This window comes from Halanaerobium saccharolyticum, assembly GCF_003053565.1.
Lineage (GTDB): Bacteria > Bacillota > Halanaerobiia > Halanaerobiales > Halanaerobiaceae > Halanaerobium > Halanaerobium saccharolyticum_B.
Genome location: NZ_QAXS01000008.1, coordinates 1 through 57,671 on the forward strand (window position 1 = coordinate 1; position 57,671 = coordinate 57,671).

The 57,671-nt window shown below is 36.6% G+C and carries 49 protein-coding genes and 1 pseudogene (1 of these 50 running past the window's edge); 45 read left to right on the forward strand and 5 right to left on the reverse strand.

The features are described 5' to 3' along the window. Nucleotides 1–86 precede the first annotated feature (86 nt). From C8C76_RS04745 to C8C76_RS04820, 17 genes and pseudogenes are all read left to right on the forward strand, one after another. Nucleotides 87–317 (forward strand): uroporphyrinogen-III synthase, encoded by a 231-nt coding sequence (locus C8C76_RS04745; RefSeq protein ID WP_258222421.1) that lies wholly within the window; start codon nucleotides 87–89, stop codon nucleotides 315–317. A gap of 17 nt (nucleotides 318–334) precedes the next feature. Next, entirely contained in the window at nucleotides 335–1,306 is a 972-nt protein-coding gene (gene hemB, locus C8C76_RS04750) for a porphobilinogen synthase (RefSeq protein ID WP_108139135.1), read from the forward strand. Nucleotides 1,307–1,395: 89 nt separating this feature from the next. Then, a complete protein-coding gene (gene hemL / locus C8C76_RS04755; protein WP_108139137.1) occupies nucleotides 1,396–2,697 on the forward strand; it encodes a glutamate-1-semialdehyde 2,1-aminomutase in 1,302 nt (433 codons plus the stop codon). Continuing rightward, a complete protein-coding gene (locus C8C76_RS04760) occupies nucleotides 2,697–3,125 on the forward strand; it encodes a sirohydrochlorin chelatase (protein ID WP_108139139.1) in 429 nt (142 codons plus the stop codon). The genes hemL and C8C76_RS04760 overlap by 1 nt, the downstream gene beginning before the upstream one ends. Before the next feature lie 126 nt (nucleotides 3,126–3,251). Beyond that, nucleotides 3,252–5,600, forward strand: a complete 2,349-nt coding sequence (locus C8C76_RS04765) for a sulfurtransferase TusA family protein (RefSeq protein WP_258222422.1) — start codon at nucleotides 3,252–3,254, stop codon at nucleotides 5,598–5,600. A gap of 20 nt (nucleotides 5,601–5,620) precedes the next feature. After that, nucleotides 5,621–6,859, forward strand: a complete 1,239-nt coding sequence (locus tag C8C76_RS04770) for an O-acetylhomoserine aminocarboxypropyltransferase/cysteine synthase family protein (protein WP_108139141.1) — start codon at nucleotides 5,621–5,623, stop codon at nucleotides 6,857–6,859. Between the two features lie 10 nt (nucleotides 6,860–6,869). Next, a complete protein-coding gene (locus C8C76_RS04775; protein WP_108139143.1) occupies nucleotides 6,870–8,594 on the forward strand; it encodes an adenylyl-sulfate reductase subunit alpha in 1,725 nt (574 codons plus the stop codon). A gap of 83 nt (nucleotides 8,595–8,677) precedes the next feature. Then, entirely contained in the window at nucleotides 8,678–8,983 is a 306-nt protein-coding gene (locus tag C8C76_RS04780; RefSeq protein WP_108139145.1) for a 4Fe-4S dicluster domain-containing protein, read from the forward strand. A 101-nt stretch (nucleotides 8,984–9,084) separates the two neighbouring features. After that, nucleotides 9,085–9,276, forward strand: a pseudogene (thiS, locus tag C8C76_RS15485) (sulfur carrier protein ThiS); the annotation flags it as partial. Continuing rightward, nucleotides 9,277–10,107 (forward strand): HesA/MoeB/ThiF family protein, encoded by an 831-nt coding sequence (locus tag C8C76_RS04785; protein WP_375135260.1) that lies wholly within the window; start codon nucleotides 9,277–9,279, stop codon nucleotides 10,105–10,107. A 21-nt stretch (nucleotides 10,108–10,128) separates the two neighbouring features. Further along, complete coding sequence (locus C8C76_RS04790; protein WP_108139148.1) at nucleotides 10,129–10,551, forward strand: M67 family metallopeptidase; 423 nt, start codon at nucleotides 10,129–10,131, stop codon at nucleotides 10,549–10,551. 178 nt (nucleotides 10,552–10,729) lie between these two features. Next, complete coding sequence (locus C8C76_RS04795; RefSeq protein ID WP_108139315.1) at nucleotides 10,730–11,197, forward strand: hypothetical protein; 468 nt, start codon at nucleotides 10,730–10,732, stop codon at nucleotides 11,195–11,197. A gap of 246 nt (nucleotides 11,198–11,443) precedes the next feature. Further along, on the forward strand, nucleotides 11,444–12,325 hold the full coding sequence (gene cysD, locus C8C76_RS04800; RefSeq protein WP_108139150.1) for a sulfate adenylyltransferase subunit CysD: 882 nt from the start codon (nucleotides 11,444–11,446) through the stop codon (nucleotides 12,323–12,325). A gap of 9 nt (nucleotides 12,326–12,334) precedes the next feature. After that, on the forward strand, nucleotides 12,335–14,146 hold the full coding sequence (locus C8C76_RS04805; protein ID WP_108139152.1) for a GTP-binding protein: 1,812 nt from the start codon (nucleotides 12,335–12,337) through the stop codon (nucleotides 14,144–14,146). Then, nucleotides 14,140–14,715, forward strand: coding sequence for an adenylyl-sulfate kinase (gene cysC, locus C8C76_RS04810; RefSeq protein ID WP_108139154.1), 576 nt, complete (start codon nucleotides 14,140–14,142; stop codon nucleotides 14,713–14,715). The genes C8C76_RS04805 and cysC overlap by 7 nt, the downstream gene beginning before the upstream one ends. Nucleotides 14,716–14,940: 225 nt before the next feature. Then, the gene (locus tag C8C76_RS04815; RefSeq protein ID WP_108139156.1) at nucleotides 14,941–15,423 is read left to right on the forward strand and encodes a hypothetical protein; all 483 of its coding nucleotides are present in this window, start codon (nucleotides 14,941–14,943) and stop codon (nucleotides 15,421–15,423) included. Between the two features lie 101 nt (nucleotides 15,424–15,524). Further along, nucleotides 15,525–17,441: an SLC13 family permease gene (locus tag C8C76_RS04820; RefSeq protein ID WP_108139317.1), complete on the forward strand. Its 1,917-nt coding sequence runs from the start codon at nucleotides 15,525–15,527 to the stop codon at nucleotides 17,439–17,441. Between the two features lie 126 nt (nucleotides 17,442–17,567). On the opposite strand, the gene C8C76_RS04825 is transcribed toward C8C76_RS04820, so the two are convergent. Together C8C76_RS04825 and C8C76_RS04830 are read right to left on the reverse strand one after the other, a co-directional pair. Beyond that, nucleotides 17,568–18,794, reverse strand: a complete 1,227-nt coding sequence (locus C8C76_RS04825; protein WP_108139158.1) for a GumC family protein — start codon at nucleotides 18,792–18,794, stop codon at nucleotides 17,568–17,570. A 13-nt stretch (nucleotides 18,795–18,807) separates the two neighbouring features. After that, nucleotides 18,808–19,026 (reverse strand): hypothetical protein, encoded by a 219-nt coding sequence (locus C8C76_RS04830; protein WP_108139160.1) that lies wholly within the window; start codon nucleotides 19,024–19,026, stop codon nucleotides 18,808–18,810. Between the two features lie 384 nt (nucleotides 19,027–19,410). On the opposite strand from C8C76_RS04830, the gene C8C76_RS04835 reads away from it, so the two are divergent. Continuing rightward, nucleotides 19,411–19,923: a hypothetical protein gene (locus C8C76_RS04835; protein ID WP_108139162.1), complete on the forward strand. Its 513-nt coding sequence runs from the start codon at nucleotides 19,411–19,413 to the stop codon at nucleotides 19,921–19,923. A gap of 56 nt (nucleotides 19,924–19,979) precedes the next feature. On the opposite strand, the gene C8C76_RS04840 is transcribed toward C8C76_RS04835, so the two are convergent. Next, nucleotides 19,980–20,759, reverse strand: coding sequence for an HD domain-containing protein (locus C8C76_RS04840; RefSeq protein WP_108139164.1), 780 nt, complete (start codon nucleotides 20,757–20,759; stop codon nucleotides 19,980–19,982). 170 nt (nucleotides 20,760–20,929) lie between these two features. On the opposite strand from C8C76_RS04840, the gene C8C76_RS04845 reads away from it, so the two are divergent. The 4 genes from C8C76_RS04845 to nikC all read left to right on the forward strand — a co-directional run bounded on the left by C8C76_RS04845 (nucleotide 20,930) and on the right by nikC (nucleotide 25,385). Further along, nucleotides 20,930–21,643 carry an SDR family NAD(P)-dependent oxidoreductase gene (locus C8C76_RS04845; protein ID WP_181248147.1) on the forward strand — a complete coding sequence of 238 codons (714 nt, stop codon included), beginning with the start codon at nucleotides 20,930–20,932 and terminating at the stop codon, nucleotides 21,641–21,643. Nucleotides 21,644–21,850: 207 nt separating this feature from the next. Further along, nucleotides 21,851–23,422, forward strand: a complete 1,572-nt coding sequence (locus C8C76_RS04850) for an ABC transporter substrate-binding protein (RefSeq protein ID WP_108139169.1) — start codon at nucleotides 21,851–21,853, stop codon at nucleotides 23,420–23,422. A 57-nt stretch (nucleotides 23,423–23,479) separates the two neighbouring features. Beyond that, entirely contained in the window at nucleotides 23,480–24,484 is a 1,005-nt protein-coding gene (locus tag C8C76_RS04855; protein ID WP_108139171.1) for an ABC transporter permease, read from the forward strand. A gap of 34 nt (nucleotides 24,485–24,518) precedes the next feature. Further along, complete coding sequence (gene nikC / locus C8C76_RS04860) at nucleotides 24,519–25,385, forward strand: nickel transporter permease (protein WP_108139319.1); 867 nt, start codon at nucleotides 24,519–24,521, stop codon at nucleotides 25,383–25,385. A 90-nt stretch (nucleotides 25,386–25,475) separates the two neighbouring features. On the opposite strand, the gene C8C76_RS04865 is transcribed toward nikC, so the two are convergent. Then, complete coding sequence (locus C8C76_RS04865; protein WP_108139173.1) at nucleotides 25,476–26,348, reverse strand: AraC family transcriptional regulator; 873 nt, start codon at nucleotides 26,346–26,348, stop codon at nucleotides 25,476–25,478. A 223-nt stretch (nucleotides 26,349–26,571) separates the two neighbouring features. Here C8C76_RS04865 and C8C76_RS04870 point away from each other — a divergent pair, with 223 nt between their 5' ends. From C8C76_RS04870 to C8C76_RS04950, 17 genes are all read left to right on the forward strand, one after another. Beyond that, nucleotides 26,572–29,028: a PA14 domain-containing protein gene (locus tag C8C76_RS04870; RefSeq protein ID WP_108139175.1), complete on the forward strand. Its 2,457-nt coding sequence runs from the start codon at nucleotides 26,572–26,574 to the stop codon at nucleotides 29,026–29,028. A gap of 124 nt (nucleotides 29,029–29,152) precedes the next feature. Beyond that, the gene (locus tag C8C76_RS04875; RefSeq protein ID WP_108139184.1) at nucleotides 29,153–30,406 is read left to right on the forward strand and encodes an ABC transporter substrate-binding protein; all 1,254 of its coding nucleotides are present in this window, start codon (nucleotides 29,153–29,155) and stop codon (nucleotides 30,404–30,406) included. Nucleotides 30,407–30,468: 62 nt separating this feature from the next. Beyond that, entirely contained in the window at nucleotides 30,469–31,344 is an 876-nt protein-coding gene (locus C8C76_RS04880) for a carbohydrate ABC transporter permease (RefSeq protein ID WP_108139186.1), read from the forward strand. Continuing rightward, complete coding sequence (locus C8C76_RS04885; RefSeq protein WP_108139187.1) at nucleotides 31,337–32,158, forward strand: carbohydrate ABC transporter permease; 822 nt, start codon at nucleotides 31,337–31,339, stop codon at nucleotides 32,156–32,158. The genes C8C76_RS04880 and C8C76_RS04885 overlap by 8 nt, the downstream gene beginning before the upstream one ends. 23 nt (nucleotides 32,159–32,181) lie before the next feature. Beyond that, complete coding sequence (locus tag C8C76_RS04890; RefSeq protein ID WP_108139189.1) at nucleotides 32,182–34,584, forward strand: glycoside hydrolase family 31 protein; 2,403 nt, start codon at nucleotides 32,182–32,184, stop codon at nucleotides 34,582–34,584. 126 nt (nucleotides 34,585–34,710) lie between these two features. Beyond that, the gene (locus C8C76_RS04895) at nucleotides 34,711–36,006 is read left to right on the forward strand and encodes an oxidoreductase (RefSeq protein ID WP_108139191.1); all 1,296 of its coding nucleotides are present in this window, start codon (nucleotides 34,711–34,713) and stop codon (nucleotides 36,004–36,006) included. Nucleotides 36,007–36,031: 25 nt separating this feature from the next. Further along, the gene (locus C8C76_RS04900; protein WP_108139193.1) at nucleotides 36,032–36,946 is read left to right on the forward strand and encodes a sugar phosphate isomerase/epimerase family protein; all 915 of its coding nucleotides are present in this window, start codon (nucleotides 36,032–36,034) and stop codon (nucleotides 36,944–36,946) included. A 7-nt stretch (nucleotides 36,947–36,953) separates the two neighbouring features. Continuing rightward, nucleotides 36,954–38,111: a Gfo/Idh/MocA family protein gene (locus C8C76_RS04905; protein WP_108139195.1), complete on the forward strand. Its 1,158-nt coding sequence runs from the start codon at nucleotides 36,954–36,956 to the stop codon at nucleotides 38,109–38,111. 153 nt (nucleotides 38,112–38,264) lie between these two features. Next, nucleotides 38,265–40,958: an MGH1-like glycoside hydrolase domain-containing protein gene (locus C8C76_RS04910; RefSeq protein WP_108139197.1), complete on the forward strand. Its 2,694-nt coding sequence runs from the start codon at nucleotides 38,265–38,267 to the stop codon at nucleotides 40,956–40,958. Nucleotides 40,959–40,999: 41 nt separating this feature from the next. Continuing rightward, nucleotides 41,000–41,980, forward strand: a complete 981-nt coding sequence (locus tag C8C76_RS04915) for a glycoside hydrolase family 130 protein (protein WP_108139199.1) — start codon at nucleotides 41,000–41,002, stop codon at nucleotides 41,978–41,980. 103 nt (nucleotides 41,981–42,083) lie between these two features. Further along, on the forward strand, nucleotides 42,084–43,226 hold the full coding sequence (locus tag C8C76_RS04920) for a DUF2264 domain-containing protein (protein ID WP_108139201.1): 1,143 nt from the start codon (nucleotides 42,084–42,086) through the stop codon (nucleotides 43,224–43,226). A 216-nt stretch (nucleotides 43,227–43,442) separates the two neighbouring features. Next, on the forward strand, nucleotides 43,443–44,525 hold the full coding sequence (locus tag C8C76_RS04925) for a Gfo/Idh/MocA family protein (RefSeq protein ID WP_108139203.1): 1,083 nt from the start codon (nucleotides 43,443–43,445) through the stop codon (nucleotides 44,523–44,525). 181 nt (nucleotides 44,526–44,706) lie between these two features. Next, nucleotides 44,707–45,966 (forward strand): ABC transporter substrate-binding protein, encoded by a 1,260-nt coding sequence (locus C8C76_RS04930; protein WP_108139205.1) that lies wholly within the window; start codon nucleotides 44,707–44,709, stop codon nucleotides 45,964–45,966. A 90-nt stretch (nucleotides 45,967–46,056) separates the two neighbouring features. Continuing rightward, nucleotides 46,057–46,920: a carbohydrate ABC transporter permease gene (locus C8C76_RS04935; protein ID WP_208108977.1), complete on the forward strand. Its 864-nt coding sequence runs from the start codon at nucleotides 46,057–46,059 to the stop codon at nucleotides 46,918–46,920. Next, the gene (locus C8C76_RS04940; protein ID WP_108139209.1) at nucleotides 46,917–47,735 is read left to right on the forward strand and encodes a carbohydrate ABC transporter permease; all 819 of its coding nucleotides are present in this window, start codon (nucleotides 46,917–46,919) and stop codon (nucleotides 47,733–47,735) included. The genes C8C76_RS04935 and C8C76_RS04940 overlap by 4 nt, the downstream gene beginning before the upstream one ends. Nucleotides 47,736–47,762: 27 nt before the next feature. Continuing rightward, nucleotides 47,763–49,745 (forward strand): beta-galactosidase, encoded by a 1,983-nt coding sequence (locus tag C8C76_RS04945; protein WP_166637145.1) that lies wholly within the window; start codon nucleotides 47,763–47,765, stop codon nucleotides 49,743–49,745. A gap of 45 nt (nucleotides 49,746–49,790) precedes the next feature. After that, nucleotides 49,791–50,885, forward strand: a complete 1,095-nt coding sequence (locus tag C8C76_RS04950) for a GntR family transcriptional regulator (protein ID WP_166637144.1) — start codon at nucleotides 49,791–49,793, stop codon at nucleotides 50,883–50,885. Nucleotides 50,886–50,983: 98 nt separating this feature from the next. Here C8C76_RS04950 and C8C76_RS04955 read toward each other — a convergent pair whose 3' ends face one another. Then, the gene (locus C8C76_RS04955) at nucleotides 50,984–51,238 is read right to left on the reverse strand and encodes a hypothetical protein (RefSeq protein WP_108139215.1); all 255 of its coding nucleotides are present in this window, start codon (nucleotides 51,236–51,238) and stop codon (nucleotides 50,984–50,986) included. A gap of 222 nt (nucleotides 51,239–51,460) precedes the next feature. On the opposite strand from C8C76_RS04955, the gene C8C76_RS04960 reads away from it, so the two are divergent. The 6 genes from C8C76_RS04960 to C8C76_RS04985 all read left to right on the forward strand — a co-directional run. Further along, nucleotides 51,461–52,723, forward strand: coding sequence for an ROK family transcriptional regulator (locus C8C76_RS04960; protein ID WP_108139217.1), 1,263 nt, complete (start codon nucleotides 51,461–51,463; stop codon nucleotides 52,721–52,723). 17 nt (nucleotides 52,724–52,740) lie between these two features. After that, complete coding sequence (locus C8C76_RS04965; RefSeq protein WP_375135257.1) at nucleotides 52,741–53,565, forward strand: sugar phosphate isomerase/epimerase family protein; 825 nt, start codon at nucleotides 52,741–52,743, stop codon at nucleotides 53,563–53,565. A gap of 64 nt (nucleotides 53,566–53,629) precedes the next feature. Next, on the forward strand, nucleotides 53,630–54,598 hold the full coding sequence (locus C8C76_RS04970) for a Gfo/Idh/MocA family protein (protein WP_108139221.1): 969 nt from the start codon (nucleotides 53,630–53,632) through the stop codon (nucleotides 54,596–54,598). Nucleotides 54,599–54,702: 104 nt separating this feature from the next. After that, nucleotides 54,703–55,641 carry an ABC transporter substrate-binding protein gene (locus C8C76_RS04975; protein ID WP_108139223.1) on the forward strand — a complete coding sequence of 313 codons (939 nt, stop codon included), beginning with the start codon at nucleotides 54,703–54,705 and terminating at the stop codon, nucleotides 55,639–55,641. Nucleotides 55,642–55,764: 123 nt separating this feature from the next. Further along, the gene (locus C8C76_RS04980; protein ID WP_108139225.1) at nucleotides 55,765–57,285 is read left to right on the forward strand and encodes a sugar ABC transporter ATP-binding protein; all 1,521 of its coding nucleotides are present in this window, start codon (nucleotides 55,765–55,767) and stop codon (nucleotides 57,283–57,285) included. Continuing rightward, nucleotides 57,272–57,671: the start of an ABC transporter permease gene (locus C8C76_RS04985; RefSeq protein WP_108139227.1), read on the forward strand. Its footprint extends 650 nt past the window's final position; 400 of the gene's 1,050 nt are visible here — the first part of the coding sequence; its start codon is at nucleotides 57,272–57,274; its stop codon lies off the right edge, out of view. The genes C8C76_RS04980 and C8C76_RS04985 overlap by 14 nt, the downstream gene beginning before the upstream one ends.

Sequence of the window (57,671 nt, forward strand, 5' to 3'; positions counted from 1 at the left end):
AAAGGATAAGGTAGTGACTGAATATTCTGTAGATAGTATATGTTCTCAATAACTTAAATTTGACAATGCTTAAATATTTTTATGCAATGCTAGTGGGTTTAGATAAACTGCTCAAAAGCAGGAATCAGAATCTGGAGAATAATTCAGCCGCAATTTCAAAAGAAGAGCTCTGGCAGCAGTTAGAAGAAATTCCTGCAGCCTGTATTGGCCCGGTAACGGCTGCTAAGGCGGAAGAATACGGACTTAATGTTAAAATAACGGCAGCTGAATATACAATAGAAGGTCTATTTGCTGCAATTTCAGCATATTATTCCTAAAGGGAGGTTTATATAAAATGGATTTAAATATAAGGCCGAGACGACTGCGCAGTTCTCAAGGTATTAGAGATTTAGTCAGAGAAACAAATTTAACTGCCGCAGATTTTGTTAAACCACTATTTGTAGTAAATGGTCAAAATATTAGGGACGAGATTCCTTCAATGCCGGCCAACTATCATTTATCGCTGGATAATTTGGAAGCGGAAGTTCAGAGGCTTGTCGAGCTGGGGATTAAAGCAGTAATACTATTTGGACTACCCGAATATAAGGATGCAGAGGGTTCAAGTGCCTGGCAGCAGGATGGAATAGTTCAGCAGGCAGTTAAAGGACTAAAAAAGAAGTTTCCAGAGCTGCTGGTTATTACTGACCTCTGCCTATGTCAGTATACAGATCACGGCCACTGCGGCATTTTAGAAGCGGGAAAAATTAAAAATGATGCAACTTTAGAAAGACTGGCAAAAGTTGCTCTCTCCCATGCTGAAGCAGGAGCTGATCTAATAGCTCCATCTGATATGATGGATGGAAGGGTGGCTAAGATTCGTCAGGTTTTAGATCAAAATGGCTTTAAGGAAGTTGGAATTATGGCTTATTCAGCTAAATACCATTCTGCCTTTTATGGACCTTTTCGTGATGCTGCTCATTCGGCACCGGGAGAGGGTGACCGCAGCAGCTATCAGATGGACGCTGCAAATTCTGATGAGGCTTTACGAGAGATGGAGCTCGATATTGCAGAAGGAGCAGATATTATTATGGTTAAACCTGCTTTATCCTACCTGGATATTATTAAGCAGGCCAGTGATAATTTTAAGCTGCCGGTTGCTGCCTATAATGTAAGTGGTGAATATGCGATGGTAAAAGCGGCAGCAGAAAAGGGCTGGCTGGATGAAAAAAGTGTGGCCCTGGAAATTTTGACTTCGATCAAAAGAGCGGGGGCAGATATAATAATTACCTACTGGGCGGACAGTGCTGCTGGCTGGCTTAAGGAGTAATTTAAGATGAGCAGCAGCTAATTTTATTTGGCAGGTTAAATATAAATATTTTATTTAAGTTTAAGAATATCAGCTAGGGAGTGATTTTAATGGATAAGGAAAGAAAAAAATCAGCTAAAGCTTTTAAAAAAGCAGAGAGGGTAATCCCCGGTGGGGTCAACAGTCCTGCCAGAGCTTTTTCTGCAGTTGAGATGGATCCTATTTTTATTGAAAGAGGAGAGGGAGCCTATCTCTACGACATTGACGGCAACAAATATTTAGATTATGTTAACTCCTGGGGACCGATGATTCTGGGCTATAATCCACCCCAGGTGCAGAAAAAATTAAAAAAACAACTTAAAAAAGGGACAAGTTTTGGGGCGCCAACTGAAGTTGAGACAGAAATTGCAGAGTTGATAGCAGATTTTTACCCGGCTGTTGATAAGGTGCGGATGGTTAATTCAGGTACAGAAGCCACGATGAGTGCGATCAGGCTGGCTCGTGGTTATACAGGTAGAGACAAAATAGTCAAACTGGAAGGCTGCTATCACGGGCATGGAGACAGTCTTTTAGTTGATGCAGGTTCTGGCGTGGCAACTTTAGGGATCAAAGGCAGTCCTGGAGTTACCGAAAGTATTGCTAAAGAAACTATAGTAGTACCCTATAATGATCGAGAAGCTGCAGAAAAAGTTTTTGCAGAATATGGATCTGAGATTGCAGCAGTTATCCTGGAACCGGTGACCGGAAATATGGGAGTTATCGCTCCTGAGCCAGGTTATCTGGAATATCTGCGTCAGATCACCCGTAAAAATGAAGCTCTTTTGATTTTTGATGAGGTAATGACAGGTTTTCGCCTTGCCCGCGGCGGAGCACAGGAACTCTATGGCATTGAGGCCGATTTAAGTACTTTTGGTAAAATTATCGGTGGGGGAATGCCAGTTGGTGCTTATGCCGGCAGGAAAGAAATCATGGACTATGTTTCTCCTGTTGGTCCGGTTTATCAGGCTGGAACCCTGTCCGGAAATCCAATGGCCATGCAGGCAGGGCTTGCTACTTTAAAAGAATTAAAAAATAAGAAGGTATATTCAGAGCTGGAAGCAAAAGGAGAAAAATTGGAAGCAGGATTTAAAAAGAATATCGAAGAACTTGGTTTTCCTGCCTACTTTAATCGGGTTGGGTCTATGTTCACTCTGTTTTTTAGAGCCAAAAAAGTTAAAAATTATCAGGATGTTAAAAGCTGCAGGCAAAAATTATTTGCGGCCTATTTTAAGGCAATGATTGAACAGGGTATTTATTTACCACCCTCTCAATATGAGGCCAATTTTATTTCACTGGCTTTAAGTGAAGAGGATCTGGAGAAAACAATATCTGCCAATTACCAGGCTCTGAAAAAAATAAAGGCTGAATTATAATGGGAAAAGCATTAGTAATAGTCTGTCACGGTAGTAAGAGCAAAAAAAGTAGTCAGGAAATAAAGTCATTACTTGCTAAAATAAAAAAGATTAATCAAAATATAGCCAGGGAAAAGGGAGAAGTACCAGATGACAGGACAAATAAAGAAAATTATTTTGAGATTGCAGCGGCTTTCCTGGAATTTGCCGATCCTCAGTTAGAAAAAACTGTACAGAGTCTCTATCAAAATGGGATTAAAAACCTCGATATTTTGCCTCTCTTTATCTTTGCAGGCTATCATCTCTGCCAGGACTTACCACAGCGGCTGGAAAAATTGGAGGTAGAACTTACGGGTTTAAATTATAAAATTCTTAATCATCCTGCCCACTATGATGACTTTGCCTCATATATTTTCGACAAGGCTTTGAGCGAGATTTCTAAAACTTAAAATTAAAATGTAAATTATTTTACAAATATTATTGACATCCGGGAACTAATAAGGTATCATAACTTTAAGCTAAAACCGAACAAATCTATAGGGATTGACATATAAATTAAAATAGGTATATGAGAGGTGAATCTGTTGACTGAAAATATTTTTAAAATTCCAGAGTCGATCAAAGAAGATACGGAAAAATTCAAGAGTAGTTTAGAGCAGTTTCTGGCAGGTGATCTGTCGGCAGAAAGATTTAAGGGACATCGAGTACCAATGGGAGTTTACGGTCAGCGCGGTGATTTCAAAAAAGAAAAATATATGGTTAGAGTCAGGGTTCCGGGCGGATTTTTAACAGTGGACCAGCTGCAGCTTCTGGCTGAGTTGAGTAAAGAGTATGGAGTTGGTTATTTACATTTTACAACCCGGCAGGATATTCAGATCCATCAGGTCGAAATAGAGAAGAGTGCAGAAATTTTAGATAAACTTTTAGCAACTGGACTAAGCCCCCGTGGTGGTGGCGGGAACACAGTCCGTAACATTATGAATTCTCCTGCAGCAGGGGTTGATCCAGAGGGCAGTTTTGATACAACCCCTCACTGCCTGGCCCTGAGTGAATATTTACTATCATCCCGTTCATCCTTTAATCTTCCCCGAAAATACAAGATTGCCTTTTCGGTAAGCAACAAAGATAAAGGACTGGCAACAGTCAATGATCTTGGTTTTATTGCAGCATTCAAAAATGGGAAACGCGGTTTTAAGGTTTATGCAGCTGGTGGGATGGGAAATAAGCCGGCAGTGGCTTTTAAATTAATAGACTTTGTAACCGAAGATAAAATTTTTGCAGTTGCTGAAGCAATTAAAAGATTATTTGACCGCTATGGAGACCGAAGCAACAGACATCAGGCGCGTCTTCGTTTTGTTCGCCGTCGTTTTGGCGAGGATAAATTTAGAGAATTATTTTTTGATTACTATAAAGAAGTATTAGAAGCAGCAGAAAAGGGAGAGCTGGAATTTATTGATCTTAATTATTACCGGCAAAAAATAGAACCTGTAAAAGATTCTCCTATCCTGGAATTAAATCCCCTTAAAGGAGATATGAATTATCAGGAAGTGATAGATTTAATTGAGCTCAGCAAAAAATATCACTTAAACTTAAGGACTACCAATCAGCAGGGGATTCTGCTTAGAGGAATTGATACTGCTCAGCTGAAGAAAATAAAATCAGAGCTGAGGAATATCAATTATAGCTGGCTTGATTCCCGAGCACTTTCTGCAGTAGCCTGTAAAGGAGCATCTACCTGCAGACTTGGTCTCTGTCATTCCCCCAATCTGGCAGAAGCAATTAGAGAAGAGCTTTTAAATCTGGATGAGGATATTAGAAAACTTTTACCCCAGATTTATATCAGCGGCTGCCCTAACTCCTGTGGCCAGCATCATATAGGAAAAATCGCCTTTGAAGGTAAAGCTAAACGAGAAAACGGCAGACTGATTCCCTATTATACCCTGCTGCTGGGAGCTGAGGTGAGTGAAGCTAATACCATTTATGCCAGGAGAACAGTTGACCTTCCGGCCAGAAGAATTCCCTCTTTTTTAGCTCGGACTGCAGAAACCCTGGCCGAGCAAAAAGATTACAGTTTGGAAGCTTTCAATCAGTATCTAAGCAGTGGTGGTCTGGAAATAATAACAGCTCTTGCTGAGGAGTATACTGAGATTCCTGCCTATAGCTCTGAACCTGATTTTTATAAAGACTGGGGTCAGGCTGAAGACTTTTCTCTGGCTGGTAGAGGTCCAGGAGAATGCGGCACCGGAGTAATTGAAATTGTAAAACTTGATCTCAACCGGGCAGAAAAAGCATATCAGAAAGGAATTGCTAATAAAGATAGTGACAGCTTATATCAGGCCATAATTGCTGCAGCTCGCTCATTATTAATTGTCCGTGGAGTTGATACTGAAAAAGATAGAATAATCATTAAAGAATTTAAAGAAAAATTTATTGATTCTAACTGGGCTGCCGCTTCCGCAGAGAGTCTTCTGGATTCTGCTCTTGATTATCGCCTGGGTGACCTAAAAGAACTTTCAACTCAGAGTGAGCAGATACTGGCCCTGATTGAAAGAGTAAAGGCACTTTTTAATTCTCTAAATTCCAGTCTGGAATTTACAATTTCCAAAGCAGCTCAAGCTGAAGCTGCTGAAAAAGAAAGCAGAGGAAAGGAAAAACAGGCAGCTGGAAATAGTGAAAATGAAGATAATAACTTACAGGAAGAATTTAGACTTAAAGACTTAAGAGGAGTTAAATGTCCTATTAATTTTGTGAAAGCAAAACTATTTTTGGAGCCGCTGCCGTCAGGTGAAATAGTAGATTTTTATCTTGATTCAGGAGAGCCAATAAAAAATGTTCCCGGGAGTTTAGAAAATGAAGACCATCAGATACTAAAAAAAGAAAAGCAGGAAGAAGGCTACTACTTACTGCGGGTAAAGAAAGCCTAGTATTTTAAAGGAGTGAGAAGATGAGTAGAGAATATCAATTTGAAACCAGATTATTATTATCTAATAACAGAAATGAATATGGAGCTGTAAACAGAGCAATTTATCAGACAAATGCCTTCGAATATGAAACAGCAGAAGAACTGGAAAAAGTATTTGCAGGTCAGGCTCAGGGCTATAATTACACTCGGGTAGGAAACCCCAGCAATAATGAATTTGAAGAAAAGATGAAAGAGCTGGAAAATGGAATTGGAGCTTTAAGCACAGCTTCCGGGATGGCTGCTATTGCCGCGGCTGTCTTAGCACTAGTTGAAGCCGGTGATGAGATTGTGGCCGGGAATAGTCTTTTTGGTGGGACCTACAGTTTTTTTAAGGATAATCTTAAAGACTGGGGTGTTAAATGTAATTTTGTAGAGACAACTGAGTTAGAGCAGTATCAGCAGGCTATTAACCCCAAAACAAAACTAATTTATATCGAAACGGTGGGAAATCCAAAGCTGGATATTCCAAACATTAAAAAAATAGCAGAAATTGCTCACCAGCATGGATTACCCCTGATCCTGGACAATACTCTAATGACCCCTTATCTTTTTCAGGCTAAGGAGTATGGAGTTGATGTAGTAGTTCATTCAACTTCAAAATTTATCAATGGCAGCTCCAATTCTATCGGAGGAGCTGTTGTTGATACAGGCAATTTTAATTGGGCTGAAAGTGACAATCCGCTGCTGGCAGATTATTTAAAATTTGGTCCCTTTGCCTATCTGGCCAGACTGCGTCAGGATATATTTCGTAATCTGGGTCCCTGTGCAAGTCCTTTTAATTCCTATCTTAATAATCTGGGGGTTGAAACTCTGGCGCTGCGGATGGAAAAACACTGTTCTAATGCATTAGAACTGGCCCGATTTTTTGATTCTAATTCGGCAATCAAAGGGGTGAATTATCCGGGGCTTAAGTCAAATCCATACCATCAGCTGGCAGCCGAGCAGTTTAATAATCATTTTGGTGGGCTTTTGACTTTTGAAGTCGGGAGTAAAAAAGAGGCTTTTAAAGTAATTAATGAGCTGAAGATTGCCAAAAATCTTTCCAATTTGGGTGGCTTGAGAACTCTTGTAATTCATCCGGCTTCAACTATCTATCACAAACTTTCAGAATCAGAAAAAAGAGTTCTTGGAGTCACTCCGGCTTTGATTAGAGTTTCGGTAGGAATTGAAAGTGCCAGAGATATTATCGAAGACTTCAGTCAGGCACTGGAAAAGCTGTAAGGAGGGAAAAATGAAGAAGGAAGTTTTAAAAACAGACCTGCTTATAGTTGGAGGTGGAGCAGCCGGCTCATATGCTGCAGTTACTGCCCGTCGGGAAGATCCAGAACTGGATATTACAGTAATAGAAAAGGCCCATATTGACCGCAGCGGCTGTCTGGCAGCAGGTATAAATGCCATCAACGCCTATCTGAATCCGGGTGAGACTCCAGGGTCCTATCTGCACTATGTTAAAGATGATTCTTATGGGCTGGTTCGGGATGACCTGGTCTATTCTATCGGCCAGGGCCTAAACAGGGTGACCGAAGAAGTTGAAAGCTGGGGACTTGAAATTTTAAAAGATGAGGATGGTAATTATTTAAAAAGAAGTTCCCGCAGTATCAAAATTAATGGTGAAAATTTTAAACCTATTTTGGCCAGAAAAGTTAGAAAAAGTAGAATTAGAATTTTAAATAAAACAGCTGCTCTAAACTATATTGTCCAGGATAATAGAGTCTGCGGAGTTTTTGCTCTAAATTTAAAGGAAGACAAATTTTATACAATTAAGGCTAAAGTGGTAATCTGTACCACAGGCGGTGCGGCAGGGATTTATAAGCCAAATAACCGGGGGCAGGCCAAACATAAGATGTGGTATCCTCCCTTTAATACAGGTGCCGGTTATGCAATGGGAATTAGGGCAGGTGCTGAGATGACAACTTTTGAGATGCGTTTTGTGGCATTACGAGTAAAAGATGTGATCGCACCTACCGGCAGCTTTGCCTTTGCCGGGGGCAGACAGATCAACTCTCAGGGAGAGGAATATCTAAAAAAATTCAGCAGAATCACCACTTCTTTGAGGCTTTTCGCTACAGTTGAAGAAAATAGAAAGGGGAGAGGCCCCTGTTATCTTGATCTCGGTCATTTAGATCTGGATAAAAAGGAAAAATTAGCCCGCTCATTACTGGGCATGTGTCCGGGAATGGTCTTAAAGTGGGAAGATCAAGATTTAGACTTATCGGAACTTAAGGTAGAGATAGAAGGAACAGAACCATATATTGTTGGTGGGCACTGTCAGTCAGGTTATTGGATTGATTCAAATCGCCGTACAACACTCCCGGGCCTTTATGCAGCCGGCGATGTTGCCGGAGGTGCCCCAAAAAAATATGTCACCGGAGCATTTGTTGAAGGAGAAATAGCAGCCAGATCAGCAGTTGAGGAATTAAAAAAGCTGCCGCAAAATTTTTTAGAATTAAATATAACCGAGTTAATTGCTAATGAATATAATCGAGTTTCCAGTTTTCTTAATAGAGAAGAAGGACTGGAAGCTGAGGTGCTGGAAGATAAGCTGCAGCAGATTATGGAAATTTATGCTGGTGGTAGAAGCCAGTATTATAGACTGGAAGCTGAAAAACTGCTTATGGCGAGAAGAAAATTGAATGAATTGAAGGCTGAAACTGTGAATTTAAAAGCCGATACTTCCCGCGAGCTGCTGGCTGTTCAGGAAGTGATTGAAAGAATTGAAGTTGCCGAAGTATTAGTTGAGCATCTGCTTTACCGTAAGGAGACTCGCTGGCCCGGATATCAGAGTCGGGTTGATTTTCCGGATCGAAAAAAAGAATGGCGGAAATTTGTTAATTCCAGACTAAGAACTGAAAATAATGAGCTTGAAATTATCGAAAGAAAATATAAAAGTTTAGGGGATTATGCGGCATTCAAAGACTATGATCAAGCTGATTTTTATCTTGAATATAATCTCTAAGCAATTAATAAAGAAGCATATGACCTAAAGAATTATATGATTTATAAATGAGCCTTAATTTCAAAAAGGAGAGTGAAGTGTTAATGGCAGTTAAAATTGATAAAAACATCTGTGATGGCTGTCCTGATTACAATCAGGGTCGCTGTGAGAGAATCTGTCCCGGTAGTTTGATTTCGAAACAGGGAAAAAAAGCAAAAATTATAAGACCCGAAGAATGCTGGGATTGTGCAGCCTGTGTTAAAGCCTGTCCCCGCAATGCCATTAGTCTTTACCTGCCCGAGGAAGTTGGAGGCCGGGGAACAGAGTTAAAAGTTCAGCAGAAAAATAAGCGTTCAATCTGGATTTTTGACAGAGAAGATGGAAGCAGAAAAGTATACAAAACTGGTTAGTGCCAGGTTAAAGAGAAATATTTCACTTGTACCAGGTACAAAAAGGCCTTTTTGTACCTGGTACCTATAAAATGGTACCGATAATTAAAGGAGGACAATAAATGAGCATAAATATTACTGTTAATGGAGAAGAAAAAGAGATTAGAGAGGGGTTGAATCTGGCTGAGCTGCTGGCTGAGCTGGAGGTCGATCCTGAGGTGACTGTTGTCAAATTAAATGAGGCCATGGTTCCCCAGGGAGAACTGGCAGAAAGAGATCTTGAGTCAGGTGACAATATTGAATACATATTTTTTATGGGAGGAGGGGCTTTTGATTTAACTGAAGAAGAAATTGAGCGCTACAGCCGCCATATTATTCTAAAGGACCTGGGAGGTACAGGCCAGCAGAAGATTAAAGAAGCTAAAGTACTGGTAGTTGGAGCAGGAGGACTTGGTTCTCCTGTTGCCTTTTATCTGGCAGCTGCCGGTGTTGGAACTTTAGGTCTGGTTGACAGCGACCATGTAGATCTGACAAATCTCCAGCGGCAGATTCTTCATACAACTGAGGATACAGGCCGGCCCAAGGTCGAATCGGCCCGCGAAAAACTGGAAGCTATGAATCCAAATGTTGAGGTAAAAATATATAATCAGTATCTAAATAAGGATAATGTGGAGTCGATTATTGCCGATTATGACATTATAGTGGATGGTGTCGATAATTTTCCCACCCGCTATCTTTTAAATGATGCCTGTGTAATGGCCGAAAAACCGCTGGTTGAGGCCGGGATTCTGCAGTTTTCAGGTCAGCTGACAACTATTATGCCGGGAGAGGGACCCTGCTACCGCTGTATTTTTGCTGAACCGCCAAAAGAAGGTGCGATCCCGAGCTGTCAGGAAGCTGGAGTTCTGGGAGCAATTGCCGGTACAATTGGAACCCTGCAGGCAACAGAAGTTTTAAAGCTGATTACCGGGATTGGCAGACCACTTGTCGGCAGAATGTTAGTTTATGATGCAAAGGATCTTTCCTTTAGAGAAGTTGAGGTCAAAAGAAGTAAAAAGTGTGATGTCTGTGGTGAAGAGCCGGTAATAACAGAGCTGATGGAATATGAATTAAGCTGTAATCTGCACCAGCAGGCAGAGGCATAAGCACTGCAAAGGAGGAAGTCAATGTCAAAATTAATTCTCAAAAAAGAAGATTATCAAAAGATTTTAGAGTATTCGCGGCAGCATAAACCGGTAGAAGCCTGTGGAATTATAGCGGGGATTATTGATCAGGATGCAGGGAAATATTTTTCAACAAAGGTTTATTTAATGGAAAACACCAAAAACAGTCCCGAACATTATCTGATGGAGCCGGAAGAGCAATTTGATGTTTTTAAAGATATGAGAGAAAATGAGCTCGATTTGATTTCAGTATTTCATTCTCATCCTCATTCACCAGCTCGACCTTCTCAGGAAGATATTGAAATGGCTAATTATAAAGAAGCTATCTATTTAATAATTTCTCTGCAGCAGGAACAGGAAGATTTTAGAGCCTATTTTATTCAGGATGAGCAGCCTCAGGAAATTGAAATTGAAGTTGAAATTTAAATTATATTATACGAAGTGGAGCAGTCCTGAAATATTAATTGGCGAAACTCTTTTAACATGACTCTTTTTCAACCGTCAGCCTTCCTTAAAAATCAGACCAAATATTATTTGCCAACCAGGATCAATATGCGGTATAGTAAATGCACATGGAGATTAGGAAGAAGGGCAGGTGAATCAGATGTCAGAAGCTAAAATTTTAGAGATGCTTGTTAGCCGTTTTGACCAGCTTGATAAGAGTTTGGATAATAAATTTGAACAAATCGATAAGCGCTTTGACCAGATAGACAAACGACTTGATGATCACGATAAGCGATTCGATCAGATAGATAAACGGCTTGATGATCATGATAAGCGTTTCGATCAGGTTGATCAACGATTTAACAGTATTGAAACGAAATTAGCTGAACATGATCAGCGCTTTGATAAGCTGGATAATGTTCTTGCAGAACAGGATATTAAATTCTTTAATATCAATAAAACATTAAAAAAACACAGTAATCAACTTGATGAGCTGAATTATACAATTAATAAGATTCACGATCAAACTGCCCGCCTGAGCCTGGAACAGGGCAAACTGGCAATGAAAATTGATCAGCTGAAAAACTCGAGTACAGAAAAGGATGAGAAAAAGCTCAATAGTATCTAAAAATTATAAAATGATAATAAGGTAATTTTAAACTTAAATATAAGGAGCAGTTTCCTTTTTTCAAGGGGCTGCTCTTTTTAGATAAGTCTTGTTTTTAGGGTCAACTTTTGATAAAATCTAATTAATTGAAATTAAGTCGTTAAAGCTCAAGAATTCGATATTATTCGACATTTGAGTGATTATCATATCGGGTATTACTAATAATTTCCAGGTACCCGGTACTTAGATAGACAAGGAGGGTCAATTTTGGATCATTTAGACAAATTAGAAAGCAGAAGTATTCATATTTTAAGAGAAGCGTACAGTGAATTTAATAATATCTGTATGCTGTGGTCAGTTGGTAAGGACTCAACAGTTATGCTCTGGCTGGCCAGGAAGGCGTTTTTTGGACATGTTCCAATTCCACTGGTACATATTGATACCAGCTACATGATTCCCGAGATGATTGAACACCGGGATAAGCTGGCAAAAGAGTGGAATCTGGATATGATTTACGGCCAGGATGAAGAAACACTGGCAGCAGGAGATACCTTTCCTAATGGGAAAGCAACTCACTTAGAATGCTGCGGCCGCTTAAAAACAGCTGCCCTTAAAAATACCTTAAATGGTAACTGGCGCCGCTACAGATACAATCATAATAAGGACGAATACGAGCTGGACAGCAATCGTGAACCCTACACAGGGGTAATTGTTGGTGCCAGAGCAGATGAGGAAGGTTCCCGTTCCAAAGAGAGATATTTTTCTCCCCGGGACCGCAACAATGACTGGGATATTGGCGATCAGCCGCCAGAATTCTGGGATCAGTACAAGACAGATTTTGCTCCCGGTACCCATGTTAGAATTCATCCCCTTTTAGACTGGACTGAGCTTGATGTCTGGGAATATATTCAGCGCGAAAAGATACCAATGGTCTCTCTATATTTTGACCAGGGTGAAGGTAAACGCTATCGCTCTTTAGGCTGTGCTCCCTGTACTGAGCCGGTAGAATCTACAGCCTCCACAGTTGATGAGGTAGTAGAAGAGCTTAAAACAGGTAAATTTGCCAATATCGCTGAGCGAGACGGCAGAGCCCAGGATAAAGAAGATGGTGGCGGTTTAGAAGAACTGCGCAAAGACGGATATATGTAGGAGGTAGTGATGAATAATAAAACAGGAGAACAGGACTTAAATTTAGTAATTGCAGGCCATGTTGACCACGGTAAAAGTACAATCATTGGTAGAATGCTGGCAGATACAGATTCTCTGCCGGACGGCAAATTAGAACAGGTAAAGGAGACCTGCCGCAAAAATTCCAAGCCTTTTGAATATGCTTTTTTACTTGATGCACTAAAAGATGAGCAGGCACAGGGAATTACTATTGATTCGGCAAGGGTCTTTTTTCAGACAGATATGAGGCAGTATATAATTTTAGATGCCCCGGGTCATATTGAATTTCTAAAAAATATGGTAACCGGAGCCGCCAGAGCAGAAGCTGCTTTACTGGTAATCGATGCATCCGAAGGAGTTAAAGAAAACTCCCGCCGCCACGGCTATATGCTCTCGATGCTCGGCATCAAACAGATTGCAGTAGTGGTAAATAAGATGGATTTGGTTGATTATGATGAGAATACATATAATCAGATTGTAGAAGAATATACAGACTTTCTGGCTGAAATTGGACTGGAAGCAGAGCGCTTTATCCCGGTCAGCGGAATGCTTGGAGATAATGTAGCTGACAGATCAGAAAACATGCCCTGGTTTGAAGGTAAAACTGTTTTAGAGCAGCTGGACAGCTTCGAAAATGCTGCCCTGCCTCACAATAAACCCTACAGAATGCCGGTTCAGGATGTCTATAAATTTACCAAAGGTGGAGATGACCGCCGGATAGTTGCTGGAACAGTGGCAGCTGGTGAATTAAATGTCGGTGATGAAGTTGTTTTCTATCCTTCCGGTAAAAAGAGTACTGTTAAGACAATAGAAGGTTTTAAAGAAGATAAACAGCATAAGGTTAAGGTCGGTAAAGCAACCGGTTTTACCCTGGATGAGCAGATATATATTACCCGCGGGGAATTAGCTTCCCGAGCTGATGAAGCTGAGCCTAAAGTTTCAGCAAGAATCAAGGCCAATCTTTTCTGGCTGGCCCGCCAGGATTTAGTTAAGGATAAGGTCTATCATCTAAAACTTGGAACAACTAAAGTTAAGGCCCGTCTGGAAAAAATCAACAGAGTAATTGATGCTTCCAACTTAAATCAGGATGAAGCCAAAGAAAAGATTGAGCGCCACGATGTGGCTGAGGTTGTCTTTAAACTTGATCGGGCGATGGCTTTTGATCTGGCCGGAGAGATTGAAGAGACCAGCCGCTTTGTAGTTGTCGATGACTTTGAGATTGCCGGTGGTGGAATTATCTCTGAAGCTATGGAAGATGAGCAGAGCTGGGTTCGAGAAAAGGTAATGCGCCGTAACTACAACTGGGAACAGTCCTTAATCAGCCGTGAAGATAGAGCAGAAAAGTATAATCAGAAATCAACTCTAATCTTGATTACTGGAGAAGAGGATGTTGGTAAAAAGCCAACTGCTAAAGCCCTGGAGAAGAGATTGTTTAATGACGGTAAGGTAGTCTACTTCCTCGGTATTGGTAACCTCCTCTATGGTGTTGATGCTGATATTAAAAATGGAAATAATGATAACAATAAAGAAGAACATCTGCGCCGTCTGGCTGAGGTTTCTCACTTAATGCTCGATGCAGGAGCTATTTTAGTTGTAACAGCTGTTGAGCTGAGCCAGTCCGATTTAGAGCTGATCAAAACAACAGTTAACCCACAGCAGATCGAGATAGTCTGGCTCGGAGATAGAGTGACAACTGATTTAGAGTTTGACCTCCATATTCCGGAGTTTACTTCAGAAGCTGAAGTTTCAGCTCAGATTAAAGGCCTGTTACAGGACAGGGGGATTATCTTTAGACCATGGTAGATAACATTAAGTGGCATTTAGGTGAAATTGATAAGGCTGCCCGGGAGGAACTTTTAGGGCAGCAGGGAATGGTTCTCTGGTTTACCGGACTTTCGGGCTCCGGTAAATCTACCATTGCTGTTGAGGTAGAAAAGAAGCTTTACCGAAGAGCTAAAGCCTCCTACCGCCTTGATGGTGACAACCTGCGCTTTGGTTTAAATAAGGATCTCGGTTTTACAGCTGAGGACAGAGAGGAGAACATCCGCCGGATCGGTGAGGTGGCTGCTTTATTTGCTGATGCCGGCTTAATTACCCTGGCTTCTTTTATTTCTCCCTACCGCGCCGGCAGAGAAGCTGCCCGTCAGGCTGCAGGAGCAGAAAATTTTAAAGAAATTTATGTTAAAGCCAGTGTGGAGGCCTGTGCTGAACGAGATCCCAAAGGACTCTACGAAAAGGCCAAAAAAGGTGAGATCGAAAACTTCACCGGGATATCTGCTCCTTATGAGGAGCCGGAAAATCCTGATCTGGTAGTGGATACTGAAAAATTGAGCCTTGAAGAATCAGTTAAGCTGGTGCTGGGACTGGTTTAAAACGTGCAACTACCGTTTACCGAACCAATTTTTACCAAAATTAATCCTGGCTGGATTGCAATTTATTTTTTTATTATTAAACTATAAAAAAATTTCAAGCCTTATTTATCTTTCCATTTCCTTGCCAATTAATCTTCAAAGTAATATAATAAACTTAGTAAATAATAAATTGATATAGATTTTAAAAGTTTATGGAGAACAGGTAGGAAGGAGAGTGAAAATGAGGTGGCTGAAGATAAAACTTTAAATTTAATCCTTTCTAAACTTGAAGATCTGGATACTAAAGTTGACAGAATGGATTCTAAGTTTGATAAATTGGATACTAAAGTGGATAAGTTATCTGATCGATTTGATAAATTAGATTCTAAAGTTAGTAAATTAGATTCTAAAGTTAGTAAATTAGATTCTAAAGTTAGTAAATTAGATTCTAAAGTTGCTGCTCTAGATTCCCGAGTTGATAGCCTGGAAGTTAACCTTTCAAACTTCAGGGGGGAATTCAATAATTTTAGAAGTGAGACCAATGAAACTCTGTCCCGGATAGAGAAGAGAGTTAATGCTACATTTGATCAGGTTGGAGGGCTTAGCGAATACAGAACTAAAACTGAAGCTCAACTCGACAACATTGAATCTGACATGTCCTATTATGCCCGTAAACAGATTGAAAACGAAAAAGAAATATATAAATTAGAACGAAAAATGGCAAAATAGCAGCTTTTAAGCCTCTCCTGCAGGCAAAAACGGGAGAGGTTTTTCGGTCTTTTAGAAAGCTGAATTAATCTGGGAAAAAGGAGGGATTCAAGTTGCTTGAAATGAAAAAATTAATTTTTATTATAGCTCTTCTGGCCTTAACAGCAGTGTTTTTAAGCACAGGATTTGTTGGAGCAGCAGAGACTTATCCTCAAGCCGATTTGAATCCCCCTTTATTTACCAGTAATGTTGCTGTAGTAATTTTTTTAATAGCTCTTGTCCTGGTTTTGTTTATCTGGGAGCCGCTTCCAATAGGAATTATTGCCATCTCAATCCCTGTAATTCTGATTGCCTTAAAAAGCTGGACAAGGGTTTCTGCTGAGCAGGCATTATCCGGTTTTAGTAATAATGCGACCGTAACTGTTATGGCAATGTTTGTAATAAGTAGAGGTATTCAAAATAGTGGTGCTGTAGAAATTTTAGGCAGTAAAATAGAAGCTTTTTCTGGAAATAATAAAAGGAAGCAGATCGGCTCTATTACAGCTTTAACAGGTTTTATGGCCAGTGCCATTAATAATACTCCGGTAGTAGCAGCTTTTATTCCAATGGTAACCTATCTGGCAAGGAGGACAAAAATTTCTCCTTCAAAACTATTAATTCCACTTTCTTATTCGGCCATGCTCGGGGGTACAATAACCTTATTTGGAACCTCAACTAATATTTTAGCCAGCGAAGTTTCGGCAAGATTAATTAACCATCCCTTTGGTGTATTTGAATTTACTAAACTGGGGATTATAGCTTTTTTAGTTGGTTTTATATACTTAATTACAATCGGCTACTATTTAATTCCGGAGCGGATCTCAGCTGAAGATAAAGACTTATTGGAAGGCTATGAGATGGATCAATTTTTAACTGAGGTAGAGATAGAAAAAGATTCCCTCTTATTAGGCCGGAGTATTGGTCAGGTTTTTAAAGAAATAGAGCTGGATATAGATATAGTTCAAATCACGAGAGAAGATGAACAATTTATGGAACCCTTAAGTGTAAAAACTATCAGAGCCGGTGATCATCTGGTTATTAAAGGCGAAAGAAAAGTCCTGTCAGATTTTACAGCAGAAAAAGGGATCAAATTATTAACTGAAATTCGAGTTAGTCAGAATAAATTGGAGGATTCCTTGCAGGGACAAAAAGTTGTAGAATTAATTGTCTCTGATAATTCGTTTGTAGAAGGTAAAACTATTAATCAGGTTCATTTTCTTGAGCGCTATAATGCTACTTTATTGGCTATTCGACATGGTGAAAAAATTAGACATAATGAGTTAAAAAATTTCACTCTAAGATCAGGAGATGTTTTACTTCTTTTAGTTACGAAGTCTACTCTGGATAGATTAGAAAAAAATAAGAATTTTATGATTGAAAGAGAAGTTAGTGAAGAAGCAGTTTATCAATTTGCAGATATCGCAACCGGTTTATTAATTATAGGGACAGTGATTGTACTGGCTGCCTTAAATCTTGTTTCGATTGCGGTTGCAACTTTAGGTGGGGTGGTGGCTATGGTAGCGACATCTCTGGTGGATCCCAAGGAAATTTATGAAGCTATAAACTGGGAGGTCTTTTTTTTACTGGCAGGTTTAATACCTTTAGGAGTTGCAATTGAAGAGACCGGAACGGCAGGATTTATCGCCTATCAGTTATTAAGAGTAACCGATATCTTCCCACCGCTAATAATTCTCAGCCTTTTTTACCTGTTTACAGCAGTCTTAACCAGTGTGATCAGCAATAATGCCAGTGTAGTACTGATGATTCCTGTTGCAGTAGGGGCAGCCACCCAACTGGGAGCCAATCCTTTTGCTTTTGTTTTGACGGTAACTTTTGCCTCCAGCTCGGCCTTTTTAAGTCCCATCGGTTATCAGACTAATCTAATGATTTATGGTCCTGGTGGCTATAATTTTAAAGACTTTATAATCGCTGGTACTCCATTATTAATTTTACTATCAATCATCATCCCTGTTTTTATAAGTCTATTTTGGGGAATCTAAAAAATAGCTAATCAACTGTTTCCCGCTGACTATTTTAATAAAATTAAACCTCCTTTCAAATTGAGTGGTTAAGCTCAGTTTAAAGGAGGTTTTTTAGTTAAGCTAAAAGTTTAGATTTTATATCTATTATTCATATTTACTCAAATCAGCATTGTTAATAAATTCTTTAAAAAATACTAAGAAAACAGATAACATTAAACCTAAAACAGCTGCTATAGCAATATTCAACTTTTTATTTGGTGAAACTGGTATTTCATTAATGTTTGCTTGCGAAATTATATCAATAGTATAATTCTTACCAGCCAGGCTCTGGTTATTATTTTCATACTGATTAACAGCTGTTTGGTAATTATTTCTGCTGTTTTTTAATTCATTATTTAAAACTTCCTGTTGTTCTTCTAAATTAATAATTTTTTCTTCAAGACTAATTATTTGATTTCTGAGATTTTCTATTTCATTTCTTTTATTTTCTAAATCACTTTTTAAAACTGATATTTGTTGATTGATGCTATTTTCTCTGCTAGTTAAATTATTATATTGTGGATTTAAAAATTCATTCTTAGTAGTTAAAAGATTAATTAACTCATGATCTGGATTAATACTCTGCAGTTTATTTAAACTTTCGTTTGAGATACTTTCTTCTCTAACTAAAAATTTATCTGTCCTTTTTAATTGTTGTTTAACAATTCCTAATTCTACATTTTTATTCTTTAAGTTATTATTAAGATCTATAATATTTTCTTCTAAATTAACCAGTCGATTTTCCTTTCTACTTAATCTTGATTTCATAAGACTAATATTATTCTCAGCTTGGAATTGATTATATTTTGTTAAATCATTTATATACTGCTGATAATCATTATCTTTTTTATTTTCTAAAGAGCTTAAGTAGTTATTGTTGTTTGTTTCTAAGTAATTATAAACTTCATTACTAAATTTATCAAACCAATCATTTAAAATTGAGGCAGCCAATTCGGGGTCATTTTCAGTATAACTTAATTTAATAAATCTATTTTCATCTTCTGTGGTTATTTTTAATTTATTAGTTAAAAAAGAATTGCTATCTTTATCAGGATAATAGCTATTTGAAATTTCCTCTAATAATTGATTTTTTTGAAAGAAATTTATGTACTCATCTTTATTTACATTTTCCCCATTAACCAATTTAAAATTTGGTGCAATAAATGTTAATTCAGACTTATAACTTTCCTCCATTATAACGAAACTGGCAAATGCTGCTATAAAAATAAATAATAAAGTTATCCCTATAATCATAAACTTGTTTTTATATAATAAATACAAATATTCTACTAAATCAATTTCATATTCATCATAATAATTGTCCTTTTCCATTTTTTTATCTCTCCTAACCTATATTAATTAATGTATTATCACCATATTTAATTTTTATTTTTTTCTCTGGCTTAAATATAATCAGCAAAACCCCAAAAATAACTGTTGTGATTATGAATAAAGAAAATAAAAGTGTGTTAGAAACCATGAAATTAATTAAAGATAAGATCGCCATCAAGAAAAAAATTAAAAATGAAAATAGGTAAGATTTCACAGTGATTTCATTATTCATAAAGTACCCCCTCCTTTTACTGCTCTTAAAAAATCCTCTTTATTTTTTGATAAATTACTTTTTTATTACATGGAAAGTTAAAGCGATAATTTTTATCAGCTTTTCCCTAACATATACAAATTTTATTATAACATGATATTATTTTACTTACAATAAAAAATAGCCTATACGCAAAACAATACAAAATTCGATAAAATACATCATTTGAATTTAAGAGATTTCTTTTCAGAAATAATTATTTAACTTTGCAAATTTAAAACTGAGGTTATTGTTTTTGAATTTTTTTATAAGTTAAAGAAGGAATTAAACTAAATGTGAAGAACATATATTATATATTGATATACTTAATAATATAGTAAAACTTCAAAAAGGAGAGATGATCTTATGAGCAATTCAAAAATAAGGGCTAGCTTTGTGAATGGGGAAATAGAAATTGTTGGAGAAGATAGTTTTGTAAGAGATCATGTTGAGCTATTTGAAAAGACAATTGAAATAATGGCAAAGAGCCATAAGAATTCTGTTAATAATGAAATAGCTACTTCTTCAAAAAACAATAAAGAGCTTAAAGAAGAATCTAATAAAAAAGAAATAACTTTAGAAATTACAGATTCTTTTGGAGAATGGTTCCAAAAATTCAAGAAAGATTTGACAGAAAAAGATAAGGCTTTAATTGCAGCTTATTATATCCAAAAAAATTCTTCTGAAGAAGAGTTCAAAACAATTAAAGTAACAAGAGCTTTAAAAGAGTATGGAATTAGTTTATCTAATACTTCTCTCTATATAAGTAGTCTAAAAAAATATAAGTATATCTTTCCCACTGAAAAAAGAGGTAATGTAAAGTATTATAAAATTTCCAAAGATGGTGAAAATTATTTAGAATCTTTAATTAGAGAATAAAAAATAGTATATTTATATCATCTTATTGAAAATTTTAATTTTAATCCTGACAGGTCTTATTTGCCAGGATTTTTATTTACATACTCCTTCACCCGCTGATATATCTCTTCAGCTCTCTCATTCTGCTCCATCGAATCATAAATAACCTCCAGATATCCCCGCTCCTTAATAATCTCAATTGTCTCCTTAAAATTAATATCATAGATCCAGCCGAGCTGCATTACTTTTAAATCATTGATTGTCTCCAGTTTATCATAGTTAATTGACTCTCGCTTTAACACTTTTTGATAAATTTCATCCTGAATCTCCGGCTCAGTCGATAGTTTAATCACATAATCTTTCTGGCTGCGGGTTTTATACCTTTCCACAAAAATATTAAAAATATCCAGTTTGTCGGCATCTCTGATCAGTCGAGCAAAAAACAATTCCTCATCACTGGCAAATAGTTCCGGGCTCAGGTCAGCTTTATTATGCTGCTCAACAGCTTTGAAAATTATATTCTGCTTACTTTCAGCTAAAGAGTCAGTTAAACTGCTTTCCTTAATTACTTCAACTCCCAGCTGACCGTGGTCCTCTGATTTATAATCGGAAAAAGTCTTATACTTTTTATACTGTTTAAAACGGCCGATATCATGGAGGAGTGCAATTATTCTGGCCAGGTTTTCTTCCTCCTCAGTTACTGTCATGCTGCTAATGATCTCTTCCATATTTTTAACCACCCTTTTACTGTGGTCAATTTTGAGCTGAATATTTTTCTGATCCTTTTCAGTTTCCAAATTGAACTGCTCTGTATATGAATCAAAGTATTTTTTAGTCTGCTGATATAATTCATTCATCTTAAAAACCTCCTCTAATCCTGTCTTCTATTATAATTTAGATTATTCTTTTTGTAAATTAATTAAGTTACATTAAGCCCGCGCAGAATCATTAAAGGTAAATCAGTACTTTTAGAGAAATATAGCTTCAGGAATCAATTTCACGATAATTTATTGAGGAAGTGATGCAGTTGCAGAAAACAGTTTATATAACAGGTGCGGATAGAGGTCTGGGTTTTGCCCTAACAAAGAAATTTTTAGAAGCAGGTTATTTTACTTTCGCCGGTCGCTACTTAGAAGAATGGAACTGGCTGGCTGAGCTGCAGACTGAGTATCCAGAAAACTTAAAACTGGTCGATCTGGATTTAGACTCTGACAGCTCAATCAAAAAGGCCGCAGCAGAAATAGCTAAAAATACTGATTCACTTGATATTTTGATCAATAATGCCGGGATTTTTGCTCCGGATGTCGATGATATTTTAGGAGAGCTAGATTTTGAGATAATGGAAAAGATGTACAGGGTTAATTCCCTGGGCCCGCTTAAAGTCACTCACTCGGTTATAGAATTACTGCTTAAAGGGGAGAAAAAGCTTTTAATAAATATTTCCTCGGAGGCGGGGAGTATTGCTGACTGTCCGCGGAAAAAGGAATATGGTTATTCGATGTCCAAGACGGCAGTTAATATGCAGTCTAAAATAATTCAGAATCACCTGCAGGAAAAAGGCTTAAAAGTCTTTGCCCTCCATCCGGGCTACCTTAAAACCTATATGCTGGGTGATAAAAATGAAGAAGCTGATATTGAGGCAGCAGAGTCTGCAGCTGAGATATTCAGGCGCTTTGTTGAAGCAAGAAAAGACTATCAGAAAATCTATTATGATTATCAGGGAAATCAGCTTTCCTGGTAGTGTAGTAAGCCTTAGAAAAGTTTAATTGTAAGCTTTAATTCCTCTTCTAATTGGAGTAACAAAACTGATTGGAAGAGGAATTTTTCTATTATTAGAAGGATTTTAACAATCTACAGCGAAATATAACATGTAGTGTCTTTTTTTATTTAATATTAAAAATTTTCATAATATTTTAATAAATTGACCAAATTACAAGGAGGAGTGACAATGTTGAGAAGATTATTCGTTTGGTTTTTGCTGACAGCGCTTGTTTTTACTCTGACCGGATCGGTTATGGCAGACAGTCACGAAGGAGAGTATGGTGGAACCTTGATTTATGCTCAGGGAGCAGATGCGGATGCCTTAGATCCTCATATGACTACCCTCGGCAACTCGGCTGATGTTATTGTCAATGTTTTCGATGGTCTGGTTCGCTTTAAGGCAGGAACCACAGAGATAGAACCTGCACTTGCCACTGACTGGGAGATTTCGGATGATGGTCTGGAATATGTTTTTCATTTAAGAGAAGGTGTTGAATTCCATGACGGCTCACCTTTTAACGCAGAAGCTGTAGTTTTTGATATTGAGCGCCAGCTTGATCCTGACCACCCATACTATCTTGAAGGTTCTTATCCTTATGCCGGCTTTTCTCTGGGAATGATCGACGAGGTAAGAGCAGTTGATGAATATACAGTTGAATTTACTCTCGAAAATCCATATGCTCCCTTCCTTAAAAATCTGGCCATGTTTGCAACTATGATTGTCAGTCCGGAAGCAGTTAAAGAATATGGAGAGGATATCTTTAAAAATCCAGTTGGAACCGGTGCTTTTAAGTTTGTGGAATGGGTTAGAGATGATCATATTACTTTAGAGGCAAATGAAGATTACTGGGATGGCCGACCTTATCTAGATGAGCTGATTTTTACAGTTATTCCAAATAATCAGACCCGCCTTCTGGAATTAGAAGAGGGCAATATTCATCTGATGGAAGGTCTAAATCCTACTGATATTGAAAGAGTAAGAGATAACGAAGAGCTTGATTTACTGGAAGCTCCGGGCTTGAACATTGGTTATATTGCTCTGCATAACGAAAAAGAGCCCTTTGATAATAAAAATGTGCGGAAAGCAATGAACTATGCAATCAACAAAGAAGAAATCGCTGAATATCTGATGGGAGGACAGGCAACTGTTGCCAAAGGACCTCTACCTCCAACAATCTGGTCTTATGATGAAAGTCTGGAAGGCTATCCCTATGATCCAGATGAGGCCAAAAGGCTGCTCGAAGAAGCTGGTTATGGTGACGGTTTTGAATTTACTCTCCGCACCTATTCTGCACCAAGGTCATATAATCCAGTTGGCGCCAGACTGGCAACTGCTGTCCAGCAGTATTTAAGTCAGGTTGGAATAGATGCTGAGATAGAACAGCTCGAATGGGGTACCTATATTGAAGAAGGTAAAGCCGGTAAGCATACAGCTGCCTTTTTTGGCTGGATTGCTGACAATGGTGACCCGGATAACTTCTTAAATGTATTCTTTAATTCTGATAATCGCGGTTCAACCAACCGGGCTTTCTATGTTAATGAGGAAGTTGACAGATTATTAGAAGAAGCTCAGCAGATTACAGATGAAGCTGAAAGAGAAGAGATATATCAAGAAGTTCAGCAGATTATTGTTGATGATGCACCATTTGTCTTCTTAAATCACATGAAGATGCAGATACCTATCAGAAAAGATGTAGGAAATTATGTGCTTTATCCAACTAATAATAAGTATTTCCACAAAGTATGGTTGGAAGAGTAATCAATCTAGATGGGGGTAGTCTGATGCTGCCCCCATTAATCTTTTGGGGTGAGGAAAATGTTTAATTATATTTTAAGAAGAGTGCTGCTTTTGATTCCACTATTGCTGGCAATTTCAGTTGTAGTTTTTTTTATGATTCATTTAATTCCGGGAGATCCGGTGCAGATCATGCTCGGCGATAAGGGAACTGAAGAAGATGCTGCTCGTTTGAGGTCAGAACTTGGTTTTGACCAGCCGCTGCACATTCAGTATTATAAGTTTTTAACTAATTTGGTCCAGGGAGATTTAGGAAGGTCGATTAGAAACAGGAATCCGGTGATCAATGAGATTGGAGCTGCTTTTCCGGCTACAATCGAGCTGACAGTTTTAAGCATGATTTTTGCCAGCATTATTGGCATTGCCGCAGGGATTGTTTCTGCCATTAAACAGTATTCCCTGATCGATAATCTGACAATGGTCGGGGCTCTGCTTGGGATTTCAATGCCGGTGTTCTGGGTGGGGATGATGCTGATGCTGATTTTTGGAGCCAGACTTGGCTGGCTGCCGATTTCAGGCAGGATTTCCCGAGTAACGGATTTGGAAGTTATCACAAATTTTTATCTTTTAGACAGTATTCTTACTCAAAACTGGGCTGCTTTAAGGAGTACTTTCTCTCATCTGATTTTACCGGCAATTACCCTGGCTACTATTCCGGTGGCGATGATTGCCCGGATGACCAGATCAACCACTTTAGAAATTTTAAATCAGGACTATATCCGTACAGCCAGAGCCAAAGGCTTACCCGAAAAAGTTGTGATTTTAAAGCACGTGCTTAAAAACTCTTTAATTCCGGTGGTGACCATTATCGGGCTCCAGTTCGGAAGTTTTTTGGGAGGAGCTGTTTTAACCGAAACAGTATTTGCCAGAGCGGGAGTGGGCCGGCTTTTGATCAATGGAATCCTGGGCAGGGATTTTCCGGTGATTCAGGGAGCCGTAATTTTTATTGCTTCATTTTTTATTTTTATTAATCTGATAGTGGATATACTTTATTCCTATCTTGATCCGCGGATCCATTATTCTTAAACAGGAGGTGTAAATCTTGGCGAATTTAACAGGAATGACTGAAGAAAAAAGAATTAAAAGTGAGAGTTTATGGACCATTTCTTTTAGGAGAATGCGTAAAAATAGAACTGCAATTGCCGGTATTATAATTCTCTTTATCTTTGCTGTAATTGCTATTTTTGCTCCTCTGATTGCCCCTTATGACCCCTTTGAACAAAATTTTATCACGTCTTTTAGGCCGCCCTCAGCGGAGAATTTTTTGGGTACAGATGAGTTTGGTAGAGATGTTTTCAGCCGAATTATCTATGGGGCCAGGATTTCCCTGCAGATTGGTTTTGTTTCAGTTTTTATTTCTCTGATTTTAGGAGTCAGTCTGGGCCTGGTTGCCGGCTATTACGGTGGCTGGATTGATATGCTGATTATGAGGATTATGGATCTGATGCTGTCCTTTCCCTATATTCTGCTGGCTCTGGTTATTATGTCAATTTTAGGACCGGGGATTTTTAACGCGATGATTGCAATTGGTATTGTCTATGTACCTCAGTATGCCCGGATTGTGCGCAGCTCGGTTTTATCGGTTAAAAAGAAAGAATATGTAATGGCTGCTCAGGCGCTGGGGGCCAGTGATTTAAGAATTATTTTAAAACATGTTTTTTTAAATTCAATGGCTCCAATTATCATCCAGACTACTTTAAGTATTGGTCGGGCGATTATTAATGCTGCTGGCTTGAGCTTTCTAGGCCTTGGTGCACAGCCGCCAACACCTGAGTGGGGAGCGATGCTCAGCAACGGCCAGGACTTTTTAAGAAATGCACCCTGGATAGCAACTTTTCCCGGGATAGCAATTGCCCTTTTGGTGCTTGGTTTTAACCTGGTGGGCGATGGCTTTCGGGATGCTTTTGATCCGAGATTGCATAAGTGATTCAAAGTAAAATATTATATACAAGACAGAAAATCAACTCTTCTTAAAGTTATCAAAACCTTTGAGAAGAGTTTTTTTATATAATTATTTTTAGTCATTAAAAAACTGATATTTTTCTATTGAAGATCTTTCTTTTTGATATTCTTGAGGAGAAACCCCGACTTCTTTTTTAAAAGCTCTGTAAAAAGTTGAATAATCACCAAAATTTAATTGGGAGCAGACTTCACTGCAGCTGTTATTGTCAAGCAGCAGTCTTTTGGCTGTCATGATTTTTTTGTAGTGGATATAATGAATAATTGAAACCCCGGTGTGTTTTTTGAAAATGTGTGATAAATAAGATTTATTTAAAAAGAATTTATCTGATAGAAAATCTAAAGAAAGAGATTTATTGATATTTTCATTGATATAAGTAATAATATCTAAAATTCTTTCGTTATATCTTATAGTGTTATTTTCATTTTTTTCTTTTTGTGTAAATAGCTTATTGATTAAGATTAAGAGCTGAACAAAAATTGTTTCAATCATTATTTCTGATTCCTCGGTTTTCTGTTCTGCATATTTGGTTATTTTTTTAAAGTAATTATAAATTTCTTGATCTCGGTCATAGATTTTATTGTGATGTGCTTCTTTGCGATTTTCAAAACACTCAAGGAGATTGAAATCATAAGAATCATATTTTGATAAAACCCAGGGAAAAAAGTGGATAACAATTCTCTTATAGGGTATATCCTGATTGAAGATTGGTTTGTGGAGTTCACGATTATTCATTATTAAGAGAGTGTTTTTTTCTAATTCATAAGCATGTCCCTCTATATAATAGGTAACGTCACCTTCCAAAAAATAAAATAGCTCATAAAAATCATGAAGATGCATATTAAATCTATCGGAGTCAGATATCACTTCTGATTTTTTATAAGTTACTTCTAAAAGGCTATTACTTAAATAGCAATCTTTGTCATTCATGTTAATCTCACCAACTTTCTTTTGCTTAATTATATTATACCTAAAGAATTGCAATATTTAAAGCAGAAAACTCAAAGCGGCAACAAAATTATTGTTATATAATTAATTACAGAATGAATTTTCGAATAATTTGGAATAAAGAAGTTAAAAATGAATTTAAAGTAGTCAATAGGAAAATCATTTTTAATAATATATTGTTTCAGGGAAAGGGGAATATATTAACTTGTTAGAATATAAAATTGAAAAAGATGATTTTTTAAATCACTGGAAAATATCAAAATTGAAAGAGGAAAATTATAAGTCAGCTCCAGATACCATGGAAGCTAAAATAGATAATTCCTGGCTGGATGAAGGGTTTTCTATTCATCAGTATCCCTGCAGAAAAGAATTCTTATCTGAATATAAAACAAAAGAAATTGATTTTAATAATGATTTATCAATGGCTGATATTTATTTTCCATTTGGAAATCCCAAAGTTGAAAGGTCATGGTTTTGGTTTCTTCCAACTTATTTGGAGAGCTGGGCTGAATCTCAGTTAAAAGTTCCAAAAAGTAGAGAATATGAATTTGAATTAAAAACCTGTGGAGGAGTTAAAATCTGGGTTAATGGTAAAGAAGTTATTGACTTTAGACCTTATACCAGAAATATTGAAAAGACAGAGAAATTTTCAATTAAATTGGATAAAGGAAAGCATAAAATTAAAGTGTTTTTTAATGATTTAGCAGAAAGAGATACCTTATATTATTTTTCTCTGCAGTCAAAAAATAAACTTACTATAAAACAGCTTATTGAAACGGAAAACGATTTGTCAAAGTTAAAAGATATTGAAAATCTTTTGGAAAGTGCTCACTTTAAAGAGGACACATACAAAAAAGGAGAAATCAAACTGCATTTCTCAGATTCATTTTCTAAAACTTTAAAACTTAAAATTGAGGCTGGTGGAGACTTTATAGATTTTATAGAGGGAGCTAAAAAAACAGTAGTTCTTCCTAAAGATAAAAAAGAAGTTGAAATTGGAAATGTTAATGAATATCCGATGGGCTTTAATCATATTAAGATATCAATTCTTATAAATAATGACTTAAAAATGAGTAAGCATTTAACTTTGCAGGTTTATCAAAAAGAACTTCTTTTTCCAGCAGCAGATAATCTGGATACAAGAAAAGAAAATAGTTTAAACTTTATTATAGAACATGGAGAATCGATCGCTCAGAAGGCACTTGCAATGGTAGCTAAGAAAAAAGAGCTTAAGGAAGCTAAAAAAATATTAATCAATGAATTAGAAGGGATAGAGAAAAGAAAAGACTGTAGTGATTTTTATTTAGTACCAATTTTATGGTTATGGATTAAATTTAGAGGTGAAGTATTTGATCAAAATTTTTGGAATTATACTGAAAAAGTAATAAGAAATTTTAGGTACTGGATTGATGAAGAGGGCAATGATGTTATGTGGTACTTTAGTGAAAATCACGCTCTGCTCTTTCATGTATCCGAACTGTTAGCTGGCCAAATATTTCCCGAGAAAGAATTTGCTAATGCAGGTATTGAAGGAAAAGCTCATTATTTGAAAGCTAAAGAGCGGCTGGAAGAATGGTTTCAAAGATTTTTTGCAGAGGGTTTTTCGGAGTGGAATTCAACTGCTTATATTCCAATAGATTTGATAGGGTTTTTTGCTCTTTATGAATTGGCAGATGACAAAGCTTTAAAGAAACTGGCGAAAAAAGCTATAGATATGACTTTTGAATTAATTGCTTATAACAGTCACCATGGTTTAATGGCCTGTTCTCACGGTCGGAGTTATGAAAAAGAACTTAAGGGTAGATATGTAAATTATACAAATGCTCTGAGTCGAGTTTCCTGGGGTGTAGGATATTTAAATGAAGCAACAAATGCTCAGGCACTCTATTGTCTTTCAGATTATAAACCTAATCCTGAACTTAAAAAATATGTTGACTGGGATAAAGCGGAAAGTATGATCTTTAAAAATACTCAGGGTAAAAATAATTTTGTAGATTTATATCTGTATAAGAATAGAGATTATTTAATAACTTCAGCCTTAGACTTTAAACCGGCAAAAAAAGGTTATCAGGAACACATAAACCAGCTAACTATAGATGCTGAAGCATTGTGCTGGGTAAATCATCCCGGTGAAAATGTTAAAATAGGTTTTGGTAGACCATCCTACTGGGCTGGAAATGGTTATCTCCCTAAAGTTGCTCAGTATAAAAATGTTCAGTTTCTGCTTTTTGATATTGCAGATGAGCATCCTGTTGATTTTACTCATGCCTATTTTCCCACTTATGCTTATGATGAGTATTTAGAAATAGAAAACTATTATTTTGCCCGTAAAGATAGTGCATTTTTTGCCATAACTGCAGCTAATAAGCTTAATTTAGCTGCAGCTGGTATTAATCAGGATAGAGAATTAAAATCAGCTGGCAGAAAAAACAGTTGGCTTATCAGGGCAGCTAATAGGGATGAGTTTAATTCATTTGAGAATTTTATTGAAGAGATATCTAATTCTTTTTTAGATATAAAGGAGCAGGAGATTAATTTTAATGATCCTAAACATGGCAGATTTAAATTCAACTGGAAAGATAATTTACTTTTAAATGATGAGCCCATAGAAATAGAGCATACAGATCCAGGCGGAAAGTTAATTATAGATAAAAAACTGTAATTATTTACTTTTTTTACTAATTAAATGGTTAAAACCATTTAATATAAATATTTCTTTAGAGAAAGGGGTGGTAGATTTTTAGTTGTTCTTTTATTTCTTAAAAAAATTTAGGGGGTTATATTTAATGAGAAAAAATTTGTTTATTACGATTACTGCTTTGCTTTTAGTTGGTTTGATGGCTGTTCCAGCTTTTGCTCAGGAAACTGTTTTAGACTTTGTCTGGTTTAGTGATGGAGTAGAAGGTGAAGTATTAAAAGATATTATTGATGATTATCAAGAAGAAAATCCAGACGTTGAATTTAACATTATTGAGGTACCATATAATGAACTAAATACTAAAATCAAGACTATGGTAGCTGGTGGAAACCCTCCAGATCTTGCCAGAGTATCAAACCCTGGTGAATTATCATCTGCCTTATTAAACCTTAATGATAGTATTGGGCAGGATTATTTAGATAACTTTGTAGAATCTACTCACCCTTATGTAATGGTTGATGGAGAAATGTTGGCTGTACCAATTGATGTAACAGCAAATGGTATTATTTATAATAAAGACTATTTTGAAGCTGCTGGAATTGATGTTCCCGACACTGAAGAAGAATTAGATGATCTGTGGACCTGGGAAGAATGGGCTAATGCTCTAGAAAAAGTTGTTGAAGAATCCAATGCACGTTACGGTTTAGCTTATGATTACAGTCCCCACCGCTGGTCTACATTACTCTATCAGGCAGGCGGATCTTTCTTCTCTAAAGACTGGAGCGAAGTTACAATTAACTCACCTGAAGGTGAACGAGCTGTAGAATTTTTCGTTGAATTACATGATAGAAACATAATTCCTGAATCTATCTGGCTGGGTGGAGAAAACCCTAATACACTTTTCCGTTCAGGTTTAACAGCAATGCATTTTGCTGGAAACTGGATGCTGACAAATTATCGTGATAATATTGAAAACTTTGACTGGGGAGTAGCTTATATGCCTAAGGGCAAAATAAGATCTTCTGTAGTTGGCGGTAAATTTGTGGCAGGATTTAAAGATTCTGATAATAAAGAAGCTGCTGTAGATTTCTTAAAATACTTCAGTTCGCAGAAAGTAAATGCTAAGTTCTGTGAAGAATCTCTATTCTTAAGTGCCAGAACAGATAACAGTAAGCTTAATTACTCATTTGGTTCTGATATGTTTGAGATCTTCAGTAATGAATTAGCTGTATCTCCTCCAGAAGCAGGTTCTGATTGGGCTTATAACGAAGCAATGTCAAGAATTTACGATGACATCAGACAAAATGTTGTAAAGTCAATTCAAAAAGAAATAACACCAAAAGAAGCTGTAGAAAATATTGAAGAATTAGCAGAATCAGAAATTGAAGATATGGAGAATTAAAATAGATTATATTTCCTGGCCTGTTTTTAAACAGGCCAGGATAATTAATAAGGAGGCATTTTATGTACAGGTGGAAAAAGAAGATAGCACCCTATTTATTTGTATTACCCAACCTAATAATATTTGGAATATTTATAGTTTTTCCGGCCTTATTTGGTTTTTATGTTTCTTTTACAGAGTGGGATGTACTTACTTCTCCCGAATTTATTGGCCTTGGAAATTTTATTAAGCTTTTTCAGAGTGCAGAATTTTGGACTATTTTAAGCAGGACTTTAATTTATGTATTTTCTGTAGTACCAATTACCTTTGGCTTGAGTATGGTTTTAGCAATTATATTAGATAGAAATATTAAGGCAAAAGGTTTTTTTAGAGCTATATTTTATTTACCTACCATGTTATCATTCATAGTTATTGGTGTTTCCTGGCGCTGGATACTTGGAAATAACTTTGGGATTTTAAATTACTTACTCGATTTAGCTGGAATGGCACCAGTTAACTGGCTCACAAATGCCACTACAGCAACTATTATGGTTATATTTGCCACAGTCTGGGCCCGAGTTGGATACTTTATGGTAATGTTTATTGCTGGACTGCAGGGGATTCCGGGAGTATATTATGAGGCTGCCAAAATAGATGGAGCCAGTAAATGGCAGCAGTTTAGGCATATCACCTTCCCTTTATTAAAACCAACCAGTCTGGTAGTTGTAGTTTTATCTACTATTCAGGCTTTTAAAATGTTTGGTTTAATTAAAGTTATGACTACAGGAGGCCCTGGAGATAGTACGACTTATTTAGTTCAAGAAATCTATCAGCAGGCCTTTCAGGTTGGAGATATGGGTTACGCCTCTGCTATGTCTGTAATGTTATTTTTAATCCTTGGTTTACTAACAATAGTACAATTTAAAGTATCTAATAGAGGGGGTAATGCATATGAATAATAAAGTTAAAAATATTCTGTGGTATGTAATTTTACTATCATTCAGTTTAATATTTGTTCTACCTATAATCTGGATTTTTATATCTTCTTTGAAAACCAGTAATGAAATTTTTTCCTGGCCGCCAACAATTTTACCTAATGAAGTAACTTTTTCAAATTATATTACTGCCTTCAGTAAGGGTAATTTTGTTACTTATTTTAAAAACAGTATTTTTGTTGCTGTAACAGCAACAGCTTTGACTTTATTAATCAATTCAATGGCAGGTTATGCTTTAGCCAAATTTGATTTCAAGGGCAATAAAGTAATTTTCTTTCTTTTTATTGCAACTTTAATGATCCCACTGCAGGTTATAATGGTTCCAATTTTTATAGTATTGAGAAATTTAGGTCTGTATAATTCACTTTGGGGAATTATAATTCCACCTGCTGCTACACCAACAGGAGTTTTTCTGGTTAGACAGTATATGACCACAATTCCGGATGAGGTTTTAGAGTCAGCCAGAATTGATGGAGCTTCTGAATGGAGAATATTTTCAATGATAATTCTGCCCTTATCTAAACCTGTATTAACTGCTCTAACTATATTTTCATTTATGTGGAGATGGAATGATTTTCTCTGGCCTTTTGTAGTCTTAAGTACTGAAAGCAAATATACTATTCAGGTAGCAATTGCAAATTTTGTTGGTCAGTTTTCTGTTGATTGGAATAGTTTATTAGCAATGAATATTGTGGCAATGATACCTGTATTATTAGTATTCCTCTTTTTCCAGAGATATTTTGTTAAAGGTATTGCTATGTCAGGTATGAAAATGTAAATAATGGTGTCTGGAGGTTTGTTATGATTTTAAAAGAATATCCATTTAAATTGGATAAAGTTGAAGATAATATAATAACATTTGTAGATCAATTTAAAGACAAAAACAACTTGAAAGTTAAAGTATTTGTACTTGAAAAAGATATTATAAGGGTAATGTTTATCAGAGATAAATTAACTATGGAAAAAACATGGATGGTAGCACCTAACTTAGCAGATGTCCCTTATCAGGGTAGAAATAAATTTGATGTTTCTCCTTTTTCTCTACCTAAATATAATTATTATCAAAAGGAAGGTTCTTTTGTGGTTGAAACTGAGCGTCTAAGAGCTAAAATAGATTTAGATGGGTTTAAAGTCACCTGGTATGCCAGACAGGGGAATGACTGGGTTAAAATTGCAGCTGATAGGAAAACTCAGAGTTATAATCTAAATCAGCATTTTGGTAGCGGAATTTATCATTACTTAGAAAAAGCTGAAAATGATAAGTATTATGGACTGGGTGAAAAAGCTGGAGAGATAGAAAAAAATGATAATCGTTACCGGATGACTACTATTGATGCCATGGGTTATGATGCAGAAAAATCAGATCCACTTTATAAATACATACCGTTTTATATTACCAGAAATACTGAAAGTGAAATTTCCTATGGTCTTTTTTATGATAATTTGAGCGAAGCTGTATTTGACTTTGCCAGGGAAAAAGACAACTATCACGGTCATTATAGATACTATTTTGCTGAAAGCGGAGATTTAGATTATTATATGATTTTGGGACCTGAGATGAAAGCAGTGACCAGAAAGTTTTCCTGGTTAAGTGGGGAAAATATTTTTGAACCAAAATGGAGTCTGGGCTATTCTGGTTCAACAATGACTTATACTGATTCTCCCAATGCTCAGGAGGAATTGATGAAATTTATTGCAGACTGTGACCGCCATGATATTCCCTGTGACTCATTTCAATTATCATCAGGTTATACTTCAATTGATGATAAGAGATATGTTTTTAACTGGAACTACTCCAAAATACCTGATCCAGAAAAAATGTCAGCAACTTTTAATAAAAATGGAATTAAACTCTGTGCCAATATTAAACCATGTTTATTAATAGATCATCCCAGATATGAGGAAGCAAAAGAAAAAAATCTTTTTATTAAAAATGAAAAGGGAGAGGTAGAAGTTTCACAGTTCTGGGACAACCTGGGTTCTTATCTCGATTTTACTAATCAAGATACTGTAGACTGGTGGAAAGATAATGTGAAAAACCAACTGCTTGAATTCGGAATTGATTCTACCTGGAACGATAATAATGAATATGAGATCTGGTCAGATGATGCCTATGCGAATGGTTTTGGCAGCAAAATAAATATGAATTTAATTAGACCTCTGCAGTCTTTATTGATGATGAAGTCATCATTTGAAGCTCAAAAGGAACATGCTCCCAACAAAAGACCCTATTTGATTTCTCGCTCTGGCTGTCCGGGAATGGAACGCTATGTTCAGACCTGGTCTGGAGATAACTATACCAGCTGGAAAACTTTAAAATATAATATAAAAATGGGTCTGGGGCTTACTATGTCTGGAGTTTATAACTTTGGTCATGATGTTGGTGGTTTTGCTGGCCCGGCTCCTGAGCCTGAACTGCTTGTTAGATGGGTACAGAATGGGGTTTTTTACCCCAGATTTACTATTCATTCCTGGAATGATGATCAGAGTGTAAATACACCCTGGATGTATCAGGAAAGTGTTGATTCTATTAGAAAGGCAATTAAATTTAGAGAAAAAATTAAACCCTATTTATACAATCTTTTATATGAGTCTCATATAAATCACACCCCAATTATTAAACCAACCTTTTACGAGTTTGATGAACATAAAGCTTATAAGCAGGATTTAGAATTTATGCTAGGAGAATATATGCTGGTAGCTAATGTGGTTGAAAAGGGTGCAGAAAAAAGAAAACTTTATTTACCGGGGGATACAAGCTGGTATGAGTATAATACAAATAAGATCTACCAGGGAGGAGAAGAAATAATAGTTGATGTTTCCCTGGATACGATTCCACTCTTTATTAAGGAAGGTGCCATTATACCTATTCAGGATCAGGAGATATCCTTTGCTAATCATAAAAAAGAAAAAAGAGCTTTTATGATATATCCATTCCTTGATTCCGGTAAAGAAGAATATACTTTATTTGAAGATGATGGAGAGAGTTATAACTATTTAGATGGTGAATATAAGAAAATAAAAATAGAGATGAAATCTGATCCAGCTAAAATAGTGCTCCAGCTAACTTCCAGGGGGAATTATAAGCTGCCTTATCAAGAAATTAAAATTTATTTCCCAGAATTTGAAGAGCGAAATATTATTATAAATAATGAGAGTGTTGATTTGGATCAAAATCATTCTACAACTTTAGTTTTAGAATAAATTAATTTTTGATTAATTAGGAAAATAGAGATATATTATGAAAATCTGTGGCTGGGAATTTAATATAATTAAATGACTGGCCCTTTTATTTAATGTTTTTTCTTAAATTTACTTGAGGAGTTTAAAATGAATTTAAAAATAGATTATAATTCGTCTGATAAATTAGAAAGTTTATTAAAAAATAATGACTTTAAAATTAAATTAACTGGAAATTATAATTCTTTAAAGCAGAGCTATGAAATCAAGGGTAGAAAAATTGATAACCGGCTGGCTATTCATCCAATGGAAGGTGCAGATGCCAATCCAGATGGTTCACCTGGAATTTTAACCAAAAGAAGATATCTAAGATTTGCAGCTGGTGGTGCTGGTTTAATCTGGATGGAGGCAATTGCTGTAAATAAAAATGGTAGAGCAAACAAAAAACAGTTATTTTTAAATGAAGACACTGTAGTTGATTTTAAAGACTTAAATAAATCAATTAAAGCGGAGGCAAAAAAAGCTGAAAGAAATCCATATTTAATTGCTCAATTAACCCATTCCGGCCGTTTTGGAGAAAATAAAAATATTATATTCAGAGATGAGTATCTTGATAGTACTGCATATATTAAACAGGGTTTTCATAAATTAAAAGATCCTGAATTAGATAAAATAAAGAGTTATTATTTAAAGGCTGCCAGACTGGCCAAAAAAGCTGGTTTTGATGCTGTAGATATTAAGAGCTGTCACCGTTATTTAATTTCAGAACTACTGGCTGCTCATAAAAGAAAGGGTAAATATGGAGGCAGCTATCAGAATCGAGCAAGGTTTCTTAAGGATGTTATTAAATTAATTAACGAAAATGTTGATATTGACCTTGCGGTAAGGTTAAATATTTATGATGCCATTCCCTATCCAAATGGCTGGTCGACAGACAGCAGGGGAAGAGAAAAATTAAGTGACTCTCAAAAACTATTAAACGAGCTCGATCAGCTTGGAGTAGAGATAATTAATGTTACTGCAAGTACCCCTTATTTAAAACCGCATATAAATAGACCTTCTGAGAGAGGAAAATATAATCCACCAGAATCACCCATAAATGGTATAGTTCGTTTAATGAAATTAAATAGATTTACCCAAGAAAATTTTTCTGGGATAGTAATTGGAACTGGCTTCAGTTGGTTCAGACAGTTAGCACCAGATGTAATTGCAGCTATGATTGAAAAGGGGTGGATTACTGTGGCGGGGTTTGGAAGATTAGCCTTTGCCTATCCAGATTTTGCAAGGGATATAATTCAAAAAAACAAACTAGATCCTGATAAAGTTTGTCTTACCTGTAGTAAGTGTGCAAAATTAAAAGCGGCTGGTAGAAATTCAGGCTGTGTTATTAGAGATCGAGAGATTTACTTAGCTAGTTATAATAAATTAAAGAAAAGTCAAAAATGACTAATATATAATGAGGGTGAATTAAATGTATTATACAGGCTTTGCTGATGAGGCGGCAGATTCGATAGAAAAGCAGATACAAGTTACTAAGGAATTGGGCTGGGAATATATAGAATCCCGCAATATTGATGGTACAAATCTTACCGATATTAGTGATGAAAAATTTGAAGAGGTAGCTGAAAAATTGAATGAGGCTGGAATTAAAGTTAATTGTTTTGGCAGTGCAGTTGCCAATTGGGGAAAAGATCCCAGAGATGAAGAATCTTTTAAAAAAAGTATGGAAGAACTTAAGCGAGCTATCCCCAGAATGCAGAGACTGGGTACCAAAATGATTCGAGGCATGAGTTATGGAATTCCGAAAGAACTCTCTCCAGATAATCCTGAATTGGAAGACAAAATTATTGATAACTTAAAAAAAATGGTTAAAATGTGCGAGGATGCTGGAATTATTTACTTACATGAAAATTGTATGAATTACTTTTCTCAGTCCTATGAGAAAATGGATAAATTAATTTCTAAAATTGATTCCCCTAATTTTAAAATTGTTTTTGATACTGGAAATCCTTTGATGGCTGATAATAGAATAGGGGAACCTCCATATGGAAAACAGACAAGCTGGGAAGCCTATCAGCAATTAAAAGATGAAATTGCTTATGTACATATTAAAGATGGAACTTTTGTAAAAGAAACAGATAGTATTTTTCCAGAGATGGATTACTGTTATCCAGGAGATGGTAATGGTGAGGTGAAAAAAATAGTTAAGGATCTGCTGGCAGATGGTTATGATGGTGGTTTTTCCATTGAACCTCATATGGATGCTGTTTATCATGAAGAGCGCGATAATAATCAGGATGATGCCAGGTATAATACTTACCTGGAATATGGAAAAAGATTTATGCAGTTAATGGAAGAGATCAAGAAAGAAGTTGAGGAGGATTAGCTAGCAGATGATAGAAATTAAGATTGGAATTATTGGTATTGGAAATATGGGCAGCAGCCATGCTAACTCTATAGTAAAAGATAAAGTTAAAAATGCAAAATTAACCGCTGTCTGTGATATTGATTCAGCCAGAATCAAATGGGCTAAGAATAATCTTGATTCAGAAATTGAGTACTTTACTAATCCCCAAAGATTTTACCAGGAGGCAGATATTGAGGCTGTATTGATAGCTACTCCCCATTATGACCATCCTCCCCTGGCTGTTGAGGCATTTAAAAATGAACTCCATGTTTTAATTGAAAAACCAGCTGGAGTTTATACCAAAGCAGTCCGAGAAATGAACGAAACTGCTCAAAAAACAGATAAAGTTTTTGGGATTATGTATAATCAGCGAACCAGAGCTATTTATCAGAAGCTTAAAGAACTAATTGATTCGGGTGAGCTGGGAGAAATTAAAAGAACAAACTGGATTATCGACTGGTACCGTCCTCAAAGTTATTATAACAATGGCGGCTGGCGGGCAACCTGGGAAGGCGAAGGTGGTGGAGTTTTATTAAATCAGGATCCACATCAGCTTGATTTATGGCAGTGGATCTGTGGAATGCCGAAAAAAGTTAGAGCCTTTGCTGAAAACGGTAAATATCATAATATAGAAGTAGAAGATGATGTTACAGCTTATGTAGAATATGAAAATGGAGCTACAGGTGTTTTTGTAACTTCAACCGGAATTGCCCCGGAAACTAATAGGCTTGAGATTAGCGGGAATAAGGGTAAGATAATTGTTGAAAATAATGAGATTCATTTTAAGAGGCTAAGAACTCCAGAGAGAGAATTTAATCATGACTTTAAAGGTGGATTTGGCAGTCCAGAATGCTGGGAATGCAAAATACCGCTTGCAGGAGATAATCCTGAGCATTTAGGGATTTTAAATAACTGGATTGATGCAATTTTAAATGGGGCAGAACTTATTGCTCCTGGTGAAGAAGGAATCAAAGGTTTAACAATTTCTAATGCAATGCACCTTTCTGCCTGGACAGATGATTGGGTTGAACTGCCGCTTGATGAGAATTTATTTAAGGAAAAGCTGGATAAAAAAATTGAAAATTCTACTTTTGTTAAAGAAAATATAGAAGCTGAAACTATGGATGTTGAGGGAACATTTTAAAAGAATAATACTTTTGATAATTACTGAGAATAAAGAATAAATTGTTTCTTCCTTGGAAAGCCCTGTTCTTAAATTGTTAAAAGAACAGGGTTTTTAATTAAGCACTTAACATTATATAATGACTATAGTAAAAAACATCAGGATGTGATAATTATGAATATTGATAAGTTAAAAAATAGTTATGATCTGCAGCTGCCAACTTGGGGACCCTATACAAAAAAATATTTGGGTATCTCACATATAGCCGATCAAAAGCGGGGGATTCGCTTTGATCTCAGTGTTTTCCCTGGTTATTACAGAAGAAAAGTTAAAATTCCGAATGTAAGTTGGGAATCTGATTATCATCCCTGGGAAGCTGCCTCTGATTTAAAGTATTATTCTAATCGCCATCAACTGGAATGGAAAGATAAGCTTTACTGTGATATTTCTTATTCAGAAATTGATGATCATTCGAGATTGATTAGATGTAATTGTGTTAATCACACAGACTCGATTCAGAATATTGTAATGCATTTTATGGGATATATCAACTTACCCAAAAAAAGATTATTAAAAATAAATGCTGCAGCTGATTCAGTCTGGATAAATGCTTTAGAATATACTGAGCTAAAATACTCGAATCCAAGCCCACAGGACAATCTAATGCCTGATGGTTTATTAAGGGGCGAAGTCCATGAGCCAGAGTTTTTTGAGGGTACAGGTTTGGGGCGTGATTTTGGCAAAGATAAGGATGATAGAGTAAATTATGAGTTAAAATTAGAAAAAGATATTGATGATGCTGTTTTGTTAATTAGATATCAAAATAAATCTGAGCAGGCACTTTCTTTTAATTTAGAAGGTATAATTGATAAAGAAATAGAGTTTCCAAGTGCTGAGAATGTAGGAATTAAAATGATTCAGCTTGGCAATCTACCTACGGGCGAACACAAAATCAAATTAATATCTAACAACGGTGGAGCTGAAATAAAAATTGATGGCTTTTTAGTAACAGCTTTAAAAGATAAGAATAAAGTTAGTTTTACTGCAGAAGAACACAATCCAGTTCCCGAAGTGTTAGAAAAATTAAGAGATAATTCTCTTATATTAAAATATGAAGATATTGATCAGTACTATGGAATAAAATGGTTTTATAATGATTTTGAAATTAGAGAATTTGAAAGCAATAATTTGGATTCTTTTATGAAAAGAATGGTTCATGATCATGTTTCAAAAAAGTTAGTAGATGATGAAAATGGAAAGCCAGGAATGCACTATACAAATGTCTTTTTGCGCCCAATAACCATAGAAGCTAATTCGAGCCAGCTAATATATGGGATGGTGTGTAATGGAAGCCGCCAGGAGGTTGAAAGTAAGCTTAGCCACTTTAAATCAGATAAAGAAAATATGGATGAGCTCTACAATAATGCTCGGGAAGATGCTTTTGAATTTAATCAGAAATTGGAAGGTGATAAGTATAAATTTAGTCAACAGAAGATGGCTGCTACTACATTGACAAATGTGGTTTATCCAACTTATATTAGAAAAGGGTATATCAAACATTATCCTCCAGGGCGCTGGTGGGATTCATTATATACCTGGGATTCTGGTTTTATTGGTCTCGGTCTAAGCGAACTTGATGAGGATCGGGCGATTGAATGCCTCAATGCCTATCTGACTGAACCGGGTGATCAACACTCAGCTTTTATCCATCACGGCAGTCCGGTTCCTGTACAAATTTATTTGTTTTTAGAACTCTGGAACAGATTACAGTCTAAAGAATTTTTAGAGTATTTTTATCCACGTTTAAAACAATATCATCAGTTTTTAGCCGGTAGGCTGGGTAGTTCAACTACCAGAAACTTAAAATCAAATCTTTTAAAAACCTGGGATTATTTCTATAATTCTGGAGGTTGGGATGATTATCCAGCCCAGGTCTATGTCCATGATCAGAATCTGGAAGACAGAGTGACTCCTGTAATAAATACTGCTCAGGCAATAAGAACTGCTAAAATATTAAAAATGGCTGCCTGGGAGCTCGGTCTGAAATCAGATATAGAAGAATTTGATCAGGATATCGATACTTTTACTAAGGCTCTACAAAAACACTCCTGGGATGAAGAATCCGGTTATTTTTCATATGTGCTTCATGATCAAAATGGTAAGCCAAAGAATATTTTAAAAGATAATACCGGTAAAAATTATAATATGGGACTTGATGGAGTATCACCACTGGTTGCTGGAATCTGTAATCAGGATCAAGAAAAAAGATTAATCGATAAGTTGTTTTCTAAAGAAAGAATGTGGACAGAGATTGGAATTTCTACAGTAGATAAAACCGCTCCTTATTACAAAAACGATGGCTATTGGAACGGGTCAGTCTGGATGCCACACCAGTGGTTTATCTGGAAAACTCTTCTTGATTTAAATAGAGCTGACCTAGCCTATAAAATTGCTATTACCGGTCTTGAACTCTGGCAGAACGAAGTAGATAAATCATATTCATGTTTTGAACACTTTCTGCTGCAGTCAAAAAGGGGGGCAGGCTGGCATCATTTCAGCGGGCTATCTACCCCGGTCATGAGCTGGTTTGCTGCTTATTTCACAGCAGGGAAATTGACTGTAGGTTTTGATACCTGGGTTATTAATCAGGAATTTAAAAATGATAATAGTTCTCTGGAAGCCAGGCTCAGAATATTTGGTAATAATGATGGTGTAAATATTACCGTTTCGCTTAATTCAAGTAATGAATATAATGTTCTCTGGAATGGTAAATTGATCAAACATGAGGCTATTAAAGGTGGTATTCTAAATATTCAAATTCCTGGGGGAGAGTTCGAAGGTGATTTAGAGGTTTTAAAAGCTGAATAAGAATTGAAAAAAATGACTTTAAAATATTGGAGGCAATTTGAATGAAACTAAATAAACAATATAATACATTACCACTGATAAAACGAGATGGGAAAAATCCCATTTTGACAGCTGAGCAGGTCCCCTATGAAGCGACTTTATTATTTAATCCTGGTGTAGCTAAGTATAAAGAAGGCTATGTAATGGTATTTCGAAATGACTACGGAAAATTTGATGGAGAAATTTTTGATGGTACTAATCTTGGCCTGGCTTTTAGTGAAAATGGAATTGACTGGGAAGTTATGCCTGATCCCTGTTTTAGTCTAAAGAATGATGAAATTACCAGGGTTTATGATCCAAGAATTACTCCTATAGATGACCTGTTTTATCTTTCGTTTGCAGTGGATACATTACATGGAATTAGGGGAGGTATAGCTGTAACTGAAGATTTTAAGAATTTTGAGGTTTTAAGTATGTCTGTCCCAGATAATCGCAATATGGTACTGTTTCCCGAGAAAATAAACAATAAATATTTGCGTCTGGAAAGGCCTTTTCCTGTATACGGTAAAAAGGAAGAAGAAGCTTTTGATATCTGGATTTCAGAATCACCGGATTTAGTATACTGGGGTAATTCGAGCTTATTACTTGGTAGTGATGAAGTACCTTACTGTAATAGCAAAATCGGGCCGGCGGCTCCCCCGATTAAGACTGAAAAAGGCTGGTTAACCACATTCCATGTAGTTGATTATGACGCCAGGAGAGGGAAGAATGGCTGGGAAGATAACTGGAAAAAGCGATATACTGTCGGTTTAATGCTTTTGGATCTGGAGGATCCTTCTAAAGTAATAAGTATTTTAGATAAACCTCTGATGGTTCCTGAAGTAGATTATGAGATAAAAAATGGTTTTAGAAACAATGTTATTTTTCCCTGTGGAATGATATTAGAAGACAATGAGGAAGTTAAAATCTATTATGGTGCTGCAGATACTGTTATAGCATTAGCAACTGCTGACCTTAATGATTTGCTAACTCTTATGATATAAAGTTATTATTAAATTACTAACCTATCTTTTAATAAATCTGGTATTAAAAGATATTCTTAGTTTTGTTATAATTAGAGTAAATATTTTAAATAAGGGGATTTTTATGACAGATCGAAAGTTCTGGTTGAAAACGATGCTCAAAATTATTGATCCAGTTTTAGAAAACTTAAGCCAGCAGAAATTGAAAGTTAAGATGCCGGTTGAAGGTGAAACTGAAAGAGTTAAATTTAGCTATCTGGAAGCCTTTGGCCGCACTTTAAGCGGTATTGCTCCCTGGCTTGAACTTAATTCTAAAAATATTGATTTAAACCAGCAGGAAAAGAAAGATTTAGAAAATTATAGTGACCTTGCAAGAAAATCAATCAAAAATGCTGTTGATCCGGAATCAAAAGATTATATGATTTTTAGTGATCAAATCAGACAGCCTCTAGTTGATACAGCTTTTCTGGCTCAGGCGATAATCAGAGCCCCTGAGGAACTCTGGCAAAAACTTGATTCTGAAACTAAGGAAAATCTTGTGACAGCTTTAAAAAGCAGCCGCCAGATTAAACCATATTACTGTAACTGGCTTCTTTTTTCGGCGATGGTAGAAACAGCACTGGCTTTTATGGGAGAAGATTATGATTCAGTTCGAATAGATTATGCAGTAAGAAAACATCAGGAATGGTATCTCGGGGATGGGGTCTATGGTGATGGTCCGGAATTTCACTTTGATTATTATAACAGTTTTGTGATTCAGCCGATGCTGCTCGATATCATCAGGGTGATGAAGGATAAGAATGCAGAAATTGCTGAGCTGGAAGCAGAAGTTTTAAGCAGAGCCAGGCGTTATGGGGAAATTTTAGAAAAAATGATTGCCGCTGACGGCAGTTATCCACCGCTCGGCCGCTCTATTACCTACAGATTTGGAGTCTTTCAGTTATTATCACAGCTGGCTCTAAATAAGGAACTTCCTGAATCTTTAAATCAGGCACAGGTGAGAACAGCTCTGACTGCAGTAATCAAAAAAGTGATGTCTACAGATAATGTCTTTGATCAAAATGGCTGGCTTAATATTGGTCTTTATGGTAAACAGCCTGATTTAGGTGAACACTATATTAATACAGGCAGTCTTTATCTGGCCACTGAGGTCTTTTTAGCTCTGGGCCTTCCTGAGAATTCAGAATTCTGGTCAGCTCCAGCAGAAGCCTGGTCTGCTAAAAAAATCTGGTCTGGAGAAAACATGGCTGCAGACCATGCACTTTAGATAAAATATTGTATATTAAATGGAAAAATGCTCCCTGAGTGAAGAGTGCTAAACAACTTCATTTTAGGGAGCATTGTTGTTATTAATATCTGGACTCTGATTTTTTTCATAATTTTTAAAATATTTTAGGAAAAAATAAAGGAATTTATTCTATGATGACTAATATATAATAGAGTAATTGTACGTACAATTAAATAAGAAAAGAGGAGAATTAATATGAGCCAGATTGATTTTGCTATTGTTGGTGGAGGCTGGCGGAGCAAATTTTATTTAAGAATTGCCAGAGCTTTACCGGCTCAATTTAAGGTTTGTGGAATGGTAGTCAGGGATGAAAGCAAAGGACAGATTATTGAAAATAAGTGGGGAGTAAGCACTTACCGAAATATTGATCAGCTGTTAAAAGAAAAAAGCCCAGATTTTGTAGTGGTTGCGGTTTCCTGGTCTGCTGCCCCGAAAATAAGTATCGAATTGGCTAAAAGGAAGATAGCAATTTTATCAGAAACTCCACCGGCACCTGATTTAGAGGGATTAATTGAGTTATATAACTTACTGCAAGAATATGAAGCCAGATATCAGGTAGCAGAACAGTATCATCTGCAGCCTCTGCATGCTGTCAGGATTGGAATTGTTGATTCAGGTCTGCTGGGAGATCAGATTAACCAGGTCCAAATTTCAGTCTGTCATGACTATCATGCTATAAGTTTAATCAGGAAATTTTTAGGGATTAAATTTGAAAATGTTAAAATTTCAGCTCAAAAATTTGAAACTCCACTGATTGCTGGCCCGGATTTTGAGGGAAATCCAGAAATTAAGCAAGAGAAAATTTCTGAGCAAACTATAGCCACCCTTGATTTTGGCGATAAAATGGCCTTATATGATTTTAGTGATGATCAGTATTTTTCTTGGATTCGTGATTTGCGGTTATTGATCAGGGGAGAAAGAGGAGAAATTAATAATAAGAGAGTTAAATATTTAAAAGATTTTAAAACACCAGTTGAATTTGATTTAAAAAGAATGAACGCTGGCGAAGATGGTAATTTAGAAGGTTATTATTTAAAAGGGATACTGGCAGGAAAAGATTGGATTTATAAAAACCCTTTTATACCTGGAAGAATAACTGATGATGAGATAGCAATTGCCAGTTGTTTAAAAAAAATGAGTTCTTTTGTTGAAGGCGGAAAAAGATTTTATAGTTTTGCAGAGGCTGCTCAGGATCATTATCTTTCTCTATTAATTAAAGAATCAATCGATAAAAATCGAACTGTAGAGTCCAGACAGCAGCCCTGGGCAGAACAATAATATAAAAATTAAAAATATTTTTAAAAATAAAGGATTTATTTTATCGATGGTGAATATTAATAATAGTGTTATTTGTACGTACAATAGTACAATTATATTTATAACAATTATTTTATATATATAAGGGGGGGTTACTAAATTTATTTTTGCATTCCAAAAAAATTTAAGGAGGATATTAATAATGAGAAAGATGACATTTATAATTGCTGTTCTTTTAGTTTTAAGTCTTAATTTTACTGTGATGGCCCAGGAAGTTGTGACTGTTGAGGCCTGGAGTATTGCTGCTGACGGTCTGGCTGAAATAATACCAGCTTTTGAAGAGGAAACTGGTATCAAAGTTGAACTTAAAAAGACTGAAAATGCCACAATGAAACAGAACTTATTATTATCATTAAATGCAGGTACTGGAGCTGCAGATGTAGTTTTGATGGAAGATTTTTGGGCTCCAAGGTTTTTAGATACTGGAGGATTTGTTGATATTACAGATAGAGTGGAAGAGCATTATGGTAAATTTTTGGAATTTAAATGGGATCCAATCGAAATGAATGGTAAGTATTATGGAATGCCCTGGGATATCGGCCCTGTAGGCTTATTTTATCGCAGAGATCTCTTTGAAGAAGCAGGTTTGGAATCAGATCCGGAAGCAGTTGCTGAAATGCTCTCTACCTGGGAAAAATATTATGAGGTTGCAGAGAAAATCAAATCAGAAACTGGAACATATATGCTGGCTTATGGAAAATCAAATTATGATAATCGAATGTTCCAAAATATGCTGCAGCAGCAGAATCTTGGCTACTTTGATGAGACTGGAGAGGTTCTAATTGATCACCCTCAGGTAATTGAAACTGCTAAATATATTAACCAACTGTGGGAAGATGATCTGGCACTTGATGCAGCCGAATGGACTACCGGCTGGTATGCAGCTATTGAAACAGGCGAAATTGCTACTGTGGTATCCGGTTCCTGGCTCGGAGGATTTTTAAAAGGCTGGATTGCACCAGAACATGATGGAGTCTGGGGAGTAGTTCCTCTGCCTGCCTGGGAAGAAGGAGTAAGGACTGCAAATAATGGTGGTTCATCCTTATATATTACCAATCAGGCTGAAAATGTAGATAATGCTTTTAAATTTATCGAATATGCATTAACTCGCAATGAACCACAGCTGGCAATGTATGAAAGTCAGGATTTATTCCCATCCTTAACTTCAACTTATGAGGCAGACTTATTTGAAAAACCGGATCCATATTTTGGTGGGCAAAAACAGCGACAAACTTTTGCAGAACTGGCAGAAGATATAACTCCTTTCTATTTCACTACTGATTTTGATGAAGCAGCAACTTATGTGTCAAATGCTTTTGAAGAAATAGCACTTGGAGCAGAGGTTGAAGAGGAATTTAAAGACGCTGCTGAAAAAACTAGAAGAGAAACTGGACGCGACTAAAAAGCAGTTATTATAGTCAGGACAGTATTCTAAGTAAACTGTCCTGACTTAATTTATATTATTTATTATCTTAACTGAGGAGCTAAAATGATGAAAAAAAATAAAAGTGGATTAATCTTTACTTCACCATTTTATATACTTTTTTTAACTTTTATGGTTTATCCAATTCTTTTTTCTTTTTATTTAAGTTTTAATAAATGGAATGGTGTTGGAGAAATGGAATGGGTTGGCCTGGCTAACTACATCAATTTATTTAGGGATGATCTTGTCTGGAAGTCTATGTTTAACGCCCTGTTTTTCTTTTTTACATATGTACCTGTAATGTTATTTTTAGCTTTAGTCCTGGCTGTGTTTTTAAATAGTAATATTAAAGGGAGAGGATTTTTTAGAGCAGCTGTTTATCTGCCCAACATCACCTCCTTAGTAGCGGTGGCCTTTACTTTTCAACTATTACTGGATAAAAATTATGGACTTTTAAATATGTTTTTATCCTATCTTGGAATTTCATCAATTAACTGGCTGGGAACCCCCCTTGGAGCCAGATTAAGTATTGATATGTTAATGATCTGGAGGTGGCTTGGTTATAATACAATTATTTTGCTGGCCGGACTGCAGTCTATTCCGGAGGAAATGTATGAGGCGGCAATTATTGATGGAGCCAGTAAAGTTCAAAGTTTTTTCAGAATCACTGTTCCCTTAATGAAACCAGTTTTATTATTTACCCTTGTCCTCTCAACAATTGGAACTTTTAGAATGTTTACTGAGGTTTTTATTTTAACAGGTGGAGGGCCGGCTAATTCTACCTTAACTCCTGTAGTCCATTTATATAATACAGGTTTTAACTGGTTCAAATTTGGCTATGCATCCAGTATCACTTATTTAATTATTCTGATTACACTTATTTTATCAATGGTGCAGATGAAACTTTTAAATGAAAAGGAGGTAAAAAGTTGAAGCGGTTAAATAAATTTATCATGTATTTGATTTTAACTCTAACAGTTATCATAACAATTTTACCTTTTATCTGGATGATAAGTGCTTCCTTTAAAGATATTAGAGAAATCTTTAGTTATCCTCCAACTATTATTCCGGATAATTTTTCTTTTAGTAATTATCTTCAGCTTTTTGCTGAGTACCCTTTTGCCAGAAATATTTTTAACAGCACTTTTATCGCAGTCACAGCCACCACCGGTTCTCTATTCTTTTGTACTCTTGGCGGTTTTGGTTTTGCCAAATTTGATTTCAAATTTAAAAATCAACTGTTTTTAGTCTTGATTGCTTCCATGCTAATTCCACCGCAGAGTATTATGATTCCTTTATTTTTGGTATTTAAAAGGATCGGCTGGGTCAATACGTTTTATCCCCTGATTGTTCCCGGTCTGGCAAATGCTTTTGGTATCTTTTTTATGAGGCAGTATATGACTTCTATTCCAGACAGTCTGATTGAAGCAGCCAGAATTGATGGAGGCTCTGATTTTTATATATTTCTTAAAATAATTGTTCCAATTGTCAAACCAGCTTTAGCAACTTTAGGTATTATCTTTTTTATGAACTCCTGGAATGCCTTTGTCTGGCCTTTAATAATCCTGCAGGATATAGAACTGCAGACTATTCCCGTGGTTTTAACAAATCTTCAGGGAGTAATTTATACACCCTATAATTTAATTATGGCGGGATCAGTGATCAGTATCATTCCATTATTTGTTGTCTTTATGTTTATGCAGCAGTATTTTATTTCGGGTATTACAGCGGGAGCGGTAAAACAATAAATTAAATTTTTGAGGGAGATGAGTTTAGTGAAAAAAAATATTGAAGAATTTTTGTACGGAGTCTGTTATTATCCAGAGCACTGGGAAGATGAAATTATAGAAGATGACCTGAAGAGAATTAAAGAAGCCGGATTAAATGTTATTAGAATGGGCGAGTTTGCCTGGTCAAAATATGAAGTGGAAGAGGGAGTATTTAACTTTGATTTTTTAATCTCAGCTGTTGAGTTAGCTTCAAAGTATGGTCTGAAAGTAATCTTAGGAACTCCTACAGCTACGCCGCCTGCCTGGTTAACCAAAAAGTATCCTGAATCTCTGGCAGTTACTTATGACCGCAAGGTTATGCATCATGGTTCACGTCAGCATGTTAATCACACTTCTAAAAAACTTAGAGAATTATCAAAAAGAATAGTTAGAAAAATGGCTGAGGAATTTAAAGATTATGATAACGTTATTGGCTGGCAGATAGACAATGAATTAAACTGTGGGCTTGAACTAAGTTATGCTGATTCTGATGCTGAGGCCTTTAGAAAGTGGTTGAAAAATAAATATGGAAGCCTTAAAGCTTTAAATAAAGCCTGGGGAAATGTTTTTTGGAGTCTTGAGTTTACAGACTGGGAACAGGTTTCAGTTCCAAAGCCAACTCCAACTAAAGAAAACCCGAGTCTGCTTTTAGATTACAGGCGTTTTTACTCAGATATGACTATCGAATTTTCAAATCTGCAGACTGAAATTTTAAGAGAAGTAACACCTGATAAGTTTATTACCCATAACGGACTCTTTAATGTGATTGATTATGATAAATATATTAAAGAAGGCCTGGATTTCTTATCCTATGATTCCTATCCTCATTTTGGCGAGCGAAATAAAGTTGGTGACGGGAAAAAATGGAGTAGAAATTTATCTAGAGTTAGAGGCTATGATAATAAATTTATTGTCATGGAACAGGCTTCGGGACCTGGTGGCCAGGTTGATTATTTATTACCAACCCCAGAACCAGGACAGCTGCGCCTCTGGTCCTATCAATCAATAGCTCACGGTGCTTTTGGCATCCTACATTTCCGCTGGCGAACCTGTCCTTATGGTGCAGAAGAACTCTGGCATGGAATTTTAGACTATGACAATCAGGATAACCGCCGCTTAAAAGAGGTAAAGCAGCTTGCGGCAGAACTAAATAAATTTGGTGACATATTTTTGGAAGCAGAAACCCAGGCAGATGTTGCTATTTTAAGTGATTTCGATAATAAAATGAATGATCAAATTGAAACCTATATTAAAAGTGACGAAAATGAGATTTATCAGGGGCTGAGAGCAGAAAATATTAGTGTTGATATTATTAGTGATATCGAACTGATTGATAATTATCAGCTGGTTTTTTGTCCCCGAATGATGATTATAGATGATTCGATGCTTGCTAAATTAAAGGCTTTTGCTAAAGCCAGCGGGACTCTTGTTTTTACTGCCCGCAGTGGTATAAAGGATAAGAACAACCATTATTACCGCCAGGAATTCCCCGGTAAAATAAGAGAGCTAGCCGGAATAAGTATCAGAGATTTTACAGTTATTCCAGAAAAGGAATATGAACAGGGCATAAAATTCGATCAGGAGCTATTAAAACCAGAACAATTTGTGGAGGTCATAGAACCTGATACTGCTCAATCGATTGCAAATTATACAAATAGATATTATAATAAACAGACAGCTATAAGTGAAAATAGTTATGGAGCCGGAAAAGTTATCTATTATGGATCATTCTTTAATAAAGATGGTGTGAGAAAAGTAATTAAGAAGCTTAAAGATGATCTTAATCATCATAAATTCGGTGAGATTCCAGAAGAAGTAGAAGTAGTAAAACTTCTTTCCGGTGATAAAATTTACTATTTATTATTAAACTATAGTGATCAAGCTGTTAGAATTGATTTAGATTCAGAATATATAAATTTACTTACAGAAAAAAAGGTAAAAAAAGTAATAGAAAAGTATGAAGTAGTATTAATAAAAATGGATCAATAATTAAATTAACTGAGTCCAGTAATGACTATTTTAGGAGAGATTAGTATGGCATCAGCAAATGATTTACCCAAGTATTTAAAACTAAAAAATACAATAATTGAGAGAATAAATAGAGGAGTCTATAAACCTGGAGATAAATTGCCTACCGAAAATGAATTAGCTTCTGAATTCGATATTAGTCGGCATACAGTTAGGAAAGCAATGGATATTCTGCTTAATGAGGGACTGGTATCCAGGAAAGCAGGTTTAGGAACTTTTTTAAACAAGAGTTCAAAAAAAGAGACAAAATTAATTGGCTTTATTAGTCTCAATGTGCATGACTATATTTTTTCAGATATCTTTAATGGTATCGAAACTGTTCTGCATGACAAGGGATATCAAATTCTCCTTTCCAGTTCTCAAAGTGATCAGGAGCGTGAAAAAACTATTCTGGAAGAGCTTTTAAAAAAGAATGTAGATGGTCTGATTATTGAGCCTGCCCATAGTGCAATCAGTTATCCTAACATTGGCATCTTAGAAAGATTTGTTAATAGTGAAATTCCAGTAGTTATTCTTGATAGTAAGTTTGATAATAAAAATTTTCATTATGTCGGTCTGGATGATGTTAATGGAGGTTATTTAGCAACAAAGGCTTTAATTGATTTAGGTCATAAAAATATTGCTATGATTTATAGTAAGGTGCATCTACCTTTAATTGATAGATTTAAGGGCTATAAAAAAGCATTAGAAGAAGAGGGACTTCCAATTTATTTAGATCATGTAAAAGAATGTTCACATACTGAGTTAGAAGATGTGACAGAATTTGAAAATCAGCTCAAAAACGCTGTGACTGAAATAATGGGCTGTACTAATCCTCCTTCAGCGATTTTCTGTGTTAATGATCAATTTGCTGTTAGAGTTAAGTCAATTTTAGAGAAAATGGGTTATCAGGTTCCGGCAGATGTTTCTTTAATTGGTTATGATGATTCTAATCTAGTCAAGCTGGACAATATATCTATTTCTTCTGTTGCCCACCCTAAAGAGCTGGCCGGTGAAAAAGCCGCCAGAATAATCCTGGACTGTATAAATAATCAGAGTTCAGCTTTTAAAGAAGACATTATATTTACCCCAAAAGTAATTTTAAGAGATTCTGTAAAATAGTCAATAAAATAAAGATAATAAATTAAGGCTGCTCTTATAAATCAGAATTAGCTTACTGATTTAGGGAGCAGCCCTCTAATAAAAAACTGTAATCTTATTTACTCAAAATCAAGTACCATACTCTTAACATTTACCCCACCAATTGACTTCAATTCTGCCTCCAGTGCCTCAACTTCAGTATTATCAGCAGTAATATCCAAAATAATCATTCCTTCATCAGCACAGTTGCTGCTTTCGTGCATTCCCAATCTGGTTTTAATTATACAGCCGTGTTCTGTCAGGATTTTCTGAACTTCCGGAGCGGCATCAGTTCTCTTGTCAATTAAAATTGCCATAATTGTAGAATCATTCATTAAAATCACTCCCTGTTGAGATAGTTAAAAGTACTACTTTATTATTTATCTACAAAAACTAAATTTCCTCTAAGAAAAGAAATTAAACAAAAATAAAACTAATTTGTTTGACTTTCGAACAAATATTAATTATAATCAAATTGAAGTAAAAATATTTTTTTAAATAAAATATTCAGAAAATAAAAACTATTAAATATATTATCTCTAAAGAAGGGAATTACTATGGAAGCAAAAGACAGCAAAAAAATTTTTGGCTGGTCCGGTCCGGCAGCAGGAGCAGCAATTTTTAGAATCATCAAAGAGATCGGACCACTTTCGAGAACTGAGATAGTAAAACAGACCGGTTTATCAAAATCGACTGTCAGTGTTCACACCAAAAAACTGCTGGAAATGGGTCTGATCAAAAAGGAAAAAGAAAAAACTGATAAAGCCGGCAGTGTGGGGAGAAACCGGCAGCTGCTTAAATTTGCCAAAAACAATGGTTATATTATAGCTATTGATCTCGGGGCAACAGGCTTAAATGTAGCGCTCTGTAATCTAGATGCTGAAATTATTGAAATGAAGGTCAGTGATATTTTAGTCAACAGCGGGCCCAAAAAAGTTATGAATAAAATTGACCAGCTGATAAAAGAACTTCTGGAGTCAAATCAGCTTGAGCAAAAAAAGATTTTTGGGATTGGAATGGGGGTTCCGGGTCCGGTTGAATTTTCTAAGGGTCTGCCGGTATCACCACCAATTATGCCCGGCTGGCACTTAAGCCCCTTAAAACAGATTTTACAGGAAAAATATAAATGTCCCGCTTTTATCGATAATGATGTTAATGTGATGGCAGTAGGAGAAAAACACGCAGGTCTGGCTCAGGATGTTTCCAACTTTATTTTTATCAAAATTGGAACCGGAATTGGGGCCGGCATAATCTGTGAAGATAAACTTTACCGCGGCTCTAAAGGTTGTGCTGGAGATATTGGTCATATTGGAATCGAAGGTGAGGAAGAATTATGTCCCTGCGGCAACCGGGGCTGTCTGGAAATAGTAGCAGCCGGACCGGCAATTGCCAAAAAAGCAAAAGCAGCCGCTAAAAATCGAGAAAGTGAAATTCTATTAAAGATTTTAAATAAAAAAGGAGATCTAACAGCTAAAGATGTAGGAGAGGCAGTCCGCAGAAATGACCTGGCTGCCATTAATATAGTCAAAAACAGCGGTCAAAAAATTGGCCAGGTTGCTTCTAGACTGGTTAACTTCTACAATCCATCTTTAATAATTATCGGGGGAGGGGTTGCTAAAATCGGGAATCATCTAATTTCTGCAATCAAAGAGGAGGTGCTGCGCCGTTCTACTTCACTTGCTGTACAGGACTTAAGAATCGAATTATCACAAAAAAATGACGAGATTGCTGTGATTGGAGCTGCTGCGATGGCGGTCAACGAAATTTATTCCCATGATAATGTAACTGAAATGATGTATTTAGATGGCAGCAGCAAATAAATGAGCTCAAAGGAGGTGTGATTTTGAAAAGAATAATCGCTGTAAACTCAAATACCTACCACGGATTTTCACTTAAAGATGCTATTTCAGGGATCAAAGCAGCTGGCTTTAACTACATTGAACTTACTGCTACCAAGGGCTGGACAGAACATGTTTTTCCTACCATGTCTTTAAATGAATTATATGAGGTCGAAGAGCAGCTGATTGAGGCCGGCTTAACTCCAATTTCTTTAAGCGGCCACACCAATCTAATGGACAATAATCGCCTTGATGATTTTATTGCCAATATCAGGCTGGCCCATTTTTTTGGTTGTAAATATATAATTTCTTCAATTGGAGAGGCCCATCTTGAAGATCAGGCTGAGCTTTCTGATCAGAAGACTGCGGAAAATATTAAAACTTTAATTCCCTACCTCGAAGATTACGGTCTGATTTTAGGTCTTGAAAATCACGGCAAACATGGAACGGGAAAGCAGCTTAAAAAAATTGTTGACCTGATTGACTCTGAGCGAGTTGTAGTCAATTATGATACGGCCAATGCAATTTTTTATGGAGAAGAAAACCTTGATTTAAAAGCTGATTTGAAGTTTGCCCTGGACAAAGTTGGCCATCTGCACTTAAAAGATAAGGCGGGTGCTCAAAAAGAGTGGAATTTTCCCGCTCTGGGCAGAGGAAATATTGACTTTAAGCCGCTATTTAAGCTATTAAAAGAAAGTGAGAATAATTCACCTTTCAGTATTGAAATAGAATTTAGAGAGGACGGCCCTGCAGATCTGGCAGAGGTTAATCAGGCAGTCAAAGATTCCTATCAATTTTTAAAAGAAGCTGGTTTTAAACTCTGATTTTAAGTTTCTATCTCAAAAATCAAAATTATCAGCTGCAGCAAATGAGGAAGGGAGGTAGTGAATGCAAAAAGTTGTAATTGTTGGTGTTGGTGGGATGGGGACAGTTCATTTTAATAATTACGCTCAGATAGAAAAGGCAGAAGTTAAAGCAGTTGTCGGTCCTTCGGAAGCTGACAAAAAGCAGGCTCAAAAATGGGGAGTCAAAATTTATTCGGACTTAGAAAAGCTACTGGCTGCAGAAAAGATCGATCTGGTTGACATCTGTACTCCGACTTTTTTACATGTTGAGTATGCTCTGCAGGCTTTAAATGCCGGGAAAAATGTCATCATTGAAAAGCCGATTGCCCTGCACCGGGAAGATGCAGATAGAATTTTTGCCCTGGCAGCTGAAAAAAATGCTCAGGTTTATGTCGGTCAGGTTCTTCATTTTACCAGAGAAGTAGAAATTCTAAAAGAAGCAGTTAAAAGCAAAAAATACGGCCGGGTACTGGATGCCTATTTTACCCGCCTGACTGCTGCTCCTGACTGGTCGGCTGGCGGCTGGCTCTTTGATAAAGAAAAGAGTGGTCTGCTGCCCTTTGACCTGCACATCCATGATCTTGATCTGATTATCAGTCTTTTCGGCAGACCGGAAAGCTACAGTTTTAATGCTGCCGGCAGCAGGGGCGGTAAGTTTAAGGAACACTACCGCTTTAATTATAATTTTGGTGAGCTAAATGTGGGGGCAGAAGCGGCCTGGTACAATGCCAGTTACCCCTTTACAGCCCGCTGGCGTGTCTACTTTGAAAAAGGGCTTTTAGTCAACGAAGAAAAACTGATTTTTTATCCTGCAGAGGGAGAGCCGGTTGAATTTGAAACAGCCCAGGAACCAAAAATTGAAACCGGAATTAATTTACCGCCAACTGCAATGTTTTACCATGAGCTTTCCCATTTTATTGAATCAGCGGAAAAGGGTATTCCCACTGATCGGATGACAGAAGAGGAATTAATTACCACAGTTGAAATTTTAGAAGATATAGCCGAGCTCTAATAGTATTCTGAGCAGTTAAAGAAGATATTCAGACAGGGGTTTTAACAGCAGTATTAGCTGCTGGATTTGATAGAGATTTTCAATTAAAAAGGAGGAAATTTATTATGAAAAAGGCTTTAGTGTTTTTGGTTGTTTTTTCTCTCTTGGTAACTCTTGTTTTAGCTGGCAGTGTAAGTGCTCAGGATAAGCATAAGATAGGTATTTTAGCCCCTGCTGTTACTCACGGCTGGGTAGCTGCTGTTGCCTATCATGCCGAAGCTCGTTGTGAAGAGCTTTCTGACGAGATTGAATATCGGATTCAGACCAGCAGCAATGCTTCCGAGATGACCTCTCAGCTTGATGATCTAAAAACCTGGGGTGCAGAAGCAATAGTTGCCTTCCCTCAGTGGACTGGAATGGAAGTTCCAATTCAGATGGCTATTCAGGATGGAGTTGAGGTTGTAAACTTTGACATCAAGATTGATGTTGATGGAGTTTATCGGGTAGCTGGAGATAACTATGATATGGGAGTTCAGGGAGCTCACTATATCTCAGATAAAATCGGAAATAAAGGTACAGTTGTGATTTTAGAAGTACCTACAGCCGGTTCAGTTTCCGAGCTCCGCAAAGAAGGTTTTTTAGATACCCTGGATGAAATTGGTGCTGATTATGAACTTCACACCTATGCAACTCAGTTTACCAGAGAAGCAGGTTTAAGTGATATGTCAGATATTTTAATCAGACACGACCAGATCGATGCTGTTTATTCGATGGATGATGAAACTTCAATTGGTGTTTTAAAGGCAATCGAAGAAGCCGGCCGCGAAGATATCAAAGTAGTCACCGGTGGTGGCGGTATGCAGGAATACTTCGAAATGATGCCCGAAAACGAAGATATCTGGATTCAGTCAGCCCTTTATTCACCTGCAATGGTTAAAGACGCTGTTGACATGGCAGTCGATATTTTAGAAGGAGAAGAGGTACCAGAAGAAAAAATTATTCCAACAACTATAGTTGACCGTACAAATTACAAAGAGTTCTTAGATCCAGATTCTCCTTATTAAAATCAATTAGTATAATTCACCAGACTCTATTTAATCGCAATTTGATAGAGAAGTTAAATATCTAAGTAAGTCAGAGGTTGTGGATTCCACAGCCTCTGATTTCAATTGACGGGATGTGATTAAATGAAAATAGAAATAAAAAATATCGATAAGGCTTTTGGTGCCATTGAGGCAGTCAAGGATGTTTCTTTTTCAGTTTCTGGAGGCGAAGTCTGTGCTCTAATTGGAGAAAATGGTGCCGGCAAATCAACTCTGATGAATATTCTGGGAGGAGTGCTGCCTGCCGACCGCGGTGAAATCTTAATTGACGGCCAGCAGGTTAATTTTCAGAAACCTGCAGATTCTCTGAATGCGGGAATTGCCTTTATTCACCAGGAATTAAATTTGATCAATGATCTTCCTATTTATGAGAATATGTTTATCGGGCGGGAGCTGAAGAAAAAAGGCAGAATCTTAGATTTAGAAAAAATGATTGCCAGAACCAAGGAAGTTTTTGACCAGATGGAAATTGACCTTGATCCTAAAACGATGGTCAGAGATCTTGATACCTCCTATAAGCAGATTGTTGAGATTTCGCGAGCAATTATGATGGATGCCTCGATTATCATTATGGATGAGCCGACAACTTCCCTTACCGATCAGGAAATTGAGCGAGTTTTTGAGATGATGAAGACCCTAAAAAAACAGAATGTAGGAATAGTTTTTATTTCTCATAAACTAAATGAGGTTATAGAATTCTGTGACCGCTACTCGGTTTTGAGAAATGGTGAACTGGTGGCAGAGGGAATGGTCAGCGAGGTTAATGTTGACCAGCTGGCGAGAGCAATGGTCGGGCATGAGCTGAGAACTGAATCGCTGCAGCGAAAAACCGAGTCCGGCAGAGAAGTGCTACGGGCTGAAAATTTAAGCTATAATAATGATTTTAAAAATATTTCTTTCAGTGTACATCAGGGAGAAATCCTCGGAGTGACCGGTCTTTTAGGAGACGGCAGACAGGAACTCTTCCAGGCTATTTTTGGCAGTGGGCAGATTGAAGCCGGAGAACTTTATTTAAATGATCAGCAAGTAGAGATCAAAAATACTACCGATGCCCTGCAGAAGGGGATTGGCTATCTGCCGCGGGACCGGAAAGAAAATGGAATTATCAAAGATATGGATATTTTTGAAAATGCTTCAATAGTGACCTGGCCTTTATTTGATAACTTTGGAATTATTGACCGGGAAAAACAGGAGCAGGAATTTAAAGAGCAGGTTGAAAGACTTAGAATCAAGATGGGAGCAAAAAATGATTCCATCAATAGCCTCTCCGGAGGTAATCAGCAGAAAATTGTGCTTGCCAAATGGTTAATTGCAAACCCGGAAATATTTATTCTGGATAACCCGACTCAGGGTGTTGATGTGGGGGCAAAAGAGGATATTTATGATATTATTTTGGAGCTGGCTGCAGAGGGAATCGCCGTGGTTATTTTATCCAGTGAGGCCAAGGAGATTATTCGGATCTGTGATCGGGCCCTGGTGATGTATCACGGAGTAATTCAGGGAGAGCTGAGTCAGGCTGAGATGAGCGAACACGAGATTATGCGGCTGGCAACAGGAGCCAGTTTAAATTCAGTGCAGGAGGGGGCAGAAGATGCAGAAAAATAACAAACAGAATTCAGAACAGGGATTTAAGCATTGGTTTATCAAAAAGTGGTCCACTGAGCCAATTTTCAGCACCGGGATTGCTCTGATAGTGATGATTATTTTACAGACCTGGAGTCTTGGTTTTGATTATGATTCTTTTGGCAGCTGGTTTTTCACCTGGACTAATAACTGGATTAATATTCTGCGGAATAATGCCGGGGTTGGTCTGATAGCGCTAGGCATGTCCTTTGTTATCATGTCAGCCGGGATTGACCTTTCAGTTGGTTCGACAATGGTGGCAGTTGGAGCAGCCTTGATGATGCTGATCGATAGAGGCCCCAATGGGATTTTAATAAATTTAGGAATCGAAGGGATTCCGGCAATTTTAATTGCAATTTTAGTCTCAC

Coding starts and splice junctions, on each gene's coding strand:
- C8C76_RS04745 (WP_258222421.1), top strand. CDS start 87: ATGCTAGTGGGTTTAGATAAACTGCTCAAAAGCAGGAATCAGAATCTG.
- hemB (WP_108139135.1), top strand. CDS start 335: ATGGATTTAAATATAAGGCCGAGACGACTGCGCAGTTCTCAAGGTATT.
- hemL (WP_108139137.1), top strand. CDS start 1,396: ATGGATAAGGAAAGAAAAAAATCAGCTAAAGCTTTTAAAAAAGCAGAG.
- C8C76_RS04760 (WP_108139139.1), top strand. CDS start 2,697: ATGGGAAAAGCATTAGTAATAGTCTGTCACGGTAGTAAGAGCAAAAAA.
- C8C76_RS04770 (WP_108139141.1), top strand. CDS start 5,621: ATGAGTAGAGAATATCAATTTGAAACCAGATTATTATTATCTAATAAC.
- C8C76_RS04775 (WP_108139143.1), top strand. CDS start 6,870: ATGAAGAAGGAAGTTTTAAAAACAGACCTGCTTATAGTTGGAGGTGGA.
- C8C76_RS04780 (WP_108139145.1), top strand. CDS start 8,678: ATGGCAGTTAAAATTGATAAAAACATCTGTGATGGCTGTCCTGATTAC.
- C8C76_RS04785 (WP_375135260.1), top strand. CDS start 9,277: ATGGGAGGAGGGGCTTTTGATTTAACTGAAGAAGAAATTGAGCGCTAC.
- C8C76_RS04790 (WP_108139148.1), top strand. CDS start 10,129: ATGTCAAAATTAATTCTCAAAAAAGAAGATTATCAAAAGATTTTAGAG.
- C8C76_RS04795 (WP_108139315.1), top strand. CDS start 10,730: ATGTCAGAAGCTAAAATTTTAGAGATGCTTGTTAGCCGTTTTGACCAG.
- C8C76_RS04805 (WP_108139152.1), top strand. CDS start 12,335: ATGAATAATAAAACAGGAGAACAGGACTTAAATTTAGTAATTGCAGGC.
- cysC (WP_108139154.1), top strand. CDS start 14,140: ATGGTAGATAACATTAAGTGGCATTTAGGTGAAATTGATAAGGCTGCC.
- C8C76_RS04820 (WP_108139317.1), top strand. CDS start 15,525: ATGAAAAAATTAATTTTTATTATAGCTCTTCTGGCCTTAACAGCAGTG.
- C8C76_RS04825 (WP_108139158.1), bottom strand. CDS start 18,794: ATGGAAAAGGACAATTATTATGATGAATATGAAATTGATTTAGTAGAA.
- C8C76_RS04830 (WP_108139160.1), bottom strand. CDS start 19,026: ATGAATAATGAAATCACTGTGAAATCTTACCTATTTTCATTTTTAATT.
- C8C76_RS04835 (WP_108139162.1), top strand. CDS start 19,411: ATGAGCAATTCAAAAATAAGGGCTAGCTTTGTGAATGGGGAAATAGAA.
- C8C76_RS04840 (WP_108139164.1), bottom strand. CDS start 20,759: ATGAATGAATTATATCAGCAGACTAAAAAATACTTTGATTCATATACA.
- C8C76_RS04850 (WP_108139169.1), top strand. CDS start 21,851: ATGTTGAGAAGATTATTCGTTTGGTTTTTGCTGACAGCGCTTGTTTTT.
- C8C76_RS04855 (WP_108139171.1), top strand. CDS start 23,480: ATGTTTAATTATATTTTAAGAAGAGTGCTGCTTTTGATTCCACTATTG.
- nikC (WP_108139319.1), top strand. CDS start 24,519: ATGACTGAAGAAAAAAGAATTAAAAGTGAGAGTTTATGGACCATTTCT.
- C8C76_RS04865 (WP_108139173.1), bottom strand. CDS start 26,348: ATGAATGACAAAGATTGCTATTTAAGTAATAGCCTTTTAGAAGTAACT.
- C8C76_RS04875 (WP_108139184.1), top strand. CDS start 29,153: ATGAGAAAAAATTTGTTTATTACGATTACTGCTTTGCTTTTAGTTGGT.
- C8C76_RS04880 (WP_108139186.1), top strand. CDS start 30,469: ATGTACAGGTGGAAAAAGAAGATAGCACCCTATTTATTTGTATTACCC.
- C8C76_RS04885 (WP_108139187.1), top strand. CDS start 31,337: ATGAATAATAAAGTTAAAAATATTCTGTGGTATGTAATTTTACTATCA.
- C8C76_RS04890 (WP_108139189.1), top strand. CDS start 32,182: ATGATTTTAAAAGAATATCCATTTAAATTGGATAAAGTTGAAGATAAT.
- C8C76_RS04895 (WP_108139191.1), top strand. CDS start 34,711: ATGAATTTAAAAATAGATTATAATTCGTCTGATAAATTAGAAAGTTTA.
- C8C76_RS04900 (WP_108139193.1), top strand. CDS start 36,032: ATGTATTATACAGGCTTTGCTGATGAGGCGGCAGATTCGATAGAAAAG.
- C8C76_RS04905 (WP_108139195.1), top strand. CDS start 36,954: ATGATAGAAATTAAGATTGGAATTATTGGTATTGGAAATATGGGCAGC.
- C8C76_RS04910 (WP_108139197.1), top strand. CDS start 38,265: ATGAATATTGATAAGTTAAAAAATAGTTATGATCTGCAGCTGCCAACT.
- C8C76_RS04915 (WP_108139199.1), top strand. CDS start 41,000: ATGAAACTAAATAAACAATATAATACATTACCACTGATAAAACGAGAT.
- C8C76_RS04920 (WP_108139201.1), top strand. CDS start 42,084: ATGACAGATCGAAAGTTCTGGTTGAAAACGATGCTCAAAATTATTGAT.
- C8C76_RS04925 (WP_108139203.1), top strand. CDS start 43,443: ATGAGCCAGATTGATTTTGCTATTGTTGGTGGAGGCTGGCGGAGCAAA.
- C8C76_RS04930 (WP_108139205.1), top strand. CDS start 44,707: ATGAGAAAGATGACATTTATAATTGCTGTTCTTTTAGTTTTAAGTCTT.
- C8C76_RS04935 (WP_208108977.1), top strand. CDS start 46,057: ATGAAAAAAAATAAAAGTGGATTAATCTTTACTTCACCATTTTATATA.
- C8C76_RS04950 (WP_166637144.1), top strand. CDS start 49,791: ATGGCATCAGCAAATGATTTACCCAAGTATTTAAAACTAAAAAATACA.
- C8C76_RS04955 (WP_108139215.1), bottom strand. CDS start 51,238: ATGAATGATTCTACAATTATGGCAATTTTAATTGACAAGAGAACTGAT.
- C8C76_RS04960 (WP_108139217.1), top strand. CDS start 51,461: ATGGAAGCAAAAGACAGCAAAAAAATTTTTGGCTGGTCCGGTCCGGCA.
- C8C76_RS04970 (WP_108139221.1), top strand. CDS start 53,630: ATGCAAAAAGTTGTAATTGTTGGTGTTGGTGGGATGGGGACAGTTCAT.
- C8C76_RS04975 (WP_108139223.1), top strand. CDS start 54,703: ATGAAAAAGGCTTTAGTGTTTTTGGTTGTTTTTTCTCTCTTGGTAACT.
- C8C76_RS04980 (WP_108139225.1), top strand. CDS start 55,765: ATGAAAATAGAAATAAAAAATATCGATAAGGCTTTTGGTGCCATTGAG.